General features: G+C 46.8%; 68 protein-coding genes and 1 other annotated feature. Of the genes, 67 read left to right on the plus strand and 1 reads right to left on the minus strand.

The window, feature by feature from the left end; all coding sequences use genetic code 11:
• Positions 1-311: 311 nt before the first annotated feature.
• From eis to pssA, 8 genes are all read left to right on the plus strand, one after another.
• Entirely contained in the window at positions 312-1,487 is a 1,176-nt protein-coding gene (gene eis / locus AB3N00_RS29895) for an enhanced intracellular survival protein Eis (RefSeq protein WP_413037732.1), read from the plus strand.
• Positions 1,488-1,968: 481 nt separating this feature from the next.
• A complete protein-coding gene (locus tag AB3N00_RS29900) occupies positions 1,969-2,430 on the plus strand; it encodes a CtsR family transcriptional regulator (RefSeq protein WP_095293442.1) in 462 nt (153 codons plus the stop codon).
• Between the two features lie 31 nt (positions 2,431-2,461).
• Positions 2,462-2,980 (plus strand): UvrB/UvrC motif-containing protein, encoded by a 519-nt coding sequence (locus AB3N00_RS29905; protein ID WP_413037733.1) that lies wholly within the window; start codon positions 2,462-2,464, stop codon positions 2,978-2,980.
• A gap of 28 nt (positions 2,981-3,008) precedes the next feature.
• Positions 3,009-4,082: a protein arginine kinase gene (locus AB3N00_RS29910; protein WP_175394114.1), complete on the plus strand. Its 1,074-nt coding sequence runs from the start codon at positions 3,009-3,011 to the stop codon at positions 4,080-4,082.
• A gap of 183 nt (positions 4,083-4,265) precedes the next feature.
• Positions 4,266-6,728 (plus strand): ATP-dependent protease ATP-binding subunit ClpC, encoded by a 2,463-nt coding sequence (gene clpC, locus AB3N00_RS29915; protein ID WP_413037751.1) that lies wholly within the window; start codon positions 4,266-4,268, stop codon positions 6,726-6,728.
• Positions 6,729-6,941: 213 nt separating this feature from the next.
• On the plus strand, positions 6,942-8,309 hold the full coding sequence (gene radA / locus AB3N00_RS29920) for a DNA repair protein RadA (RefSeq protein ID WP_095293438.1): 1,368 nt from the start codon (positions 6,942-6,944) through the stop codon (positions 8,307-8,309).
• Between the two features lie 12 nt (positions 8,310-8,321).
• Positions 8,322-9,398, plus strand: a complete 1,077-nt coding sequence (gene disA, locus AB3N00_RS29925; protein ID WP_095293437.1) for a DNA integrity scanning diadenylate cyclase DisA — start codon at positions 8,322-8,324, stop codon at positions 9,396-9,398.
• Positions 9,399-9,459: 61 nt separating this feature from the next.
• Positions 9,460-10,191, plus strand: coding sequence for a CDP-diacylglycerol--serine O-phosphatidyltransferase (pssA, locus tag AB3N00_RS29930; protein ID WP_413037734.1), 732 nt, complete (start codon positions 9,460-9,462; stop codon positions 10,189-10,191).
• 132 nt (positions 10,192-10,323) lie between these two features.
• Here the strand turns inward: pssA and AB3N00_RS29935 are convergent, their stop codons facing one another.
• A complete protein-coding gene (locus AB3N00_RS29935; protein WP_095293446.1) occupies positions 10,324-10,719 on the minus strand; it encodes a DUF1573 domain-containing protein in 396 nt (131 codons plus the stop codon).
• 173 nt (positions 10,720-10,892) lie between these two features.
• Between AB3N00_RS29935 and AB3N00_RS29940 the strand changes: the two genes are divergently transcribed.
• The 59 genes from AB3N00_RS29940 (at position 10,893) to rpsI (ending at position 54,950) form a co-directional block, all read left to right on the plus strand.
• Positions 10,893-11,978 carry a PIN/TRAM domain-containing protein gene (locus tag AB3N00_RS29940; RefSeq protein ID WP_413037735.1) on the plus strand — a complete coding sequence of 362 codons (1,086 nt, stop codon included), beginning with the start codon at positions 10,893-10,895 and terminating at the stop codon, positions 11,976-11,978.
• A gap of 93 nt (positions 11,979-12,071) precedes the next feature.
• Complete coding sequence (gene ispD, locus AB3N00_RS29945) at positions 12,072-12,764, plus strand: 2-C-methyl-D-erythritol 4-phosphate cytidylyltransferase (RefSeq protein ID WP_413037736.1); 693 nt, start codon at positions 12,072-12,074, stop codon at positions 12,762-12,764.
• Positions 12,761-13,237: a 2-C-methyl-D-erythritol 2,4-cyclodiphosphate synthase gene (gene ispF / locus AB3N00_RS29950; protein ID WP_413037737.1), complete on the plus strand. Its 477-nt coding sequence runs from the start codon at positions 12,761-12,763 to the stop codon at positions 13,235-13,237. Before ispD ends, ispF begins: the two co-directional genes overlap by 4 nt.
• A gap of 35 nt (positions 13,238-13,272) precedes the next feature.
• Positions 13,273-14,736, plus strand: coding sequence for a glutamate--tRNA ligase (gene gltX, locus AB3N00_RS29955; RefSeq protein ID WP_413037738.1), 1,464 nt, complete (start codon positions 13,273-13,275; stop codon positions 14,734-14,736).
• Positions 14,737-15,347: 611 nt separating this feature from the next.
• Positions 15,348-16,016: a serine O-acetyltransferase gene (gene cysE, locus AB3N00_RS29960; RefSeq protein WP_175394108.1), complete on the plus strand. Its 669-nt coding sequence runs from the start codon at positions 15,348-15,350 to the stop codon at positions 16,014-16,016.
• A gap of 27 nt (positions 16,017-16,043) precedes the next feature.
• Positions 16,044-17,444: a cysteine--tRNA ligase gene (gene cysS / locus AB3N00_RS29965; RefSeq protein ID WP_175394107.1), complete on the plus strand. Its 1,401-nt coding sequence runs from the start codon at positions 16,044-16,046 to the stop codon at positions 17,442-17,444.
• An 83-nt stretch (positions 17,445-17,527) separates the two neighbouring features.
• Positions 17,528-17,962: a Mini-ribonuclease 3 gene (locus tag AB3N00_RS29970; RefSeq protein ID WP_413037752.1), complete on the plus strand. Its 435-nt coding sequence runs from the start codon at positions 17,528-17,530 to the stop codon at positions 17,960-17,962.
• Positions 17,963-18,039: 77 nt separating this feature from the next.
• Complete coding sequence (gene rlmB / locus AB3N00_RS29975; RefSeq protein ID WP_175394106.1) at positions 18,040-18,786, plus strand: 23S rRNA (guanosine(2251)-2'-O)-methyltransferase RlmB; 747 nt, start codon at positions 18,040-18,042, stop codon at positions 18,784-18,786.
• Positions 18,787-18,791: 5 nt separating this feature from the next.
• Positions 18,792-19,313 carry an NYN domain-containing protein gene (locus tag AB3N00_RS29980; protein WP_175394105.1) on the plus strand — a complete coding sequence of 174 codons (522 nt, stop codon included), beginning with the start codon at positions 18,792-18,794 and terminating at the stop codon, positions 19,311-19,313.
• Positions 19,314-19,484: 171 nt separating this feature from the next.
• Entirely contained in the window at positions 19,485-20,129 is a 645-nt protein-coding gene (sigH, locus tag AB3N00_RS29985) for an RNA polymerase sporulation sigma factor SigH (protein WP_024633601.1), read from the plus strand.
• 306 nt (positions 20,130-20,435) lie between these two features.
• Positions 20,436-20,585, plus strand: coding sequence for a 50S ribosomal protein L33 (rpmG, locus tag AB3N00_RS29990; RefSeq protein WP_072735843.1), 150 nt, complete (start codon positions 20,436-20,438; stop codon positions 20,583-20,585).
• Between the two features lie 21 nt (positions 20,586-20,606).
• Complete coding sequence (gene secE / locus AB3N00_RS29995; protein WP_024633600.1) at positions 20,607-20,798, plus strand: preprotein translocase subunit SecE; 192 nt, start codon at positions 20,607-20,609, stop codon at positions 20,796-20,798.
• Between the two features lie 22 nt (positions 20,799-20,820).
• Complete coding sequence (nusG, locus tag AB3N00_RS30000; RefSeq protein ID WP_056697652.1) at positions 20,821-21,354, plus strand: transcription termination/antitermination protein NusG; 534 nt, start codon at positions 20,821-20,823, stop codon at positions 21,352-21,354.
• A gap of 68 nt (positions 21,355-21,422) precedes the next feature.
• Entirely contained in the window at positions 21,423-21,848 is a 426-nt protein-coding gene (rplK, locus tag AB3N00_RS30005) for a 50S ribosomal protein L11 (RefSeq protein ID WP_175394104.1), read from the plus strand.
• A 95-nt stretch (positions 21,849-21,943) separates the two neighbouring features.
• Positions 21,944-22,636 carry a 50S ribosomal protein L1 gene (gene rplA / locus AB3N00_RS30010; RefSeq protein WP_175394103.1) on the plus strand — a complete coding sequence of 231 codons (693 nt, stop codon included), beginning with the start codon at positions 21,944-21,946 and terminating at the stop codon, positions 22,634-22,636.
• Positions 22,637-22,703: 67 nt separating this feature from the next.
• Positions 22,704-22,851, plus strand: a sequence feature (ribosomal protein L10 leader region).
• A 23-nt stretch (positions 22,852-22,874) separates the two neighbouring features.
• Positions 22,875-23,378, plus strand: a complete 504-nt coding sequence (gene rplJ, locus AB3N00_RS30015) for a 50S ribosomal protein L10 (RefSeq protein ID WP_095293427.1) — start codon at positions 22,875-22,877, stop codon at positions 23,376-23,378.
• Positions 23,379-23,452: 74 nt separating this feature from the next.
• Positions 23,453-23,815 carry a 50S ribosomal protein L7/L12 gene (gene rplL / locus AB3N00_RS30020; protein ID WP_095293426.1) on the plus strand — a complete coding sequence of 121 codons (363 nt, stop codon included), beginning with the start codon at positions 23,453-23,455 and terminating at the stop codon, positions 23,813-23,815.
• A 96-nt stretch (positions 23,816-23,911) separates the two neighbouring features.
• Positions 23,912-24,529 (plus strand): class I SAM-dependent methyltransferase, encoded by a 618-nt coding sequence (locus AB3N00_RS30025; RefSeq protein ID WP_413037739.1) that lies wholly within the window; start codon positions 23,912-23,914, stop codon positions 24,527-24,529.
• 393 nt (positions 24,530-24,922) lie between these two features.
• Positions 24,923-28,468, plus strand: a complete 3,546-nt coding sequence (rpoB, locus tag AB3N00_RS30030) for a DNA-directed RNA polymerase subunit beta (protein ID WP_175394100.1) — start codon at positions 24,923-24,925, stop codon at positions 28,466-28,468.
• Between the two features lie 112 nt (positions 28,469-28,580).
• Positions 28,581-32,195: a DNA-directed RNA polymerase subunit beta' gene (gene rpoC, locus AB3N00_RS30035; protein WP_175394099.1), complete on the plus strand. Its 3,615-nt coding sequence runs from the start codon at positions 28,581-28,583 to the stop codon at positions 32,193-32,195.
• A 205-nt stretch (positions 32,196-32,400) separates the two neighbouring features.
• Positions 32,401-32,649 carry a ribosomal L7Ae/L30e/S12e/Gadd45 family protein gene (locus AB3N00_RS30040; protein ID WP_175394098.1) on the plus strand — a complete coding sequence of 83 codons (249 nt, stop codon included), beginning with the start codon at positions 32,401-32,403 and terminating at the stop codon, positions 32,647-32,649.
• Between the two features lie 154 nt (positions 32,650-32,803).
• Positions 32,804-33,226: a 30S ribosomal protein S12 gene (gene rpsL, locus AB3N00_RS30045; RefSeq protein WP_017692070.1), complete on the plus strand. Its 423-nt coding sequence runs from the start codon at positions 32,804-32,806 to the stop codon at positions 33,224-33,226.
• Positions 33,227-33,314: 88 nt separating this feature from the next.
• Entirely contained in the window at positions 33,315-33,785 is a 471-nt protein-coding gene (rpsG, locus tag AB3N00_RS30050; protein ID WP_056697679.1) for a 30S ribosomal protein S7, read from the plus strand.
• 47 nt (positions 33,786-33,832) lie between these two features.
• Positions 33,833-35,911: an elongation factor G gene (gene fusA / locus AB3N00_RS30055; protein ID WP_413037740.1), complete on the plus strand. Its 2,079-nt coding sequence runs from the start codon at positions 33,833-33,835 to the stop codon at positions 35,909-35,911.
• Between the two features lie 97 nt (positions 35,912-36,008).
• On the plus strand, positions 36,009-37,199 hold the full coding sequence (gene tuf / locus AB3N00_RS30060; RefSeq protein ID WP_175394096.1) for an elongation factor Tu: 1,191 nt from the start codon (positions 36,009-36,011) through the stop codon (positions 37,197-37,199).
• A 437-nt stretch (positions 37,200-37,636) separates the two neighbouring features.
• Positions 37,637-37,945, plus strand: coding sequence for a 30S ribosomal protein S10 (gene rpsJ, locus AB3N00_RS30065; RefSeq protein WP_017692074.1), 309 nt, complete (start codon positions 37,637-37,639; stop codon positions 37,943-37,945).
• Positions 37,946-37,989: 44 nt separating this feature from the next.
• On the plus strand, positions 37,990-38,613 hold the full coding sequence (rplC, locus tag AB3N00_RS30070) for a 50S ribosomal protein L3 (RefSeq protein ID WP_175394095.1): 624 nt from the start codon (positions 37,990-37,992) through the stop codon (positions 38,611-38,613).
• 25 nt (positions 38,614-38,638) lie between these two features.
• The gene (gene rplD, locus AB3N00_RS30075) at positions 38,639-39,262 is read left to right on the plus strand and encodes a 50S ribosomal protein L4 (protein WP_095293419.1); all 624 of its coding nucleotides are present in this window, start codon (positions 38,639-38,641) and stop codon (positions 39,260-39,262) included.
• Positions 39,262-39,552 (plus strand): 50S ribosomal protein L23, encoded by a 291-nt coding sequence (rplW, locus tag AB3N00_RS30080; RefSeq protein ID WP_024633586.1) that lies wholly within the window; start codon positions 39,262-39,264, stop codon positions 39,550-39,552. Before rplD ends, rplW begins: the two co-directional genes overlap by 1 nt.
• Positions 39,553-39,583: 31 nt before the next feature.
• Positions 39,584-40,414 carry a 50S ribosomal protein L2 gene (gene rplB / locus AB3N00_RS30085; protein ID WP_175394094.1) on the plus strand — a complete coding sequence of 277 codons (831 nt, stop codon included), beginning with the start codon at positions 39,584-39,586 and terminating at the stop codon, positions 40,412-40,414.
• Between the two features lie 71 nt (positions 40,415-40,485).
• A complete protein-coding gene (gene rpsS / locus AB3N00_RS30090) occupies positions 40,486-40,764 on the plus strand; it encodes a 30S ribosomal protein S19 (RefSeq protein ID WP_413037741.1) in 279 nt (92 codons plus the stop codon).
• A gap of 35 nt (positions 40,765-40,799) precedes the next feature.
• Complete coding sequence (gene rplV, locus AB3N00_RS30095) at positions 40,800-41,132, plus strand: 50S ribosomal protein L22 (protein WP_095293416.1); 333 nt, start codon at positions 40,800-40,802, stop codon at positions 41,130-41,132.
• A 15-nt stretch (positions 41,133-41,147) separates the two neighbouring features.
• Positions 41,148-41,813: a 30S ribosomal protein S3 gene (gene rpsC, locus AB3N00_RS30100; RefSeq protein ID WP_090924673.1), complete on the plus strand. Its 666-nt coding sequence runs from the start codon at positions 41,148-41,150 to the stop codon at positions 41,811-41,813.
• Positions 41,814-41,815: 2 nt separating this feature from the next.
• The gene (rplP, locus tag AB3N00_RS30105) at positions 41,816-42,250 is read left to right on the plus strand and encodes a 50S ribosomal protein L16 (protein WP_076292170.1); all 435 of its coding nucleotides are present in this window, start codon (positions 41,816-41,818) and stop codon (positions 42,248-42,250) included.
• Complete coding sequence (rpmC, locus tag AB3N00_RS30110; protein ID WP_017692083.1) at positions 42,240-42,437, plus strand: 50S ribosomal protein L29; 198 nt, start codon at positions 42,240-42,242, stop codon at positions 42,435-42,437. The genes rplP and rpmC overlap by 11 nt, the downstream gene beginning before the upstream one ends.
• Positions 42,438-42,485: 48 nt before the next feature.
• Positions 42,486-42,752 carry a 30S ribosomal protein S17 gene (rpsQ, locus tag AB3N00_RS30115; RefSeq protein WP_175394093.1) on the plus strand — a complete coding sequence of 89 codons (267 nt, stop codon included), beginning with the start codon at positions 42,486-42,488 and terminating at the stop codon, positions 42,750-42,752.
• Positions 42,753-42,787: 35 nt separating this feature from the next.
• Entirely contained in the window at positions 42,788-43,156 is a 369-nt protein-coding gene (gene rplN, locus AB3N00_RS30120; RefSeq protein ID WP_090905289.1) for a 50S ribosomal protein L14, read from the plus strand.
• A gap of 46 nt (positions 43,157-43,202) precedes the next feature.
• Positions 43,203-43,556, plus strand: a complete 354-nt coding sequence (rplX, locus tag AB3N00_RS30125) for a 50S ribosomal protein L24 (protein ID WP_024633578.1) — start codon at positions 43,203-43,205, stop codon at positions 43,554-43,556.
• A 32-nt stretch (positions 43,557-43,588) separates the two neighbouring features.
• Positions 43,589-44,131 carry a 50S ribosomal protein L5 gene (gene rplE, locus AB3N00_RS30130; RefSeq protein ID WP_111271027.1) on the plus strand — a complete coding sequence of 181 codons (543 nt, stop codon included), beginning with the start codon at positions 43,589-43,591 and terminating at the stop codon, positions 44,129-44,131.
• A 73-nt stretch (positions 44,132-44,204) separates the two neighbouring features.
• Positions 44,205-44,390, plus strand: a complete 186-nt coding sequence (locus tag AB3N00_RS30135; protein WP_013312154.1) for a type Z 30S ribosomal protein S14 — start codon at positions 44,205-44,207, stop codon at positions 44,388-44,390.
• Positions 44,391-44,422: 32 nt separating this feature from the next.
• Positions 44,423-44,821, plus strand: a complete 399-nt coding sequence (gene rpsH / locus AB3N00_RS30140; RefSeq protein ID WP_095293413.1) for a 30S ribosomal protein S8 — start codon at positions 44,423-44,425, stop codon at positions 44,819-44,821.
• Positions 44,822-44,851: 30 nt separating this feature from the next.
• Complete coding sequence (rplF, locus tag AB3N00_RS30145) at positions 44,852-45,394, plus strand: 50S ribosomal protein L6 (protein ID WP_017692089.1); 543 nt, start codon at positions 44,852-44,854, stop codon at positions 45,392-45,394.
• Positions 45,395-45,511: 117 nt separating this feature from the next.
• Entirely contained in the window at positions 45,512-45,880 is a 369-nt protein-coding gene (rplR, locus tag AB3N00_RS30150; protein ID WP_175394091.1) for a 50S ribosomal protein L18, read from the plus strand.
• A 27-nt stretch (positions 45,881-45,907) separates the two neighbouring features.
• Entirely contained in the window at positions 45,908-46,405 is a 498-nt protein-coding gene (gene rpsE, locus AB3N00_RS30155; protein WP_017692091.1) for a 30S ribosomal protein S5, read from the plus strand.
• 12 nt (positions 46,406-46,417) lie between these two features.
• Entirely contained in the window at positions 46,418-46,603 is a 186-nt protein-coding gene (gene rpmD / locus AB3N00_RS30160) for a 50S ribosomal protein L30 (protein WP_017692092.1), read from the plus strand.
• Between the two features lie 43 nt (positions 46,604-46,646).
• Positions 46,647-47,087, plus strand: coding sequence for a 50S ribosomal protein L15 (gene rplO, locus AB3N00_RS30165; protein ID WP_095293411.1), 441 nt, complete (start codon positions 46,647-46,649; stop codon positions 47,085-47,087).
• Positions 47,087-48,385, plus strand: coding sequence for a preprotein translocase subunit SecY (gene secY / locus AB3N00_RS30170; protein ID WP_095293410.1), 1,299 nt, complete (start codon positions 47,087-47,089; stop codon positions 48,383-48,385). The genes rplO and secY overlap by 1 nt, the downstream gene beginning before the upstream one ends.
• Before the next feature lie 90 nt (positions 48,386-48,475).
• The gene (locus AB3N00_RS30175; RefSeq protein WP_413037742.1) at positions 48,476-49,120 is read left to right on the plus strand and encodes an adenylate kinase; all 645 of its coding nucleotides are present in this window, start codon (positions 48,476-48,478) and stop codon (positions 49,118-49,120) included.
• Between the two features lie 4 nt (positions 49,121-49,124).
• A complete protein-coding gene (gene map / locus AB3N00_RS30180) occupies positions 49,125-49,877 on the plus strand; it encodes a type I methionyl aminopeptidase (RefSeq protein ID WP_175394089.1) in 753 nt (250 codons plus the stop codon).
• 10 nt (positions 49,878-49,887) lie between these two features.
• The gene (locus tag AB3N00_RS30185; RefSeq protein WP_095293407.1) at positions 49,888-50,196 is read left to right on the plus strand and encodes a KOW domain-containing RNA-binding protein; all 309 of its coding nucleotides are present in this window, start codon (positions 49,888-49,890) and stop codon (positions 50,194-50,196) included.
• A gap of 3 nt (positions 50,197-50,199) precedes the next feature.
• Positions 50,200-50,415, plus strand: coding sequence for a translation initiation factor IF-1 (infA, locus tag AB3N00_RS30190; RefSeq protein WP_017692098.1), 216 nt, complete (start codon positions 50,200-50,202; stop codon positions 50,413-50,415).
• 150 nt (positions 50,416-50,565) lie between these two features.
• Complete coding sequence (rpmJ, locus tag AB3N00_RS30195; protein ID WP_003333770.1) at positions 50,566-50,679, plus strand: 50S ribosomal protein L36; 114 nt, start codon at positions 50,566-50,568, stop codon at positions 50,677-50,679.
• Positions 50,680-50,699: 20 nt separating this feature from the next.
• Positions 50,700-51,068: a 30S ribosomal protein S13 gene (gene rpsM, locus AB3N00_RS30200; RefSeq protein ID WP_095293406.1), complete on the plus strand. Its 369-nt coding sequence runs from the start codon at positions 50,700-50,702 to the stop codon at positions 51,066-51,068.
• Between the two features lie 19 nt (positions 51,069-51,087).
• Positions 51,088-51,483 (plus strand): 30S ribosomal protein S11, encoded by a 396-nt coding sequence (gene rpsK / locus AB3N00_RS30205; protein ID WP_017692100.1) that lies wholly within the window; start codon positions 51,088-51,090, stop codon positions 51,481-51,483.
• Positions 51,484-51,619: 136 nt separating this feature from the next.
• Positions 51,620-52,564 carry a DNA-directed RNA polymerase subunit alpha gene (locus tag AB3N00_RS30210; RefSeq protein ID WP_024633566.1) on the plus strand — a complete coding sequence of 315 codons (945 nt, stop codon included), beginning with the start codon at positions 51,620-51,622 and terminating at the stop codon, positions 52,562-52,564.
• 34 nt (positions 52,565-52,598) lie between these two features.
• A complete protein-coding gene (rplQ, locus tag AB3N00_RS30215; RefSeq protein WP_017692102.1) occupies positions 52,599-52,964 on the plus strand; it encodes a 50S ribosomal protein L17 in 366 nt (121 codons plus the stop codon).
• Between the two features lie 157 nt (positions 52,965-53,121).
• Positions 53,122-53,895 carry a tRNA pseudouridine(38-40) synthase TruA gene (truA, locus tag AB3N00_RS30220; RefSeq protein WP_413037753.1) on the plus strand — a complete coding sequence of 258 codons (774 nt, stop codon included), beginning with the start codon at positions 53,122-53,124 and terminating at the stop codon, positions 53,893-53,895.
• Positions 53,896-54,100: 205 nt separating this feature from the next.
• Complete coding sequence (rplM, locus tag AB3N00_RS30225) at positions 54,101-54,538, plus strand: 50S ribosomal protein L13 (RefSeq protein WP_175394088.1); 438 nt, start codon at positions 54,101-54,103, stop codon at positions 54,536-54,538.
• A gap of 19 nt (positions 54,539-54,557) precedes the next feature.
• Positions 54,558-54,950: a 30S ribosomal protein S9 gene (rpsI, locus tag AB3N00_RS30230; protein WP_056697740.1), complete on the plus strand. Its 393-nt coding sequence runs from the start codon at positions 54,558-54,560 to the stop codon at positions 54,948-54,950.
• Positions 54,951-55,559: the final 609 nt, after the last annotated feature.

The following is a 55,559-nucleotide window of genomic DNA, read 5'->3' on the forward strand; positions in this document are numbered from 1 at the left end:
CGAACACGACCGTTAAGCCCTCTAGCGCCGATGGTACTTGGACCGAAGGGTCCTGGGAGAGTAGGACGCTGCCAAGCAAAGAACCACTGCCGATGTAATTCGGTGGTGGTTTTTATTTGTTTATTTTTCTTGCTGTATGCTTTATTTATAACACAGCTATATATGAATATATGTTCTTACAAGGAGATGCGTGTGCATCTCTTATTTGACTTTGTACCACACCTCTGACACACTCATAGAAGATACATACATCACATATTGGAACAGAAGTTGAATCGCTTACTATTCTAGAGAACGGGGTGCAGAACGACATGGAAATTCGCAAGTTGACCGTAGATGATTTTGAAGCCAGTATTGCGCTCTCCCAGTACGCTTTTCAGTATGTATTGAGTGAGGAACGCAAAGAGAAACAGCGGCATCGCTTCACTTTGCAGGATATCTGGGGAGTCTATGAGGAAGGCGAGTTGGGTGCCAAGCTTCACATCATTCCTTTTCAAACGTATATTCATGGCAGGTCATTCGAGATGGGTGGCATAGCGGGTGTAGCCACTTGGCCAGAGTATCGTCGCAAGGGTTGGGTAGCGGGTCTTTTAAGGCATGCGCTGGAAGAAATGAACCGGAACAAACAAAGCGTTTCGTTCCTGCACCCGTTTTCTTTTGCCTTTTACCGCAAGTATGGATGGGAAACCTACATTGAATATAAAAAATATAAAGTAGCTACCGCGCATTTGCCTGCGAAAAAGGCTACACCCGGTACCATCCGGCGTGGAGAGCCAGGCCTTGCTGTGCTGAAGGAAGTTTACAGCGCTTATGCGGAGCGTTATAACGGAACCCTAATCCGTGATGATGCGTGGTGGGAGAACTCGGTGCTCACAGATGGAACGAGCCAGAAGGCAGTGTATCAGGATGAAGCAGGCCAAGCTCAAGGCTATCTTTTGTATGAGGTTAAAGAACGCAAGTTTGCCATCGATGAGATGATTTATCTCAATGAAGAAGCCAGACAGGCACTCTGGACCTTTATTTCGAACCATGATTCGATGATTGATGAGGTCACATTGCAGGCACCAGCCAGTGATACACTTGCATTCCAACTGGATAACCCACGGATACAGCAGGAGATCGTACCTTACTTCATGGCACGCATCGTGAGTGTGGAGCAGTTCATTTCGCAGTATCCTTTTGCGAGCCAGGACTCACCGGTGCAGATTAATCTTCAGGTAGAGGATGCGCATGCTCCCTGGAACGAGGGGGTATGGCAGCTGAATGTAGCGATGAATGGTACGGCCTCCATATGGAAAACATCCGAACCTGTCTTGGAAGATCAGACGCTTAAGGTCGACATCCAAGCACTTACAGCGATGCTTATGGGATATCGCAGACCTACAGAGATGGCACGGATGGGCCGAATTGATGGTCCTGCGGAAGTAATTAGTGCACTGGAACACGCGATTCCTGAACGGGAAACCTATTTGCTTGATTTTTTCTAAGTTCATTCCAGATACTTATATGTAAGTCGATAACATCGATTCTGCCCCCTTTCAACCTTTATAGAGAAACCGCGCTACAGTAAGACAAATGAACTTCTCCAGCTGTTTTGGAGAGGTTTTTTTGTGTCCGGGGAATATTTCGTGTAAAATCGTAAAAAATGAATAGTGACCCCACTTGGCAAAACCACAAAATATGCTATAATGTATATAAAGTCAAAGAAAGTCAAAGTCAACTGAAGGTTTAATACTTACGTAGCTTTCTTTCTGCAATCCGGTGATCACATCTTTAATGCCACATCTAAAGAATCATCGGAAAGAGGCAATATCAAAGGACCTTCGTGCGTCCTTGCTCTCCCGAATAAACCGGAGGAATTCAAGATTCGCTGTTTCCCTGATTGGTTAAATGGGTTGAGAAGGTGTACTCTGTGGGGGCGTGTGGGTCCTTATTGACTTAACGTTTCAGACAGTGGAGGATGAGTGGATGCGTAATATCTCTGATATTATCGAACAATATCTGAAGAGTATTTTGCATGAAAGTCCCGAAGGAATGGTTGAAATTCAGCGCAATGATCTCGCAGATCAATTCTCATGCGTACCATCCCAGATCAACTATGTAATTAGCACACGTTTTACCCTTGAAAAAGGGTACCTGGTCGAGAGCAAACGTGGCGGTGGTGGTTATGTCCGCATTCAGCGGATTGAATTGCCGGCTCACTCTGCTCTGCATAATCATTTGCACCATAGTATCGGGGATGAGATTGGACAGACAGCTGCCGAAGGTCTGATTTATCAACTGGAAGAAGCACGTTTTCTGAGTAAACGGGAAGCCGGCTTAATGCGTGCAGCTGTATCAAGAGAAATTTTATTGGTCAAACTTCCTTACCGGGATCAAATTCGTGCCAGAATGTTAAAGGCGATGTTAATATCTTTGCTCGGTAAATGAAAACTATCGGGATCAAGGAGGTACATCATAAATGCTGTGCCAAGAATGCGACAAACGTCCGGCTACACTTCACTTTACGAAAATCGTGAATGGAGAGAAGACGGAATTCCATATTTGTGAGTCATGTGCCCGTGAAAAGGGAGAAATGATTCCTGGAACAACAGGAGGATTTTCCATTCATAATCTGTTGTCCGGGTTGCTTGATTTTGAACCCAAGAATGGGAATGCGGGGGCACCCCCTGCTCAAGCCCTTCGTTGTGAAGAGTGCGGCATGACTTACTCACAGTTTAGCAAAATCGGCCGGTTCGGCTGCAGTTCTTGTTATAAATATTTTGACAGTCGTTTGGATCCTTTATTTAAAAGAGTCCACGGCAGTACAACCCATGTAGGCAAAGTACCTGCACGTGCCGGAGGACGCATCAAGGTGAAACGGCAGATTGCCGACCTGAAACGTGATCTTCAGGAGAGTATCGCCCAAGAAGAATTTGAAGAGGCTGCTCAGATTCGTGACCAGATCAGGGAACTTGAAAAAGAAATAGCCCAGGAGTAAAGTTTGCCATGAGTAGGAGGGATGCGTAATGCCTAATCTGCGTTTTACAGAGAAGGCGCTCAGCGACTGGATGCGCAGTGATGCGGCTGATTCCGAAATCGTCATTAGCAGCCGTGTCCGGATCGCACGCAACCTGCAGCATTATCCGTTTCCGATGCTGGCTTCCAATGAGCAATCGGAAGAAGTGCTGAATAAGCTGAGCGAAGTACTTCAATATGATGACGTTCATGCCTTTGGAGATTTCCACACCTTGGATTTGATGGATATTGATGATCTCGACAAGCGGGTGCTGGTGGAGAAACATTTGATCAGCCCCAGTCTTGTGAATGAATCCAAAAATGGTGCGGTCATTCTCAGTGAGGATGAATCCGTCAGTATTATGATAAATGAAGAAGACCATCTTCGTATCCAATGCCTCTATCCGGGGTTCCAGGTCAAAGAAGCCTGGGAGAAAGCTTCCGCCATAGACGATGCTTTTGAAGCGCATGTGGACTATGCTTTTGATGACCGCAGAGGATACTTGACCAGCTGTCCTACCAATGTAGGTACAGGTGTGAGAGCATCTGTCATGATGCATTTGCCCGCTCTGGTGATGACACAGCAGATTGGACGTATTCTGACCGCTGTTTCTCAAGTAGGGTTAACCGTCCGTGGAATCTACGGTGAAGGCAGCGAGGCGATGGGCAACCTTTTCCAGATCTCCAATCAGATTACGCTTGGACAGACGGAACAAGAGGTTATCGACAATCTGCACGGCGTAGTGCAGCAGATTATTGAGCATGAACGTACTGCCAGAGAGCGGTTAATTTCCGACTCCAAACTGCGGATTACCGATAGAGTGATGCGATCGTATGGAATTTTGTCGCACGCAGCTATCATGGACTCCAAGGAAGCCGCACAGCGTCTCTCTGATGTTCGCCTTGGTGTGGATCTGGGCTTGTTGAATGGCTTGTCCATCACCGTAATGAATGAGTTGAATGTGATGACCCAGCCAGGGTTTCTGCAGAAAACATTCGGGGAAGATATGCGCACAGATGAGCGTGACATCTACCGGGCTCAGTTGATTCGTGATACGATCAATTCAGCCAGTCAATCCCAGTAGTTCCATTTGGATTGAACTGTCCTAAGGTTTCATGCCGCTTCTGCGGCTTTTATATAACGAGCATTTCCATAAATGCTGAATGATTTTATTCGCAGCACGGCTGCAGACAAAAATGATATGAAGAATACGGCGGGATCATTATTAGGCCCCCGTTTTATCCAAAACCATGGAGGTGCAGGAGATATGATGTTTGGAAGATTTACGGAACGGGCCCAAAAGGTGCTCGCACTCGCGCAGGAAGAAGCTGTCCGTCTCGGTCATAATAACATCGGTACTGAGCACATTTTGCTCGGCCTCATTCGTGAAGGCGAAGGCATTGCAGCCAAAGCACTGATCGGCTTGGGACTCGGATTGGAAAAAATTCAGGATGAAGTAGAAACGCTGATTGGCCGCGGCCAGGAGCAGCCTACCAACATTGCATATACGCCTCGTGCGAAAAAAGTAATTGAATTGTCTATGGATGAGGCTCGCAAATTGGGTCACACCTATGTAGGCACAGAGCACATTTTGCTCGGATTGATTCGTGAAGGCGAAGGTGTTGCTGCACGTGTGCTCAATAACCTTGGCATCAGCTTGAACAAAGCACGTCAACAAGTGCTGCAATTGCTTGGCAGCAGTGAGGCTGTATCCAGTCATAACGGAACACCTGCTAATGTAAGCACGCCAACACTGGACAGTCTGGCACGTGACCTTACCGCTTACGCGAAGGAAAACAACCTGGATCCGGTGATCGGCCGCAGCAAGGAAATCGAACGTGTCATTCAGGTGCTGAGCCGTCGTACCAAGAACAATCCGGTATTGATCGGTGAACCCGGTGTAGGTAAAACGGCAATTGCCGAAGGTCTGGCACAGAAAATCATCGCTAACGAAATTCCGGAAACATTGCGCGACAAACGGGTTATGACCCTGGATATGGGTTCTGTTGTGGCCGGAACGAAGTATCGTGGTGAATTTGAGGATCGTTTGAAAAAAATCATGGATGAGATTCGTCAAGCGGGTAACATTGTCCTCTTCATCGACGAATTGCACACCTTGATCGGTGCAGGCGGAGCAGAAGGGGCCATTGATGCTTCGAACATTCTGAAACCGGCTCTGGCCCGTGGAGAACTGCAATGCATCGGTGCAACAACACTGGATGAATATCGCAAATATATTGAGAAGGATGCCGCACTGGAGCGTCGTTTCCAACCGATTACAGTAGATCAGCCTTCTCCGGAAGAAGCAATTCAAATCCTGCACGGTTTGCGTGATCGTTACGAGGCGCATCACCGCGTGAAAATTACGGACGAAGCTATTGTACAGGCGGTTAAATTGTCTGATCGCTACATCACAGACCGTTTCCTGCCAGACAAAGCGATTGACCTGATTGATGAAGCGGGTTCCAAAGTAAGATTGAACTCATACACTATCCCGCCAAACCTCAAACAACTGGAAAGCCGTCTTGAAGATATCCGTAAGGAAAAAGACGCAGCAGTTCAAAGCCAGGAGTTCGAAAAAGCAGCAGCTCTGCGCGATACGGAACAAAAAATCCGTGAAGAGCTGGATGTAACGAAGAACCAATGGAAAGAAAAACAAGGTCGCACGGATTCCGAAGTGACTCCTGAGGATATCGCACAAGTGGTAGCCAACTGGACAGGAATTCCGGTGAACAAATTGAAAGAAGAAGAGACACAACGATTGATGAACTTGGAGTCCATCCTGCATGAACGTGTCATTGGTCAGGATGAAGCGGTGAAATCGGTCAGCCGTGCGGTTCGTCGTGCACGCGCCGGATTGAAAGATCCGAAACGTCCGATGGGTTCATTTATCTTCCTCGGTCCTACTGGGGTAGGTAAAACCGAGCTGGCTCGTGCACTCGCAGAAGCCATGTTCGGAGATGAGAATGCAGTGATCCGAATCGACATGTCCGAGTATGGTGAGAAGCATTCGACTTCAAGACTCGTCGGAGCGCCTCCAGGATACGTTGGATACGAAGAAGGCGGTCAGCTGACAGAGAAAGTTCGCCGGAAACCATATTCCGTAGTCCTGCTTGACGAGATCGAAAAAGCACATCCGGAAGTGTTTAACATCCTGCTGCAAGTGCTTGAGGATGGTCGTCTGACAGATTCCAAAGGTCGTGTCGTAGACTTCCGTAACACCCTGATCATTCTGACATCCAACGTGGGTGCTGAAGCGATTAAACGTAACTCTACACTTGGTTTTACAGCTGTTGTGGACGCAGGTGCGGACTACGATAACATGAAAGGTAAAGTCATGGATGAGCTGAAGAAAAGCTTCCGTCCAGAGTTCCTTAACCGGATTGACGAAATTATCGTGTTCCACTCCCTTGAAGAGAAACATATTGCTGAGATTGTTTCCCTCATGAGTGAGGAGCTGCGGAAACGTCTGCGTGAATACGAAGTTGACTTCGAACTCACCGACAATGCCAAAGCCTTCCTGGCCAAAGCCGGCTTCGATCCTGCGTATGGTGCCCGTCCGCTTCGTCGGGCGATCCAGAAGCATATTGAAGACAAATTGTCTGAGGAATTGCTTACAGGTACTGTGACCAAAGGCGATTCATTGTTAATCGATGAAGAGAATGGCGCGCTTTCTGTAACCAAAAAGGACGTAGTCGTTCCTTCCAATGAAGAAATCGAAACAAAGTAAGTAAAGTTTTAACATGATTGAAAATGATCCTTTCCGGCTTCGGCCGGGGAGGATTTTTTGCTGTTCATGGAACATGTGTAAAGTTTACGATAATCCTTTACGAAAAATCTCAAACAATGGTAAACTTTTATTAACCCTGCACGTCAGGAAGTAAGGCAAAATTCGTCGAAAAATGCAAAATGCTGTTATAAAATAAATCTTAGGAGTGCTGAAGTGGCCAAAGTTAAAACCAAGTTTCAATGTACGGAATGTGGTTATGAAGCCCCAAAATGGTACGGCAAATGTCCGGGTTGTCAGTCATGGAATTCCATGGTGGAAGAAACGGAAACGGTTGTCAAAACTCAAGGGAGAAATTCCCCCCTCTTTGACAGTAAAGATAAACCCCTTCCCATCATAGATATAGATAGCGGTCAGGAACCGCGTGTACAGACTGGAATCGGAGAGCTGAACCGGGTATTGGGCGGCGGAATTGTTCCGGGTTCTCTCGTGCTGGTGGGCGGAGATCCGGGAATCGGAAAGTCAACGCTGATGCTGCAGACTTCTCATGCTCTAACACATTCAGGTTTGCGCGTGTTATATGTTTCGGGTGAGGAATCGGTGAAGCAAACCAAATTACGGGCTGACCGTCTGGATGCGCTCTCTCCTGAACTGTATGTGCTGTGTGAAACAAATATGGAACGTGTAGAGGAAGCGGTTGAGCAGATCCAGCCGCATTTTCTTGTCATCGACTCCATTCAGACGGTATATCTGCCAGAAGTCACCAGTGCACCCGGCAGTGTAGCGCAGGTAAGGGAATGTACTTCCCGGTTTATGCGCATCGCCAAAGGGCGAGGCATTGCAACCGTCCTTGTGGGGCATGTTACGAAAGAAGGGGCGATTGCCGGTCCGCGTATGCTGGAACATATGGTGGATTGTGTTCTTTATTTTGAAGGGGAACGACATCATACGTATAGATTGTTGCGTGCGGTGAAAAATCGTTTTGGCTCAACCAATGAGATTGGTATTTTCGAAATGGGTGAGGATGGATTGCGCGAAGTGGGCAACCCTTCTGAACTCTTTTTGTCCGAACGTCCGCTCGGTGTAGCGGGTTCTACCGTAGTCGCCAGTATGGAAGGCACAAGGCCTATGCTGGTTGAGCTGCAGGCACTCATCTCGGCGACTCATTTTCCATCTCCCCGTCGTATGGCAACAGGGATAGACCATCACAGGCTGAACCTGATTATCGCGGTGCTGGAGAAGCGGATGGGCATGTTTTTGCAAACACAGGACGCATACCTGAATGTAGCCGGAGGAGTGCGGCTCGATGAACCCGCTGTGGATTTGGCGGTTGCGGTGAGCATTGCATCCAGTTTGAGAGATGTGCCGACCAAGCCGGATGACGTCATTTTTGGCGAGATTGGTTTGACAGGTGAGGTTCGGGCCGTATCACGGGCTGAACAACGTGTGAAGGAAGCCGAAAAACTGGGCTTCAAGCGAGTCATTTTACCGGAGAAAAGCTTAAAGGGCTGGAAACATCCTCGCGGGATACAACTGATCGGTGTGAATACCGTGGCAGATGCACTAGCGGTTGCTTTAGATTAGGGGGCATACAAGATGAAAGATTCGAGCCAACTGGATAAGATGAATGAATTGTTGAGGCTGATCGCACCAGGTACACCTTTCCGCGAAGGTCTGGAAAACGTGCTGCGCGCCAAGACGGGGGCACTGCTTGTTGTAGGATACAGCCCTGAAGTTATGGAAGTCGTTGACGGGGGATTCTCGATTAATTGTGATTTTTCCCCCAACTATCTATATGAGCTCGCCAAAATGGACGGTGCCATTATTCTTAGCGAGGATTTAAAGCGTATTCTATATGCCAATACCCAGCTGATCCCGGACTCGTCCATCTCTTCCTCAGAGACAGGGATCCGTCATCGGACAGCAGAGCGGGTAGCCAAGCAAACGGGCAAATTGGTTGTATCGATATCGCAACGCCGGAATATTATTACCTTGTATCAGGGAACGCTTAGATATTCGCTGAAGGAAATCGGAGTTATTTTGACGAAGGCGAATCAGGCGATCCAAACACTTGAGAAATACAAAGCCGTACTGACACAATCCCTTACGAATCTAAGCGCCTCCGAGTTCGAAGAATTGGTTACAATCCCTGAGGTAGTGAATGTGATTCAGCGTACGGAAATGGTGATGCGCATCAAAACGGAAATTAAGCGCTACATCCATGAACTTGGGAATGAAGGGCGGCTGATCTCCATGCAGATGGAAGAATTGGTCGGAACAACGGAGGAAGAGGCGTGGTTGCTCTACAAGGATTATGCTCGGGACGACAGTGACGAGAAAATCCGCGAAATTATCGTGGGCCTCAAACGACTTTCGGATGATGAGTTGCTCGATGCACATCATATCGTTCGTCTGCTCGGCTATCCATCGTCGGCTGCCACTTCGGAAGATTCGGTTGCACCACGCGGATATCGGGTATTGAATAAGATACCACGTCTTCCAAATGTCATTATCCATAACCTGGTGGATCAATTTGAACAATTGCCTCATGTGATTATGGCAACGATTGAAGAGCTGGATGAAGTAGACGGTATTGGTGAGGTGCGTGCCCGGACAATTAAGGAAGGTCTGAAGCGTCTGCAGGAGCAGATGTTTATTGACAGACAAATGTAATCCAGAGCGATCATGGATAGGTTTGCCTATAACGGCTTGAAGATGATGAGGTGAAACAACGATGTTAACCAAATTCATTCCGAACCTTTTTACCTTGGGTAATCTGTTTCTTGGAATGATGGCGATACTGCTTGCAATCGATGGGAATTACAGCCTAGCCGCGATTATGGTGATCGTTGCCATGCTGCTGGACGGTTTGGATGGCAGGGTTGCACGTGCGCTTAATGCCCAAAGTGAATTCGGCAAAGAGCTCGACTCCCTGTCCGACATGGTTTCGTTTGGCGCAGCTCCGGCGCTCATTATGTTTATGGTATCCTTTCAGGATGCCTCTCCGGTTCTCGCCTGGGTAGCCACAGCAAGCTTTCCCATTTGCGGGGCCATTCGGCTAGCACGCTTCAACGTAAGACCTGGGATTCCCGGATATTTTACGGGTCTGCCCATTCCGGCAGCCGGAGGTGTGCTTGCAACGCTAACGTTGTTTAACAAGGATATTGGTCCGGTTAGCATGATGATAGCCACATTGTTATTATCCTACTTGATGGTAAGTTCACTTAAATACCCGAATTTCAAAAAGGTGGGTCTGCCGCGAAAAGCGATCTGGATTGCACCTTGGGTGGTCGTTTTCGCTGTAGCGGTTGCTGTCATTTTCCCGGAACAGTTGTCAAAGCTGATCTTTATTCCTCTGGTGCTGTACGCCCTATATGGAATGAAGCATAATATGCGAACAGCAGCCTCGCGCAACCGGGCGAAGAAACGCAAGGAAGAGAAGTCTTCCCGGCCTTCGGATCGGTGAGTTCTTTACATTGGCATCAATGCCCCAGAAATGCATAAGAAAAAGCACGCATTCTCCTTCAGGAGCGTACGTGCTTTTTTTGTTATTCAAATCTATACAGTACCTATCTTTGTACAGCGAAATTGCAGTTCATTACGACAAATTGAACATCCCTAACGTCGAACATTTCTGTGACTCGTGATTCACGACTTCTTCCATGTTGATATCCAGCAGATTGCAGAGAGCTGACATATAAAACAGGTTCCGCCCCAGTTCGGAGCTGATGACCTCTTTACAATTCTCGCACAATTCACCTTCCACATGCGTCTCCAGCAGGCCTTTGGTTTGAGCGATACCGCTCTCCGGGGCATATTTCTGCTTGGTGGCGTGCAGCTCAATGCAGCCGCATTCGGTAATGGCCTTGGACACGGCACGGTTGACAGAAGCTCCGGCTTGTCCTGTTTTGGACAGTACATCAATCAGACTGCGATGACGCAGCAACAGCTCGGAAACCTGATCCTGAAAAGCCTGTAAACTTAGCGTACTCATTTTTGCTACTCACCTCGGGATATGAATTGAATTCATTATATGCCAATAATTTACCTTCTTTCAACTGACGATTGCAACATTTCCAAAAAGTTCTTCTGAGCGGGATTAGTATTCTGAGAATTGGATCATACTGGATATAAGATCAAGAACTTTTGAAGGAGGTGCAGGGACATATGTGGAAAAAAGGCATTTTAACTTTTACAGGATTGTGCGGTGCATGGTTTGGCTACACGGCATATCATCTGGCAGGAAAATCCGTCCCGTGGATGGCTGAATGGATTCAGTCGGCAGGGCTGCTGGGAGCAGGGGTAGCAACGGCACTGGGAGCTGTACTGTTTATGGCCGTGTGCAATATTGGTGGAGCGTTGTTGGCAAACAGACTGCAGAATGGGATCGATGCTCTGGCCAAAGTACCGATGAACGAACTGGCGGCCGGCGCAGCAGGGACGGTTGCAGGATTGCTGGTAGCCTTGCTGCTCTATCCATGTTTGGCTTGGCTGGGGACAGCAGGAGAGGTGCTTCAGGTGGCACTGACGGCCGTTAGTGGGTATTCGGGGTACATGCTGGCGATGGCCAAGAAAGACGATCTGGGGGCATTCTGGATGTCTGGGCGGTGGGGTCACCCTGAGGTGGACGAAGACAGACGGATGGAAGAGCATAAAATTTTGGATACCAGTGTCATTATTGATGGCCGCATCGCTGATATATGTAAAACCGGTTTTATCGAAGGCACCATTGTCATCCCGGAATTCGTTCTGGAGGAACTTCAGCATATTGCTGATTCGTCGGATCTGCTGAAGCGGAACAGAGGAAGGCGCGGACTGGATATTTTGAACAAAATTCAGAAAGAACTCGACGTGAAGGTACTCATTTACGAGGGTGATTTCGAAGAAATATCGGAAGTGGACAGCAAACTGGTCAAACTCGCCAAAGTCCTTCAGGGCAAGGTCGTCACGAATGACTTTAACTTGAACAAGGTTTGTGAGCTTCAGGGTGTATCCGTACTCAACATCAACGATCTCGCCAATGCGGTGAAGCCTGTGGTGCTTCCTGGTGAAGAGATTATGGTTCAAATCATCAAGGATGGTAAGGAGCATGGTCAAGGTGTAGCTTATCTGGATGACGGTACGATGATCGTTGTGGAAGGCGGACGCGAGTACATCGGCATGATGATGGAAGTGCTGGTGACCAGTGTGCTGCAAACTTCCGCGGGACGAATGATTTTTGCCAAGCCGAAACTGTTGGAAAAAGCCCAATAAAGCGGTATGATGGGTAGTGTATCGTTACGAGTATATTATTAAGTGAATGATATCTCTGGACGATAAACTGACAGACAAGGCAGGGATTGCGGCATGGATAAAGGGTGGGGTGTCGTCATTGTGGCAGCAGGTCGGGGAACCCGAATGGGAACAACCGAGAGCAAGCAGTTTCTGCTGCTGCAGGACAAGCCCGTTTTCATACATACGCTTGAGGTGTTTGCCGCTCTGGAGGAGATCAGCGAAATGGTGCTGGTAACCGGAGCCGCAGATGTTGAACGCTGCCTGGATTGGGTAAAAGAATACCGACTGGAGTCGCGTGTCCGTGTCATCCCCGGAGGGAAAGAGAGACAGCATTCTGTTCATGAAGGCCTGAAGGCCCTGAAGACGGATTGGGTCCTCGTTCACGACGGGGTACGTCCTTTTGTTGACCGTAAGCAGATTACAGGTTGCATGGAGGCCGCGATGTCGGGGGGAGCCGCTGTACTCGCCGTTCCCGTTAAGGATACGATTAAACAAGTGAATGCGGAAGGAATCGTTACGGCGACGCCTGACCGCAGCAGTCTGTGGAGTATTCAAACCCCGCAGGCTTTTCGTCTTTCTTCGCTGCTGCGTGCTTACGAGTCGGCGGCAAACGACGGATTCCTTGGGACAGATGATGCGATGCTGGCTGAGCGCCAGGGTTTGCCCGTCAAGGTTGTGGAAGGCAGTTATACCAACATCAAATTAACGACGCCGGAAGATTTGGAATATGCCGCGTTTTTGCTTGGGGGAGAGAAGAAGCGATGATACGTGTAGGACAGGGATTTGATGTACACCAGTTGGTGGAGGGACGTCCGTGCATTATTGGCGGAGTAACCATTCCTTATGAAAAAGGCTTGCTTGGACACTCGGACGCAGACGTGCTGCTGCATGCCATCAGTGATGCGATTCTGGGTGCTCTTGCACTCGGGGATATCGGCAAACACTTTCCGGATACCGATCCGGAGTTTAAGGATGCGGACAGTCTTAAACTGCTGGAGCATGTATGGCAGCTCGTGAAAGACCGCGGATATCGTTTGGGCAATATCGATTCCACCATTATTGCACAAAAGCCGAAAATGGCTCCTTACATTCCACAGATGGCTACGGTCATTGCCAAAGCGCTGGAAGCGGATGTCGACCAGGTAAATGTCAAAGCAACGACCACAGAGCAGCTCGGATTCCCCGGACGGGGAGAGGGGATTGCGGCCCAATCGGTTGTTTGCCTTGTTCGTGTATGATATTATCAACCAACTAGATACGGAGGGGATATTTTATGAGCACAGAAGTTCGTGTGCGCTACGCGCCGAGTCCAACGGGACACCTGCATATCGGGAATGCCCGTACAGCGTTGTTCAACTATTTGTATGCCAAGCATAATAACGGGAAATTCATCATTCGTATTGAAGATACTGACGTGAAACGGAACATTGCGGGTGGTGAAGAAAGCCAGCTGAAATATTTGAAATGGCTCGGAATTGAATGGGATGAAAGCATTGATGTGGGCGGAGAATACGGACCTTACCGTCAGACGGAACGTTTGGACATTTACCGCAAATACACCCAGGAACTTCTGGACAAAGGTTTGGCTTACCGCTGCTTCTGTACGGAAGAAGAACTGGAGCAGGAGCGTGAAGAGCAGACGGCACGTGGAGAAACTCCGCGTTATTCGGGCAAGCACCGTGACCTGACCCCAGAGCAAATCAGTGCGTTTGAAGCTGAGGGCCGCATTGCAAGTATTCGTTTCCGTGTACCGGAAGAACGTACATATACGTTCGATGACATGGTTAAAGGCACAATCTCATTCAACAGCAAGGAATCGGGCGACTTCGTCATTGTGAAAAAGGACGGCATTCCCACCTACAACTATGCAGTTGCAGTGGATGATCACCTGATGAAGATTTCCCACGTTCTCCGTGGGGAAGATCACATCTCCAATACACCTCGCCAGCTGATGATCTATGAAGCGCTGGGCTGGGAGCCGCCGCAATTCGGTCATATGACGCTGATCGTGAATGAAAATCACAAGAAGCTGAGTAAACGGGATGAATCCGTCATTCAGTTTATTGAACAATATGATCAGCTCGGCTATTTGCCGGAAGCGATGTTTAACTTCATCTCCCTGCTTGGCTGGTCGCCAGAAGGTGAAGAAGAAATTTTCTCGCAGGAGCAGCTGATCTCCATCTTTGATACCAAACGTTTGTCCAAGAGCCCGGCTGTATTTGATACGCATAAGCTTGCGCACTTGAACAATCACTATATTAAACATGCAGACCCGGAACGTATTGCTGAAATGGCTATTCCACATCTGCAAAAGGCAGGGCGGATTGCTTCTGAGTTGTCACCTGAACAGAAGGAATGGGCAAATACGCTTGTTCACTTGTACCAGGAGCAAATGACGGCAGCTTCCGACATTGTGGAATTGTCTGAGGTGTTCTTCCGCTCCCATCTGGAGCTGGATGCAGAAGCTACCGCAGTACTTGGAGAAGAACAGGTACCAACGGTTCTGAAGGCCTTTGCCGATAAAGTTCAGGCAAGCGAAGAGTTTACACCAAGCAAAATGGCTGCGTTGATCAAGGAAGTACAGAAGGAAACCGGATTTAAAGGCAAACAGCTCTTTATGCCTATTCGCGTTGCACTGACTGGACAGACGCATGGACGTGACCTGAATCAGACGATTGTGCTGCTCGGCCGGGATACGGTTATTGAGCGTCTGCATGCACAGGTTAAAGGCGCGTAATATAGGACGGTTAGCTCCGCGTATTTCTGTTCCTGAACTCAGGTTTCTAGTTTGGCTGAAGATGCTGCAAGGCTGTTGTCAGTCCATAACCTTTTCGCTATAATAGCAACACGAAGGTTAAATGACATGAATCATGATTTAAGCATTTTACATCAATCCATAGAACAGCAAAGACCGGGAGGAGTAAGCTGAACCGGACAGATTCAGAGAGGATGGTCCCGCGGCAAAGAATGAATTTCTTTGGCTGCGGTGGCTGTGAGCCATCCGCTGTCCGTCAGTCGAAATGCGCCCGTGAGCTGCATAGCCGAATCCGGCCCCGCCTCTTGAACGTGCAGAAGAGGAGAACGTCAGGATAGGTTGTGACGGTTGGTTTCCGTTACCGAACCGCTTGAGGGTGCATTCTTATTTGTGCAGGAAAGGAACAGCAGTACGTGGCTGACCAATCCTGTTATGTAAGAGTGAACCGAGCAGAGTGGGACCGCGATTAACGCCTCTGCAGCATTATGCTGCAGGGGCGTTTTTTGTTTAGGGCGAGTCAGCAGTACACTACCAAGAGGGCTGCGCCGTCCGGGATGCCGGAGGACGAAGACCTGAACAAGAGGGGAACGAGCATGTTTAAGAAGATCAGATCAGATATCCAGGCGGTGTTTGAAAACGATCCGGCTGCCCGGGGATGGTTCGAGGTCGTATTCACCTATTCGGGGCTGCATGCGATATGGGCGCACCGGATCGCACACTTTTTTTACAAACGCAGTTGGTTCTCGGTCGCCCGGTTCATTTCGCAGATCAGCCGTTTTATGACAGGAATCGAGATTCACCCTGGAGCTACCATTGGAAATCGGTTGTTTATTGACCATGGAATGGGCGTCGTTATTGGAGAAACCTGTGAAATTGGCGATGATGTTGTTATTTACCAGGGGGTTACTCTTGGCGGAACAGGGAAAGAAAAAGGAAAGAGACATCCGACAATTGGCAATAATGTGGTTATCTCATCCGGAGCCAAAGTGCTCGGTTCATTCAGTGTTGGTGATCAATGCAATATTGGGGCCAACTCCGTGGTACTCAAAGAAGTTCCATCCAACAGCACCGTTGTAGGCATACCGGGAAGAATCGTCAAACAGGACGGACGACGGGTAGACCGTTTGAGCCAGCAGCTGCCCGATCCGGTCATTGACTCCCTGCGCAGCATGCAGCAAGAGATTGAACGGTTGCGTGAAGAGGTGCGTACACTGCAGGATACCCGCAAGAGTGAGAATTCCCGTGATACAATAAATAAATAAGGAAGTATGGAAGAAAGGAAAGTGACCATGACGCTTCAAATTTACAATACGATGAGTCGTACCAAAGAGAATTTCGTTCCCCAAGAGCCGGGGAAAGTGAAGATGTATGTGTGCGGACCGACAGTGTATGATTACATTCACATCGGAAATGCACGTCCGGTTATTTTTTTCGACACGGTTCGCGGTTATCTGGAACAGACAGGACATGAAGTGAACTACGTTGTAAACTTCACGGATGTTGATGATAAACTGATTCGCAAAGCCGAACAGCTTGGTACGGATGTTCCTCATGTCGCTGAGAAGTTTATTGCGGCGTACTACGAAGATCTTGAGGGACTGGGAATTCCGAAGGCGAGCAGTAATCCGAGAGTAACGGAGAATATGCCGCTCATTATTGATTTTATTCGTGAGCTGGTTGAGAAGGGATTTGCCTATGAAAATGGTGGCGACGTGTATTATCGGACCGGCAAATTCGAGGAGTACGGCAAATTGTCGAAGCAGAACCTGCAGGAGTTGCAGTTTGGTATCCGGATTGGTGTAGATGAACGCAAGGAACATCCGGAAGACTTCGTACTCTGGAAAGCGGCTAAACCGGGTGAGATCTATTGGTCCAGCCCTTGGGGGGATGGAAGACCAGGCTGGCATATCGAGTGCTCTGCCATGGCGCGTGAATACCTGGGTGATACGCTCGATATACACGGAGGCGGACAGGATCTTCAGTTCCCACACCATGAGTGCGAATGCGCCCAATCCGAGGTATTGACAGGCAAACCGCTTGCCAACTACTGGATGCATAACGGATTTATCCGCATCGATAACGAAAAAATGTCGAAATCGCTCGGTAACGGAGTGCTTGTAAAAGACCTTCGGACACAGTACAAACGTGAAGCCATTCGATATTTCATGTTGTCAACACACTATCGCAATCCGCTGAACTTTACCGAAGATACAATGGAACAAGCGCAAAACAGTGTGGACCGGATCGCGAATGCCGTAGGTAATCTGAAGCATCGTTTGCAGGCAGTAACGGTAGACCAGGATATTACAGCAGAGTTTGCTGCCAAACTGGAGCAGATCCGTCAGCAGTATCATGAGAAAATGCAGGATGATTTCAATACCCCGGATGCAATTACAGCATTGTTTGAATGGGCTGCTGAAGCAAACCAGCTGCTGCAAAAAGAAGTCGTGAACGCTGCGGAAATCCGTGCGCTGCTTGAGCTGTTCAGTGAATTGAATGCGGTGCTTCGCATTTATACGGACGCTGAGCCGGAGCTTCTGGATGAAGAAATTGAACGACTGATTGAAGAGCGTACGGAGGCGCGCAAGTCCAAAAACTGGGCACGTGCTGATGAAATCAGAGATGAATTGTCTGCGCAGGGCATATTGCTTGAGGATACGGCTCAAGGGATGAGATGGCGGCGCAAATGAGCGAGGAACAGCTGAAAAAGTTGTCTGAAACTGTCGAACAATCTGAGCAGAGGGAACGTTCAGGTGGAGAACAAACAGAGGTAATGACACAGGGAGGGTGGTTTCCATACCCGCCTTCCCGTCCTGCAAGGCTGATTCCTCCGATCGCCCTCGCTTACATCGGTGATGCGGTGTATGAGGTAGCGGTAAGGCAGTATTTGTTGTCCAAAGCCAATATGCGCCCAAACCATCTGCACCGCAGTGCAACAGGTTTGGTATCAGCCAAGGCACAGAGCCGCATTCTGACAGGAATAGAGGAAGTATTGACCGAAGAAGAACGCGACATTGTAAGGCAGGGGCGTAACGCCAAGTCTGGCAGTATCCCCAAAAATGCGGATGTACTGGAATACAGACATGCCACGGCGCTGGAGTGCCTTATTGGTTACCTGTACAGTAGTGGTCGGCATGATCGCATGATCCAGCTGATTACCCAGGGTATCGAGCATGCAGAAAACAATTCGCAATCAACGACAAAATAAAAATTACACACAGTCGTTCCTGTGGTACAAGCCAGAAAGGGAGTACCTGCAGGGCGCAATAGAGAGGAACGAACAAAATGGAAGAAGAATGGATTGCTGGTAAGCACTCCGTGACGGAGGCGCTGCGTTCAGGCCGGACCATTAATAAAATATGGATCGCGGATACAGCACAGAAACATTTGACTCAACCGATTATCGCGGAGGCGAAGAAACTTGGTATCGTAATTCAGCATGTGGACAAGCGTAAATTGGATCAAACGGTGCCGGGCATTCAGCATCAAGGGGTTGTTGCCCAAGCTGCTCCATACGCTTATGTGGAGGTAGATGACATCCTCGCAGCGGCACATGCCAAAAATGAACAACCGTTTCTGATTCTGCTGGATGAGATTGAGGATCCGCATAACCTTGGTTCGATTTTGCGGACAGCAGACTGCACGGGAGCTCATGGTGTCATTGTACCCAAACGTCGTTCGGCTGCAGTGACGGCTACGGTATCCAAAACATCCGCAGGAGCTGTGGAGTATGTACCCGTGGCGCGTGTGAGTAATCTGGGACAAACGATCGATCGTCTCAAGGAAGCAGGCGTTTGGGTTGTGGGTACAGATGTTGCTGCGCAGGAAAGTGTATTCGGCAACGGGGTATTTACTGGTCCGGTGGCATTGGTGATCGGGAACGAGAACAAAGGTATGGGAAGGCTCATTCGGGAAAAATGCGATGTGCTGATCAAGCTGCCAATGCAAGGGCAGATTAACTCTCTGAATGCTTCCGTGGCGGCGGGTGTTGTCATGTATGAAGTGCTCCGTTCGCGCCAAGCACAGGGATAGATGGTATGGCTGATTCCCGGGATGTGCTTCTGGTAGACGGGTATAACATGATTGGCGACTGGCCAGAGCTGTCCAGACTGGCGGAAAGCGGGCTGGAGGAGGCGCGGAATCGTCTCCTCTTCCGTCTTGCTGATTATCAGGCGTTCTCCGGTCGCAAGGTCATCGTTGTTTTTGATGCCTATCTCGTACCCGGACTAGGTAAAACATTTACACAGAGCAAAGTGCAGATATATTTTACCAAGGAAAAAGAGACGGCTGACGAATGCATTGAGAGACTCGTACGGGAACTAAGCTCGCGGAGACGCCAAATCTATGTGGCCACAAGCGATATGGTAGAACAGCATGTCATTTTTGGACAGGGAGCACTGCGTGTATCTGCAAGAGAACTGTTGATTGAAGTCGAGCAGAATGAAAAAGAACTGCAGAAACGTCTGGAGGAAGACCAGGCCAAGTCCAAGCGTAATACACTTGGAGCCAAGCTCAGCCCGGAAGTTCTGAAGCAGTTTGAGCGTTGGCGAAGGGAATAGGGGTTCTGTTTTACAAATATTTCAATATTGAAAGTCTTGACAATTATGTTATTGATGTTCTTTTTTAGGCAGAGCGTGGTTGACGGTGTGAGGTGCCATCATATATACTGTTCGTATATTTCATAGAGTAGAGTAACGGTGTACCTTGCGTTGCAGCCGGAGGGATTGTCTGTGAGTGTCGACCTCAAAGATATCATGTTATCTAAGTATGATTACCAAAGTGACGAAGACATTGTCGAAGCGGTCCGTGAAGGTGAAAGCGAAGCGCTGGAGTTTTTGATTAACAAATATCGCAACTTTGTACGCGCCAAGGCAAGATCTTATTTTCTGATTGGGGCAGACCGGGAAGATATTATTCAGGAAGGAATGATTGGCCTCTACAAATCCATCCGTGATTTCAAAGGGGACAAACTGGCTTCGTTCAAAGCTTTTGCCGAGCTGTGTATCACCAGACAGATTATTACGGCAATCAAGACAGCAACACGTCAGAAACATATTCCGCTTAATTCCTATGTATCATTGGACAAGCCCATTTATGACGAAGAATCCGATCGTACGTTACTCGATGTGATTTGTGGAACCCAGGTCAGTGACCCTGAGGAGCTTATCATTAATCAGGAAGAATTTGTGGGCCTGGAAGATAAGATGTCAGAGATTCTAAGTGACTTGGAACGAAAAGTGTTGATGTTGTATCTGGACGGGAGATCTTATCAAGAGATTGCAGTAGATTTGGACCGGCATGTGAAGTCCATTGACAATGCACTCCAGCGTGTTAAGCGCAAACTTGAAAAGTACCTGGAAGTTCGAGATAATTGAACAATGTTGTTGATGACGGAAAAGGCTCGGGGTTTGAGTCTTTTTTTGCTGCTTTAAGTTTATAAGTCAAAAGATTGATAATACTAGTAATCGCTTGGTCCAAGCAGGAGAAGAGAAAAAATCAGAGACGCCCGAACTGCACGCTTTTTGTACGGAACTTTTACCCAATAATGAAAGGCTATTCTTTCATTGACATGGTTATACCCTTGTGATAAAGTGTTTTAGGTAGGCCTAAATTCGCGGCTTTTTTTTAGGATCAATTTAGAGACTCTCCTTTAAAGTGGAAGTCTTCGGGAGGTGTACATCATGCGGGTAATTATTACTTTGGCTTGTACAAACTGCAAACAAAGAAATTACACTACGACAAAAAACAAGCGTAATCACCCCGACCGCATGGAGATGAAGAAATTTTGCAAGTTTTGTAACGAGCAGACTTCTCATCGCGAAACCAGATAGTTTTTGGGAGGTGTAGTCGGCGTGAAACGTAGTTTCAAATCTCTGATTTCCTTTTTCTCAGAAAGCTGGGCTGAACTTAAAAAAGTTCGCTGGCCTAATCGTAAAGAGCTGACCAACTACACATTGATCGTTCTTGGTACTGTTGTGGTTATGACGCTGTTTTTTTGGGTCGTTGATATCGGCATCTCCGCTGTGATCGAAGCGATTATTTAAGAAGGGTCCCAGGTGGCTTGATATGGAAAAAAGATGGTACGTCGTTCATACCTACTCAGGGTATGAGAATAAGGTCAAAGCCAATTTGGAAAAACGCGTAGAGTCCATGGGCATGGAAGACAAGATATTCCGCGTTCTTGTTCCTATGGAAGAAGAAGTGGTAAACAAGGACGGTAAGAAAAAGACCGTTATGCGTAAAGTTTACCCCGGTTACGTTTTGGTGGAAATGATCCAAACGGATGACTCTTGGTATGTTGTTCGCAATACACCAGGTGTTACGGGATTTGTCGGTTCGACAGGTTCCGGGTCCAAACCAACCGCTCTGTTGCCTGAAGAAGTGGAACAAATTCTGAAGCATATGGGCATGGTTGAGCCGAAGCCGAAAATTGAATTCGACATTAAGGAATCCGTACGTATCAAAGTTGGTCCTTTTGCGAATTTTGTGGGCTCCGTGGAAGAAATTTTGGTAGACAAAAGCAAGTTGAAAGTGCATGTGAACATGTTTGGACGGGAAACGCCGCTTGAGTTGGAATATACGCAAGTGGAGAAGATATAGTCTCTTCAAGTTTCTTGTGGGAGGACCGAAAGGTTCGTTAACCACTATTTTGCAAGGAGGTGTCAATCATGGCAAAAAAGGTAATCAAAATGGTAAAACTGCAAATTCCAGCAGGTAAAGCGAATCCAGCGCCTCCGGTAGGTCCAGCTTTGGGTCAAGCAGGTGTCAACATCATGGCATTCTGTAAAGAGTTCAACGCTCGTACAGCCGATCAAGCGGGATTGATTATTCCTGTTGAAATCACAGTATTCGAAGACCGTTCCTTTACTTTCATCACTAAAACTCCACCAGCAGCAGTTCTGTTGAAAGTGGCAGCTAAAGTAGAAAAAGGATCCGGCGAACCGAACAAGAAAAAAGTTGCTACCGTTAAACGTGATGCGGTACGTCAAATCGCAGAACAAAAAATGCCTGACCTGAATGCAGCGAGCGTTGAGTCCGCAATGCGTATGGTCGAAGGTACTGCCCGTAGCATGGGTATCACCATCGAAGACTAATCTTTCTTTTGAAACATGGCTTCGTAAAGCCGGCCGATTCGCGGCCGGTTGATGTGGGAGGTATATCCGCTAACACCACAAAGGAGGAATATAACATGGCTAAACACGGTAAAAAATACCTGGAAGCTGCTAAGCTGATTGACAGCGAAGCAACTTACGAGCCTTCAGAAGCTGTAGAGCTTGTGAAAAAGGCAGCCACTGCAAAATTCGATGAAACCATCGAAGCAGCAGTACGCTTGGGCGTTGACCCACGTAAACAAGACCAGGCTGTACGTGGTGTTGTTGTCTTGCCACACGGCACAGGTAAAACACAACGCGTATTGGTATTTGCAAAAGGTGACAAAGCGAAAGAAGCGGAAGCGGCTGGCGCGGACTATGTTGGTGATGCAGACATGATCAACAAAATCCAACAAGGCTGGTTCGAATTCGACGTCTGCGTAGCGACACCAGATATGATGAGTGAAGTAGGTAAATTGGGCCGACTGCTCGGCGGTAAAGGTCTGATGCCTAACCCTAAAGCCGGAACGGTAACTTTCGATGTATCCAAGGCTGTTCAAGAAATCAAAGCCGGTAAAATCGAATATCGTCTGGATCGTGCAGGTCAAATTCATGCACCGATCGGTAAAGCTTCTTTCTCTTCTGAGCAACTGAATGAGAACCTTAAAGCTCTCATGGATGCTTTGAACCGTGCTAAACCGGCGGCAGCAAAAGGTGTTTATCTGAAGAATGTAAGTCTTTCTTCCACGATGGGCCCTGGCGCACGCGTGAACGCAGCAGCTTTTAGATAATAGTTCTTGACAGGCTTGTCCTGTTCTGATATTCTATAAAAGTTGTGAGTCCGAGTGACTGACCGTTGACATTTGAATATGCTTGCCGTAGACAGTAGGTGCCATCAGGCTTAATTTCCTACCGAGGTGTGATTATAGAACTTAGAACGATGCAAATCGATGATGAGTATATATCAAGCCTTCGTGATTCTACGGAGGCTTTTCTTAATGGGATAAATTTGATCAGGAGGTGTACAGTTTGGCAAACGCAAAAGTGATTCAAGCAAAACAAGAGTCCGTTGATGCAGTAACAGCGAAATTGCGCGAGAGCGCTACGACAGTTGTTGTTGACTATCGCGGTCTGAACGTTGCCCAAGTAACTGAGCTGCGTAAGCAGCTTCGTGAAGCCGGAATCGAATTCCAAGTGCTGAAAAACACATTGCTTCGCCGTGCGACTGCTGCAGCAGAACTGACAGAACTCGATAGCGTTCTTACAGGTCCTACTGCAATTGCATTCAGCGCCGAAGATGCTGTGGCTCCAGCCAAAATTCTGAACGACTTCGCGAAAAAGAACGACGCACTGGAATTGAAAGGTGCAGTTGTTGAAGGTCGTGTAATCGGAGTAGAAGAAGTTAAGGCATTGGCAGAACTGCCATCCCGCGAAGGTCTCCTCTCCATGCTCCTCAGCGTGCTTCAAGCGCCAGTGCGCAACTTCGCGCTTGCGGTTAAAGCTGTTGCGGAAAAAGAAGAACAAGGCGCGTAAGCTACTTGATCTAAAAGCTGCCTAGGCGGCACTGAATTACAAAAAAAAATAAAATTATATATGGAGGTTCAATCATGAGTAAAGAGCAAATCTTGGAAGCAATCAAAGGCATGACTGTACTGGAACTGAACGATCTTGTTAAAGCAATCGAAGAAGAATTCGGCGTAACTGCTGCAGCTCCAGTAGCTGTTGCTGGTGGCGGTGCTGCAGCTGCAGAAGCTGAGCAATCCGAGTTCGACGTAATCTTGGCTAGCGCTGGCGCTTCCAAAATCAACGTTATCAAAGCAGTTCGTGAAATCACAGGTCTTGGCCTGAAAGAAGCTAAAGAAGTAGTTGACAATGCTCCAAAAGCATTGAAAGAAAAAGTTAGCAAAGAAGAAGCTGAATCCATCAAAGCTAAATTGGAAGAAGCAGGCGCTACAATCGAAGTTAAATAATTTGGCTTTCGTTAGCTAAATGAACAAAACAACAAACCCCTTGACTTATATCAAGGGGTTTGTTGCTGTAATTGTATATGGAAAGTGAGTGAGGACATGTCCAATCATTATTATTCGGACAAACCGCAGGTCGCACATGACAGACGGGCAATGGAAGCGGAGCTTCGTGGATGGAAATTGCGACTCGTTACGGATGCAGGTGTATTTTCCAAAAACGGAATCGATTACGGCAGCAGAGTGCTGATTGATGCAATGGAGTTAACTGCTGGAGCTCATGTTCTGGATGTGGGTTGTGGGTATGGACCGATTGGTCTAACGGCAGCCAAGCTTGCACCGGAAGGACATGTCACCATGATCGATATCAACGAGAGAGCTGTTGAACTTTCTAGGGAAAATGCAAAAGCGAATGGAATTACAAATGTAACAGTAATGCAAAGCAATCTACTGGCTGAAGTAAATAAGAAAGACTTTGATGTAATCCTAACCAACCCGCCAATTCGCGCGGGAAAAGAAACGGTTCATGCCATATTTGAGCAGGCACATCAGCATTTGAAGGTAGGCGGATCGTTATGGATTGTCATTCAGAAAAAGCAGGGGGCTCCTTCGGCAAAAGCGAAGTTGGAATCCTTGTTTGGCAGAGTGGAAGAAGTGACGAAGGATAAAGGCTACCGGATTTTCAAAGCGGTGAAAACGGAGGATACGTCCATAGACTAGTTTCCGATTTGTAAAGTAAGCAGGGGATGATTTTTTTTGCAATAGGACTATTGACTTGAAATTCAGGTCGTGGTATTATTGTAAAATGTCAGTATTAAGATGCCCTACTTGGCTTTAGCTATCTAAAAATGTCAACCTTTTTTTACGCCGAACGGGCTTATTATGCCTACGTTTGGCGTATAATATGTACATTTTGGGCAAACTGGGGATAAGTATGATTTGGAAAGACATCCGCCGATCAAAGTTGCTCTTTTTTCGAACGACATTCGAGTAAGGGCTTTTCTTTATTTGTGGATGCATTGCTTTGCTCTGTATGTGTACCATTATAAGGTTACAAACAGAGGTTCGCAACGAAATTTTTAAAGTGAGTAGACATTGAGGGGTGAGTTTAAGTTGGCAGGACATCTTGTTCAATATGGTCGACGCACTCGGCGCAGTTATGCACGAATTAACGAGATACTCGAAGTTCCGAACCTGATTGAGATCCAACAAAAATCTTACGATTGGTTTTTGGAGGAAGGGTTGCGCGAAATGTTCCAGGATATCTCGCCGATCCAGGATTTTACAGGAAACTTGATTTTGGAATTTATCGATTACAGTCTCGGTGAACCGAAGTATACAGTAGACGACGCGAAAGAGCGTGACGTTACTTATGCAGCACCGCTTCGGGTCAAAGTCCGGCTCATTAATAAAGAAACCGGAGAAGTCAAAGAGCAGGAAGTATTCATGGGAGATTTCCCGCTGATGACCGAAACCGGCACATTTATTATTAATGGTGCGGAACGGGTTATTGTCAGCCAGTTGGTTCGCTCTCCTAGCGTTTACTTCAGTACCAAAGTAGATAAGAACGCCAAAAAAACGTATACCGCTACAGTTATTCCTAACCGCGGCGCTTGGCTCGAACTGGAGATGGACGCGAAGGATGTCGTATACGTCCGGATCGACCGTACACGTAAAATACCAGTTACGGTTCTCCTGCGTGCACTTGGTTTTGGCACAGACGCTGAGATTCTGGATCTGCTCGGTAATGACGAATATATTCGCAACACGCTGGACAAAGACAATACAGACTCCACGGAGAAAGCGCTGATTGAGATTTATGAGCGTCTCCGTCCGGGCGAGCCGCCAACGCTGGATAATGCGAAAAGCTTGCTCGTAGCACGTTTCTTTGATCCAAAACGCTATGACCTGGCTAACGTGGGTCGTTATAAAATCAACAAAAAGCTCCACATCAAAAACCGTTTGTTCAATCAACGTTTGGCTGAGTCTCTCGTTGATACTGAAACAGGTGAGATTATCGCCGAAGCAGGTCAAATGGTTGACCGTCGTTTGCTGGATGAAATTATGCCGCATCTGGAGAAAAGCGTTGGCTTCCGCACGTATCACGTGGCTAACGGCGTTCTGGATGCAAATGATATCCCAATGCAAACCATTGATGTATTCTCACCAATTGAAGATGGTAAAGTCGTTAAGCTGATTGCCAATGCAAACATTGATAAATCAGTGAAAAACGTAACACCGGCTGACATCATTTCTTCGATCAGTTATTTCATTAACCTTCTGCACGGCATCGGAAGCACAGATGATATCGATCACCTGGGTAACCGTCGTCTGCGTTCGGTTGGTGAACTCTTGCAAAACCAGTTCCGTATCGGTTTGTCCCGTATGGAACGTGTCGTTCGTGAGAGAATGTCCATTCAGGATGCTAACGTAATCACGCCGCAGGCTCTGATTAACATACGTCCTGTTATCGCATCCATTAAAGAGTTCTTCGGTAGCTCCCAGCTGTCACAGTTTATGGATCAAACGAACCCATTGGGTGAATTGACGCATAAACGTCGTCTGTCCGCACTCGGACCAGGTGGTTTGACCCGTGAGCGTGCAGGCATGGAAGTCCGTGACGTCCATCCATCCCACTATGGACGGATGTGTCCGATCGAGACACCAGAGGGACCAAACATTGGTTTGATCAACTCCTTGTCTACATTTGCCCGTGTGAACGAGTATGGTTTCATTGAAGCTCCGTATCGATGGGTAGATCCGAAGACGGGTGTCGTAACCGAGCAAATCGATTACCTGACAGCAGACGAAGAGGATAACTATGTCATCGCTCAAGCGAATGCGAAGTTGAATGAAGATAGTACATTTGAAGAAGAAGCGATCATTGTACGTTACAACAAGCAATCGGATAACATCCTTACGATGCCGAGTGAGCGAGTTGACTACATGGACGTATCTCCTAAACAGGTTGTATCCGTCGCTACGGCGCTCATTCCGTTCCTTGAGAACGATGACTCCAACCGTGCGCTCATGGGATCGAACATGCAGCGGCAGGCGGTTCCACTCTTGATTCCTAAAGCTCCGCTTGTAGGAACAGGTATGGAACACAAAGCTGCAAAAGATTCCGGTGTATGTATTGTCTCCAAATATGACGGGATTATTGAGCGCTCTTCTGCGAATGAGATCTGGCTCCGTCGTGTGGAAGAGGTAGATGGTCAGGAAGTTAAAGGCGATATCGTTAAATATAAATTACACAAATTTATGCGTTCGAACCAAGGAACATGCATTAACCAACGTCCGATCGTCAAACGGGGTGCTGTTGTCAAAGCTGGTGACATCCTCGCCGACGGTCCTTCGACGGAAATGGGTGAATTGGCTCTGGGACGCAACGTCGTAGTTGCCTTCATGACTTGGGAAGGTTACAACTATGAGGATGCGATTCTGCTTAGTGAAAAACTCGTTAAGGAAGATGTTTATACTTCCATCCACATCGAGGAATATGAGTCAGAAGCGCGTGATACCAAGCTCGGACCTGAAGAGATCACACGTGATATCCCGAACGTTGGGGAAGAAGCGCTGCGTAACCTCGATGAGCGCGGTATTATCCGGATCGGTGCTGAAATTGCCGCTGGCGATATTCTGGTTGGTAAAGTAACGCCTAAGGGTGTAACTGAACTGACTGCAGAGGAACGTCTCCTGCATGCGATTTTCGGTGAGAAAGCACGTGAAGTGCGTGATACTTCCTTACGTGTGCCTCACGGTACTGACGGTATCGTAGTTGATGTGAAAGTATTTACCCGTGAAAACGGTGATGAACTGCCTCCTGGTGTTAACCAACTCGTTCGTGTGTATATCGCTCAAAAACGGAAAATCTCCGAGGGTGATAAAATGGCCGGACGTCACGGTAACAAAGGGGTCGTAGCCCGTATCCTGCCGGAAGAAGATATGCCTTTCCTGCCAGACGGTACACCAGTTCAAATCGTTCTTAACCCACTGGGCGTACCTTCCCGGATGAACATCGGTCAAGTACTCGAAGTTCACTTGGGTATGGCTGCCATGCAGCTCGGTATCCACGTAGCTACCCCTGTATTCGACGGAGCGAAGGAGTATGACGTCTTCGATACGATGGAAGAAGCAGGTATGCAGCGTAATGGTAAAACCGTTCTGTACGATGGCCGTACGGGTGAAGAATTTGAACGTGAAGTAACTGTCGGCGTCATGCACATGATCAAGCTGGCGCACATGGTTGATGATAAAATCCATGCCCGTTCCACAGGTCCTTACTCACTCGTTACGCAACAGCCGCTTGGTGGTAAAGCCCAATTCGGTGGACAACGTTTCGGGGAGATGGAAGTTTGGGCGCTTGAGGCTTACGGCGCTGCTTATACTCTGCAAGAAATCTTGACAGTCAAATCCGATGATGTTGTTGGTCGGGTGAAAACGTATGAGTCCATTGTCAAAGGCGAGAATGTTCCGGAACCAGGTGTTCCTGAATCATTCAAAGTATTGATCAAAGAGCTGCAAAGCTTGGGTATGGACGTTAAGATTTTGAGCGAAGATGAGCAAGAGATTGAAATGAAAGAAATGGACGATGAAGATGACGCTGCGAGCGACAAGCTCAGCCTCAACCTTGAGGGTTCAGAGGTCGGAGTGGAGTAACCGCTTCGGGCGCATGATGACCGGCGTTTTTCATCAGGCTCGCGTCTTGCTCCGGCTTCGGCCGGAGAGGGCGTAACCTAGAATACAGGAATTGGTTAAGGAGGGTTGCTCCTTGTTGGACGTCAACAATTTCGAATACATGAAGATCGGGCTTGCTTCCCCAGAAAAAATTCGTTCTTGGTCCCGCGGAGAAGTGAAAAAACCGGAAACGATCAACTATCGTACGTTGAAACCGGAAAAAGAAGGGCTGTTCTGCGAAAAGATTTTTGGCCCTACGAAAGACTGGGAATGTCACTGTGGTAAATACAAACGCGTCCGTTATAAAGGCGTTGTCTGTGACCGTTGTGGCGTTGAAGTAACACGTGCAAAAGTACGCCGCGAACGGATGGGCCATATTGAGCTCGCTGCTCCGGTATCGCATATCTGGTACTTCAAAGGTATTCCGAGCCGCATGGGTCTCGCTTTGGATATGTCTCCAAGATCACTTGAGGAGATTATCTATTTTGCATCTTATGTAGTAACTGATCCAGGAGAAACTCCACTGGAGAAAAAACAGCTGTTGTCCGAGAAGGAATATCGCAGCTACCGTGAAAAATACGGATATGGGTTCCAGGCTGGCATGGGTGCAGAAGCGGTTAAGAAACTGCTTCAAGACCTTGATGTGGACAAAGAGCTTGAATTCCTGAAGGAAGAGCTCCGCACTGCACAAGGACAACGTCGTAACCGTGCAATCAAACGTTTGGAAGTTATTGAAGCTTTCCGCAACTCGGGTAACAAACCTGAGTGGATGATCATGGATGTACTTCCTGTTATCCCGCCGGAACTTCGCCCAATGGTACAACTGGATGGTGGACGTTTTGCAACGTCTGACCTGAATGATCTGTATCGCCGTGTAATTAACCGGAACAACCGTCTGAAACGTCTGCTTGATCTGGGTGCACCAGACATTATCGTGCAAAACGAAAAACGGATGCTGCAGGAAGCTGTTGACGCATTGATCGACAACGGCCGTCGCGGACGCCCGGTAACGGGTCCTGGTAACCGTCCATTGAAATCTCTCAGCCACATGCTGAAAGGTAAACAAGGACGTTTCCGTCAAAACTTGCTCGGTAAACGTGTTGACTATTCCGGTCGTTCCGTTATCGTTGTCGGACCTTACCTGAAAATGTATCAGTGTGGTCTGCCAAAAGATATGGCACTTGAACTGTTCAAGCCTTTCGTTATGAAAGAACTTGTAAATAAAGGGCTTGCCCACAATATCAAGAGCGCGAAACGTAAAGTAGAGCGTGTAAGTCCTGAAGTTTGGGATGTTCTTGAAGAAGTAATCAAGGAGCATCCGGTTCTGCTGAACCGTGCCCCTACGCTTCACCGTCTCGGTATCCAGGCATTTGAACCGATTCTGGTTGAAGGTAAAGCTATTCGTCTTCACCCGCTTGTATGTACAGCATACAATGCCGACTTTGACGGTGACCAAATGGCCGTGCACGTTCCGTTGTCCGCTGAGGCACAAGCGGAAGCACGTATCCTGATGCTTGCATCAGGTAACATTTTGAACCCGAAAGACGGTAAACCGGTTGTTACCCCTTCCCAGGATATGGTTTTGGGTTCTTACTACCTGACTATGGACAACAAGGAAGAAAAGGGAACAGGCATGATCCTGCGTACAGTTAACGAAGCTGTATCTGCGTATCAACGTGGTACTGCTGGGTTGCACGCACGCGTAGCGATTCCGGTTAAAGCGCTTGGCAAAACAAGCTTTACTGAGAAACAACAAGATGCAATGTTGCTGACAACTGTCGGTAAAATCATCTTTAACGAAATCTTCCCGGCAAGTTTCCCTTATATCAATGATGCAACTCGTTCGAACCTCTACCAAGGTACTGCGGAGCATTTCTTTGTTTATGAGAAGGGGACTGACCTGAGAGAAGCGATCATGAACGCACCTCTAGCAGGTGGTGTTGGTAAGGAATATCTGGGTACAATCATCGCTCGTTGTTTCGAAATTTACCATACAACGGAAACTGCCGTTATTCTGGATAAAATCAAACAACTCGGGTTCACATACTCCACTCGTGCCGGTATTACGGTTGCGGTGTCGGACGTTATCGTTCCAGATGAAAAAACAGATATCCTTAGACAATCCGAAGAAAAAGCACAAATCGTTACGAACCAGTACCGTCGTGGTCTGATCACGAACGAAGAGCGCTATGACCGCATCATTGATATCTGGTCGAAATCGAAAGATGATATCACCGAGATTCTGATGAAGTCGATGGATCGTTACAACTCCATCATGATGATGGTTGACTCCAAAGCACGGGGTAACAAATCGCAGATCACCCAATTGGGCGGTATGCGTGGTCTGATGGCCAACCCGTCCGGTCGTATCATCGAGCTCCCAATCAAATCGAACTTCCGTGAAGGTCTGACGGTACTCGAGTACTTTATCTCGACTCACGGTGCCCGTAAAGGTTTGGCCGATACGGCTCTGCGTACAGCCGACTCAGGTTACCTGACTCGTCGTCTCGTAGACGTGGCACAAGACGTGATCGTGCGTGAAGATGATTGTGGTACAGATAAAGGATTTACGGTAAGCCGCATTCAGGATGGTAAAGAGGTTATTGAAGATCTCTATGACCGTATTGAAGGCAGATACTGCTTCGAGACTGTTCGTCATCCGGAAACAAAAGAAGTTATCGCACATCGCAATGAACTGATTGACTCTGACAAAGCAGAGGCGATCATCAAAGCGGGTGTAACCAAATTGCAAATCCGTTCCGTACTCAGCTGCCGCGCTCGTCACGGTGTCTGCAAAAAATGTTACGGTCGCAACCTGGCGACTGGTAAACATGTGGAGATCGGTGAAGCAGTTGGTATTATTGCTGCCCAATCCATTGGTGAGCCAGGAACACAGCTTACAATGCGTACATTCCATACCGGTGGTGTAGCCGGAGACGATATTACGCAAGGTTTGCCGCGTATCCAAGAGTTGTTTGAGGCCCGTAATCCTAAAGGTCAAGCAACGATCAGTGAGATTGATGGTATTGTCAAAGAGATTCGCGAAGCAAAAGATCGTCGCGAGATCGAAATTCAAGGTGAAGCAGAATCCAAAGTATACTCTGTTACCTACGGTTCCCGTGTGCGCGTAAGCGAAGGCATGGAAATTGAAGCAGGCGACGAGTTGACGGACGGTTCTATCGATCCAAAAGAAATGCTGCGCATTAAAGGCGTACGTGGCGTACAAAACTACATTTTGCAGGAAGTACAACGCGTATACCGTAACCAAGGCGTAGAAATCAACGATAAACACGTTGAAGTTATGATTCGTCAAATGCTGCGTAAAATCCGCATCGTTGATGCAGGAGATACAACGCTGCTGCCGGGTTCATTCGTGGATACGCATGAGTACGAAAGAGCTAACAAAACAGCGATTCTTAGTGATAAAGAGCCGGCGGTTGCAAAACCAATCCTGCTCGGTATTACAAAAGCGTCCCTGGAAACAGACTCCTTCCTCTCTGCGGCGTCATTCCAAGAGACTACACGTGTACTGACAGATGCAGCGATCAAAGGTAAAGTCGATCAGTTGCTCGGTCTGAAGGAAAATGTAATCATTGGTAAACTGATCCCTGCTGGTACAGGTATGAACCGCTACCGCAGCATCAAGTTTGCTGAGCCGGAAGATGGCCAATCTTCAGTAGAAGAACTTGAGCCGGTTTCTGTTGATTAAATAGATTTTCTCTCGCTAGAGTGAGGGATAGAAGTTTTGTGCGTCAGGGAGCGGACGGTTGTATAATACAGACGGACGTTTCCTGATGTGCGAAATCTTTGAATAAATGTTTTGGGATTAGCATTGACATTGCTTGCGCTAGATGCTAATATATCAAAGGTGCGTGAGCAGCTGATTGTATATGTCCTATTCGGAGGAATGAACAATGTCTAATGAAAAAGGCCTGCAAGATGCTCATGTCAAAATAGGTACTAAACAGACCATGCGGATGGTCCAGTCAGGAATGGCTGCTGAGGTCTATGTGGCTGAAGATAGTGATCCGCAGCTCACTTCCAAAATCATTGCTTTGTGTGAACAACACAACGTAAAGTACACGAGAGTGGACACAATGAAAAATCTCGGCAAAGCTTGCGGGATTGGAGTGGGAGCAGCAATGGCTGCTGTCGCAAAATGATAGGGTAAGGAACGTTTTTGTCCGAGAACTTTTTAGTGATTCTCCAAGGCAAAAACTTTTCATTTGTCTTTTTATGAACCGCCTGGGTCTGTGGACTTAGCGAAAAGAGGTTTATAAAGAAACATGAACAATTGAGGAAGGGGGTGGCAATCACATGCCAACTATTAACCAACTGGTACGCAAAGGACGTCAAGCTAAAGTTGAAAAGTCCAAATCACCAGCATTGCAAAAAGGGTTTAACGCTTTGAAACGTGAATCAACTAACATCAGTGCCCCACAAAAACGTGGTGTCTGCACTCGTGTAGGTACAATGACTCCACGTAAACCGAACTCTGCACTTCGTAAGTATGCCCGTGTTCGTTTGACGAACCGTCTCGAGGTAACTGCTTATATCCCGGGCATCGGACATAACCTTCAAGAGCACAGTGTTGTTTTGATTCGCGGAGGTAAAGTTAAGGACCTTGCAGGGGTTCGTTATCACATCGTTCGTGGTGCACTTGATACTGCAGGCGTGAACAACCGTATGCAAGCTCGTTCTAAATACGGTGCTAAACGTCCTAAAGCTAAAAAAGCCTAACACATTATAAGAAGCAATCCTAAATATCTTTCTGGGTTAAGGCCCAGAGGATAAGGATCGGCTTAACAAGAAAGAAAGGGGGATATCCATGCCACGCAAAGGTCCAGTTACGAAAAGAGACGTGTTGCCAGATCCGGTATACAACAGCAAGTTGGTTACTCGTTTGATCAACCGCATCATGCTCGACGGAAAACGCGGTGTTGCTCAAAGCATTCTGTATAATGCGTTCAAGTTGATCCAAGAACGCACGGGTAATGACCCGATGGAAGTATTTGAGACAGCAATCAAGAATATCATGCCAGTCCTGGAAGTTAAAGCTCGCCGTGTCGGCGGTGCCAACTACCAAGTACCAATCGAGGTAAAACCAGAGAGACGTACTGCTTTGGGTTTACGTTGGCTCGTGAACTACTCCCGCAACCGCGGTGAGAAAACAATGGAAGAGCGTTTGGCGGCTGAGATCATCGATGCTTCCAACAACACAGGCGCTTCCGTTAAAAAACGTGAAGACACGCACAAAATGGCTGAGGCGAACAAAGCGTTTGCTCACTACCGTTGGTAGGATTCAGTTCACAATAATAACTTCAATTTTGAAGGGAGACCCATTTCATGGCTAGAGAGTTCTCCTTGAAAAATACACGTAATATCGGGATCATGGCTCATATTGATGCGGGTAAAACCACGACAACTGAGCGGATCTTGTTCTACACAGGCCGTACGCACAAAATCGGTGAAGTTCACGAAGGCGCTGCGACAATGGACTGGATGGAACAGGAACAGGAGCGCGGAATTACGATTACTTCCGCTGCGACTACCGCTGCTTGGAAGGGCCACCGCGTTAATATCATTGATACCCCGGGACACGTTGACTTCACTGTTGAAGTTGAACGTTCCCTTCGTGTATTGGACGGAGCAGTTGGTGTATTCAGTGCGAAAGAAGGCGTTGAGCCTCAGTCCGAAACCGTATGGAGACAGGCTGACAAGTACGGCGTACCTCGTATCGCTTACGTAAATAAAATGGATATCATCGGTGCTGACTTCCTGAACGTTGTTTCCGACATGCGTGATCGCCTTCAAGCGAACGCAGTTGCGATCCAACTTCCGATCGGCGCTGAAAATGATTTCAAAGGTATCATTGATATCGTTGCACAAAAGGCTCATATGTACAAAGATGACCTTGGTCAAGATATTGAAGAAACCGAAATTCCTGCGGAATTTGCAGATCAAGTTGAAGAACTCCGCAACGAATTGGTTGAGCGGGTTGCAGAACTTGACGAAGAATTGACTATGAAATACCTGGAAGGCGAAGAGATCACAGTTGATGAGATCAAAGCCGCTCTCCGTAAAGGTGTTGTTGAAGTTAAGATCTTCCCAGTTATCTGTGGATCCTCTTACCGTAACAAAGGTGTTCAACTGATGTTGGATGCTGTTATCGACTACTTGCCAGCTCCTGTTGACGTTCCAGCAATCAAGGGTCTCCTTGAAGATGGAACAGAAGCAGTTCGCAAGTCTTCCGATGAAGAGCCATTCTCCGCATTGGCCTTCAAAATCATGACTGACCCTTACGTTGGTAAATTGACATTCTTCCGCGTATACTCCGGTGTTCTTCAATCCGGTTCTTACGTATTGAATGCAACTAAAAACAAACGTGAGCGTATCGGTCGTATCCTTCAAATGCATGCGAACAGCCGTCAAGAAATCACTGAAGTTTACTCCGGTGACATTGCAGCTGCAGTTGGTTTGAAAGATACAGGTACAGGTGATACACTATGTGATGAGAAACACCCGGTTATCCTGGAATCAATGAACTTCCCTGATCCGGTTATCGAAATCGCTGTTGAACCTAAAACCAAAGCTGACCAAGATAAAATGGGCGTTGCTCTCGGTAAGTTGACTGAAGAGGATCCAACTCTTCGTGCTCACACTGACGAAGAAACAGGCCAAACAATCTTGGCAGGTATGGGTGAGCTTCACCTTGATATCATCATCGACCGTATGCGTCGTGAATTCAAGGTTGAAACTACTGTGGGTAAACCACAAGTAGCTTACCGCGAAACATTCCGTGCACCAGCGCGTGTTGAAGGTAAATTCGTTCGTCAATCCGGTGGTCGTGGACAATACGGTCACGTATGGGTTGAGTTCGAACCACTCGAGCCAGGTACAGGCAGCCAGTTCGAAAGTAAGGTTGTCGGTGGATCTGTTCCGAGAGAATACATTCAACCTGCACTGTCAGGAATTGAAGAACAAATGAAAAACGGCGTTATCGCAGGCTTCCCGCTTGTTGACGTTAAGGCTACTATCGTAGACGGATCTTACCATGATGTCGATTCCAACGAAATGGCATTTAAAATTGCCGGATCCATGGCGCTGAAAGCAGCGAAAGACAAATGTAGTCCGGTTTTGCTTGAGCCAATCATGAAAGTAGAAGTAACCGTTCCAGAAGAGTACATGGGTGACGTTATGGGTATGCTTAACTCCCGACGTGGCCGCATCGAAGGTATGGATTCCCGTAGTGGAGCTCAAATCATTCGTGCTAAGGTACCTTTGTCTGAAATGTTCGGATACTCTACAACTCTTCGTTCCGGTACTCAAGGTCGCGGCGTATTCTCCATGGAGCTTTCTCACTATGAAGAAGTTCCTAAGAGCATCGCTGAAGAGATCGTTGCCAAAACAAAAGGCACCGAGTAGTTTTCTCACACTGGACGAAAGTGCATAGGATTAATGTTCTGAGCCTTATCGTCCAGTGAAAACATAAAATTTAACATTTTAAGGAGGCCACGTTCAAATGGCAAAGGCTAAATACGAACGTAATAAACCACACGTTAACATTGGTACTATCGGTCACGTCGACCATGGTAAAACAACTCTGACTGCTGCAATCACAACTGTATTGTCCAAAACTTACGGTGGTGCAGCAATCGCATTTGATCAAATCGACAAAGCTCCAGAAGAGCGCGAACGCGGTATCACAATCTCCACAGCTCACGTTGAGTACGAAACTGACGCTCGTCACTACGCTCACGTAGACTGCCCAGGTCACGCCGACTATGTTAAAAACATGATCACTGGTGCGGCACAAATGGACGGAGCTATCCTGGTAGTATCCGCAGCTGACGGCCCAATGCCACAAACTCGTGAGCACATCTTGCTCTCCCGTCAAGTAGGCGTACCTTACATCGTTGTATTCTTGAACAAATGCGACATGGTTGAAGACGAAGAGTTGTTGGAATTGGTTGAAATGGAAGTTCGCGACCTGCTCAACGAATATGAGTTCCCAGGTGACGATACTCCAATCACTCGTGGATCCGCTCGTGAAGCTCTGCAAAACCCTGATGGTGAGTGGGCTCAAAAAATCGTTGAGATGTTCAAAGAGATCGATACTTACATCCCAACTCCAGAGCGCGACACTGACAAACCATTCTTGATGCCAGTTGAGGATGTATTCTCCATCACTGGTCGTGGTACAGTTGCTACAGGTCGTGTAGAGCGTGGTACTGTTAAAGTCGGTGAAGAAATCGAAATCGTGGGTATCCACGAAGAAACTAAAAAATCCGTAGTTACGGGCGTTGAAATGTTCCGTAAATTGCTGGATTCCGCTCAAGCGGGTGACAACATCGGCGCATTGCTGCGTGGTGTTGATCGTAACAACATCGAGCGTGGACAAGTATTGTCCAAACCAGGTTCTGTTAAGCCACACACAGAATTCACAGCTCAAGTATACGTTCTGACTAAAGAAGAGGGTGGACGTCACAAACCTTTCTTCACAGGATACCGTCCACAATTCTATTTCCGTACAACTGACGTAACAGGTATCATCAACCTGCCAGAAGGTACTGAAATGGTAATGCCAGGCGACAACATCACAGTAACTGTACAACTGATCAATCCAATCGCGATTGAAGAAGGTACACGTTTCGCGATTCGCGAAGGTGGACGTACAGTTGGTGCCGGTGCAGTAGCATCCATCCAAAAATAATTCAGCTTACTGCTGAATAAGCATATGCAACAGTGTACTGTAACGAGTAACATTGTATTGTAACGAAGCTTCGGAAGAGTTCTTTATCCGACATCGGATAAAGAACTCTTTTATTATGTATAAAGGATTCGGAACCTGCGTCATAACGAAGAAGGACATTCAAATATATAAAAGAGATCGGTTAAGGCAGCTTGCATAGCTAAGATAACAGCACATTAAACAACCTCGATTCTATTGAAAAGATTAGTTTAAATGTTTTTCTTAAATATGCTTGCAATACGCCCATTTTTTCTATATAATAATGAATGTTGTTCTGAGACGTTGCGATGATGTGAGAGGTTACTGGCACACCCGGCCCCTTTGCCATGGGAGGGATGTTGGAAAATTTTCACGGAGTATGTCCGATAATAAATTGGGCGATAGAAGGAGGGACTAAAATGGCAAAGCAAAAAATTCGTATTCGTTTGAAAGCTTACGACCACAGAATTCTTGATCAATCCGCGGAGAAAATTGTTGAAACAGCAAAACGTTCGGGTGCAGGTGTATCCGGTCCGATTCCGCTTCCAACTGAAAAACAAATCATTACTATTCTTCGTGCGGTACACAAGTACAAGGATTCTCGGGAACAGTTCGAGCAACGCACACATAAGCGTTTGATCGACATCGTTAACCCGACTCCACAAACTGTGGATGCCTTGATGCGCTTGGATCTGCCGTCCGGTGTAGATATCGAAATCAAACTGTAATATAAAGCAACAAAGACCATGTATAAAGGAAAAGAGGTGTCAACATGAAAGGTATCTTAGGAAAAAAACTTGGAATGACTCAAGTGTTTACCCCTGAAGGTAACGTAGTTCCAGTAACGGTTATCGAAGCAGGACCTTGTGTTGTTTTGCAAAAGAAAGATATTGAGAACGATGGCTATGAAGCAGTTCAAATCGGTTATTCCGATAAGAAAGAGAAAAATGCCAATAAGCCAGAAGCAGGACACGCTAAAAAAGCGAATACTGCCCCTAAGCGCTACGTTCGTGAACTTCGCGGCATCAACATCGCGGAATATGAAGTTGGCCAAGAATTGAAAGCTGACATTTTCGCAGAAGGCGAATTCGTTGACGTAACGGGTATTTCTAAAGGTAAAGGTTTTGCCGGCGTAATCAAACGTTGGGGACAAAGCACTGGACCTATGTCTCACGGTTCTCGTTATCACCGTGGCCCGGGTTCGATGGGTTCGATCCAAGCTAACCGCGTTCCTAAAGGCAAACACTTGCCAGGACACATGGGGCATGAGACTGTTACTATCCAACGTCTTGAAGTTGTTAAAGTAGACGCTGAGCGTAACGTGTTGCTCGTGAAGGGTTCCATTCCTGGACCGAAAAACAGTCTTGTAAAAGTTAAAGAAACGGTGAAAAAATAACCACTGAAGAAAGGAGGAACACAAAATGCCAAAAGTATCAGTTTACAATGTAGATGGTAGCCAAGTGGGCGAAGTTGAACTGAACGATGCAGTATTCGGAGTTGAGCCGAACACATCCGTTCTTTACGATGCAGTGCTTATGCAACGCGCTTCCCTTCGTCAAGGTACCCACAAAGTAAAAGGACGTTCTGAAGTACGTGGCGGTGGACGTAAGCCTTGGAAACAAAAAGGTACAGGTCGTGCTCGTCAAGGTTCGATTCGTTCTCCACAATGGAAAGGCGGCGGTATCGTATTTGGTCCGACACCACGGAGCTATGCGTACAAACTGCCTAAGAAAGTTCGCCGTCTGGCGATCAAATCAGCTCTTTCATCCAAAGTGCTCGACAACGACATTATCGTTTTGGACGCTCTCTCACTGAGCACGCCTAAAACTAAAGAGTTTGCAGCCATCTTGAACAACTTGAAAGTTGGACGCAAAGCTTTGATCGTAGCTCCTAGCTATGATGATAATGTGGCTCTTTCCGCACGGAATATTCCTGGCGTGAAATTCGTAGCAGCTGACGGCATTAATGTTCTTGACGTGCTTGCGCACGACAAACTGATCATTACGAAAGAAGCAGTTCAGAAGGTAGAGGAGGTGCTCGCGTAATGAAGGATCCTCGTGATATTGTTAAACGTCCGATTATTACGGAACGTACTGCTGACATGATGAATGACTTGAAATATGTATTTGAAGTCGATATCCGTGCAAACAAAACCGAGATCAAAAAAGCCGTGGAAGCTATTTTCAACGTAAAAGTGAAAAACGTGAACACTCTTCGTGTTCCAGCTAAGCCAAAACGGTACGGTCGTTATTCCGGATATACTAGCGAATGGAAAAAAGCGTTTGTAACACTGACACAAGACAGCAAAACGCTTGAGTTCTTTGAAACTGTATAATTGAAATTGTTGAAGTAAGGAGGGAAACCCAGTGCCAATCAAAAAGTATAAACCGACATCCCCGGCAAGACGGAACATGTCCGTATCTACATTTGAGGAAATCACCACAGATCAGCCGGAGAAATCGTTGTTGGCCCCACTGAGCAAAAAAGCAGGCCGCAACAACCAAGGTAAAATTACAGTTCGTCACCACGGTGGTGGACACAAACGTAAATACCGTATCATCGACTTCAAACGTACTAAAGATGGAATACCGGGCCGCGTTGCTACGATCGAGTATGACCCGAACCGTACATCAAACATCGCCCTGATCCACTATGCTGATGGTGAGAAACGTTACATCATCGCTCCAAAAGGATTGAAAGTTGGAGATCAAATCTTCTCCGGTCCTGGATCTGACATCAAAATCGGTAACGCACTGCCACTCGAAAACATTCCAGTAGGTACCGTTATCCACAACATCGAGTTGAAACCAGGTAAAGGCGGACAATTGGTTCGTGCTGCTGGTACAGAAGCTCAATTGCTTGGTAAAGAAGATAAATACGTTTCCGTTCGTCTCTCTTCCGGAGAAGTTCGTCGTATTCTGAAAGTTTGCCGCGCAACAATCGGATCTGTTGGTAACCAAGACCACGAGCTCATCAAAATCGGTAAAGCCGGTCGTAGCCGTTGGTTGGGACAACGTCCAGAAGTTCGTGGTGTAGTAATGAACCCTAACGATCACCCTCACGGTGGTGGTGAAGGTCGTGCTCCAATCGGACGTAAATCGCCAATGTCACCTTGGGGTAAACCTACTCTTGGTTACAAAACGCGTAAGAAAAATAAAGCTTCTGATAAATACATCATTCGCCGCCGCACGAAGTAATACACACTGTGCATAACTTCGTGAGGCATCTGCGGATGCACAATAGCTACGTTTGAAGGGAGGATCTCCACATGAGTCGCAGTTTGAAAAAAGGGCCATTCATTGATGGCTACATGCTGAAAAAGGTAGAAGAGATGGACGCTTCCGGTAAAAAGAACGTTATTAAAACCTGGTCCCGTCGCTCTACAATTTTCCCGCAATTCATCGGACACACATTTGGCGTATATGACGGTCGTAAACACGTACCAGTATACGTGACTGAGGACATGGTCGGACACAAACTGGGTGAGTTCGCTCCAACCCGTACGTACAAAGGCCATACTGATGATGACAAGAAAACAAGAAGATAAATGATCATCTTTAATGTTTGAGAGGAGGTTACACAATGGAAGCAAAAGCACATGCTAAGTTTATCCGGATTGCTCCTCGTAAAGTTCAACTCGTTGTTGACTTGATTCGCGGCAAGCAAGTTGGTGAGGCGGTTGCCATTCTCCGTCACACTCCGAAATCCGCTTCTCCAATTGTTGAGAAGTTGCTTAACTCCGCTATTGCGAATGCGGAACATAACTATTCTATGGATGTTAATAACTTGGTCATCTCGCAAGCTTACGTGAACCAAGGACCGACAATGAAACGTTTCCGCCCTCGTGCAATGGGACGTGCAAGTCGTATTAACAAACGTACTAGCCACATCACTTTGGTGGTATCTGAAAAGTAGAAGGAGGGAAAACGTGTGGGCCAAAAGGTAAATCCGGTCGGACTCCGTGTCGGAGTAATCCGTGACTGGGAATCTAAATGGTATGCAGGCAAAGACTTCGGTGATCTTTTGATGGAAGACGTGAAAATTCGTGAATTCCTGAAAAATAAATTGAAAGACTCCGCTATGTCTCGTGTTGAAATCGAGAGAGCGGCTAACCGCGTGAACGTAACGATTCACACAGCGAAACCAGGTATGGTAATCGGTAAAGGTGGATCTGAAGTTGAGAATCTTCGTAATCAAATTACGAAAATTGCTGGCGGTAAAAAAGTACACATCAACATCTCTGAAATTAAGAATCAAGACCTGGACGCAATCCTGGTAGCAGAAAGCATTGCACAACAACTGGAACGTCGCGTTTCTTTCCGTCGTGCTCTGAAACAAGCTATTCAAAGAACTATGCGCTCTGGTGCAAAAGGTATTAAAACTCAAGTGGGCGGACGTCTTGGCGGAGCTGAGATCGCACGTTCGGAAGGCTACAGCGAAGGAACTGTTCCACTGCACACGCTTCGTGCCGACATCGACTACGGTACAGCAGAGGCTCATACAACTTACGGCCGTATCGGCGTAAAAGTATGGATCTATCGTGGAGAGGTTCTTCCTACGGCTAAGAAACAAGCTGCTAAGGAAGGAGGCAACTAATCATGTTGGTACCAAAACGTGTAAAACACCGTAAGCAACAACGCGGACATATGAAAGGCCAAGCAAAAGGCGGAACTACGCTGAACTTTGGCGAATACGGTCTGCAAGCTACGGAACCGGCTTGGATTACGAACCGTCAGATCGAAGCGGCTCGTATTGCGATGACTCGTTACATCAAACGTGGTGGTAAAGTCTGGATCAAAATTTTCCCTGACAAACCAATCACTCAAAAGCCTCTCGAGGTTCGGATGGGTAGCGGTAAAGGTAACGTAGAAAAATGGGTTGCAGTTGTGAAACCAGGTAAGATCATGTTTGAACTTGCTGGTGTACCGGAGGATATCGCACGCGAAGCGATGCGTCTTGCCGCTCACAAACTGCCAATCAAAACGAAGTTTGTGAAACGTGAAGAATTGGGTGGTGAAGCAAATGAAAGCTAGTGAATTTCGCAACCTAACCTCTGCTGAAATCGAGCAAAAGATTGCCGGATTTAAAGAAGAACTCTTTAACCTCCGCTTTCAACTCGCTACCGGTCAGCTGGATAACCCGACTCGAATCCGTGATGTGCGGAAAGAAATAGCTCGTGCTAAAACCATTATCCGTGAAAGAGAACTGGGAATCGGTTAATTAGGGATCGGATGTACAGTCCGTCCGTAATCAGGAAGGAGGCCAACAATGAGCGAAGAACGTAACGCACGTAAAGTGCAAATCGGTAAAGTGGTCAGCGATAAAATGGACAAAACGATCGTTGTTGCTGTAGAAACCTACAAAAAACACGAATTGTACCATAAACGTATCAAAGTCACTAAAAAATTCAAAGCGCATGACGAAGAAAACACTGCGAAAATCGGTGACACGGTGAAAATCATGGAGACTCGTCCGCTTTCGAAAGATAAACGCTGGAGACTTGCAGAAATCGTTGAAAAAGCGGTTATCATCTAATGCATCAGCAGCATAGCTGAAAGGAGGAATACTAAATGATTCAACCATTTACACGTTTGGCTGTAGCCGACAACTCCGGTGCGAAGGAACTGATGTGTATCCGCGTACTCGGCGGTACGGGACGTCGTACAGCACAAATCGGTGATCTGATCGTTTGTTCTGTAAAACAAGCAACACCAGGCGGCGTTGTCAAAAAAGGTGATGTAGTTAGAGCGGTTGTCGTTCGTACGAAACGTTCTGTACGTCGTAAAGACGGTTCCTACATCGGTTTTGATGAAAATGCAGCAGTTGTTGTAAAAGACGACAGAAGCCCACGTGGAACACGTATTTTCGGACCTGTTGCTCGTGAACTTCGCGAGAAAGACTTCATGAAAATCGTTTCCTTGGCCCCAGAAGTTATCTAAAGCGTAAAGCTTAATCTCGTGATGTTAGAAACAGGAGGTGTACGAAATGCCAAGAGTGAAAAAAGTTCTGGAATCCCATAACAACAAACTTCACGTTAAAAAAGAAGATACGGTTATGGTGATCAGCGGTAAAGACAAAGGTAAAAAAGGCCGTGTCATCGCTGCTTATCCTCGTGAGAACCGCGTCCTTGTGGAAGGTGTTAACATGATCAAAAAACACCAGAAGCCTAACCAGCAAAATCCGCAAGGCGGCATTATCGAGAAGGAAGCTCCGATTCACGTTTCCAACGTAATGCACATCGATCCAAAGAGCGGAAAAGTGACCCGTGTAGGTTACAAAGTGTTGGATAACGGAAAGAAAGTGCGCGTTGCTAAACGTTCCGGAGAAATTATCGACTAATTGAACCGAATGAGAAAGGAGGGCTATGATTCATGGCATCAAGAATGAAAGAACGTTACCTGCAAGAAATCGCTCCTGCTTTGATGCAGAAGTTTAACTATACAACGGTAATGCAAGTGCCGAAAATCGAGAAAATCGTTATCAACATGGGTGTGGGCGACGCTGTCCAAAACTCCAAAGTGTTGGATTCCGCAGTAAACGATTTGCAACTGATCGCAGGTCAAAAACCTGTAATCACTCGTGCTAAAAAATCTATCGCAGGTTTCAAACTGCGTGAGAACATGCCTATCGGTGTGAAAGTTACATTGCGCGGCGAGCGTATGTACTACTTCCTCGATAAACTGTTCAACGTTACATTGCCTCGTGTCCGCGACTTCCGTGGTGTATCGAGCAAAGCGTTCGATGGACGTGGTAACTATACACTGGGTCTGAAAGAACAACTGATCTTCCCAGAGATCGAGTACGATAAAGTAGACAAAGTCCGCGGTATGGATATTGTTATTGTAACAACGGCGAAAACAGACGAAGAGTCCCGTGAATTGCTCACGCAACTGGGAATGCCTTTCGTAAAATAAGTTGGCATAACGTTTCCGGGTGTCTGGAAGGACTCCCTTTTCTCCGAAATTATTTAGGAGGTGTCAGGCTAAAGTGGCAAAAACTTCGATGAAAGTTAAACAACAACGCACACCAAAGTTTAAAGTACGTGCTTATACACGCTGTGAGCGTTGCGGACGTCCACATTCGGTACTGCAGAAGTTCAAAATTTGCAGAATTTGCTTCCGTGAATTAGCTTATAAAGGCCAGATTCCTGGCGTGAAAAAAGCAAGCTGGTAAAAAGTCCTGAACGGGAAGGAGGTTAACTCACAATGACTATGTCTGATCCAATTGCAGATATGCTTACTCGTATTCGTAATGCGAACACAGTTCGTCACGAAACAGTAGAAATGCCTGCTTCGACAATGAAAAAACAAATCGCCGATATCCTGAAGCGTGAAGGTTTCATCCGTGACGCTGAAGTTATCGATGATAACAAACAAGGGATTATCCGTGTTTTCCTGAAATACGGTCAAAATAACGAGCGCGTTATCACTGGTCTGAAAAGAATCAGTAAACCTGGTCTTCGTGTTTACACGAAAAGCAACGAAGTACCTCGTGTACTTGGCGGCCTGGGTATCGCGATCATCTCGACATCCAAAGGTGTTATGACGGACAAAGAAGCTCGTCAATCGAAATCCGGCGGAGAAGTCGTTTGCTACGTTTGGTAATATAACGTCACAAGATAGGAGGTGCAACATATGTCTCGTATTGGTCGCAAACCAATTACAGTACCAAGTGGTGTGGACATCACACTGGACAACACCGTTATTACGGTAAAAGGACCAAAAGGAACTCTGACTCGTGAACTTCATAAAGACATGAAGGTTACAGTTGAGAACAACGAAATTACAGTTGTGCGTCCTTCCGATAACAAAACTCATCGTTCTTTGCACGGCACAACGCGCAGCGTTGTAAACAACATGGTGAGTGGTGTTACTGAAGGATTCGCAAAATCTCTGGAGCTGGTTGGGGTCGGATATCGTGCAAGCAAATCCGGAGATAAAATCGTTCTGAACGTTGGGTACTCTCACCCGGTTGAAATTACACCGGAAGCGGGAATCGAATTCGAAGTTCCTTCGAATACAAAAATCATCGTTCGCGGGATCGACAAAGAGCGCGTAGGTGCTTACGCTGCTAAAATCCGTTCCGTTCGTGAACCTGAACCGTACAAAGGTAAAGGTATTAAATATGAAGGCGAGCGTATCATCCGTAAGGAAGGTAAAGCCGGTAAGAAGAAATAAGATTTCTCTTACTGCCTTTGCGCGGCTTTCGGCTTGCTTGCTTCGTGTGTTTCTAATATACCCCGTGGCTTCCGGTTTGAAGCCAGCGAGGTAACCTGAAAGGAGTGAATCCCTGAGATGATTACGAAACCAGATAAAAACAAGGCTCGTCTGAAAAGACACCTTCGTGTTCGTAAGAAAATCCAAGGAACGGCAGCACGTCCTCGTTTGAACGTATTCCGTTCTGGTAAACATATGTATGCTCAAATTATCGATGATGTAGCTGGTGTAACAATCGCTTCCGCGTCTACCGTAGACAAAGAATTGAGCAGCGACATCAAAAATGGTGCATCTGTTGAATCAGCTCGTAAAGTCGGCGAACTCGTTGCTAAACGTGCGAAAGACAAAGGTGTTTCCAACATCGTATTTGACCGTAGCGGATATCTGTACCATGGTCGTATCGCAGCATTGGCTGAAGCGGCTCGTGAAGCAGGACTTGAGTTTTAAGATATTTTTCAAAAGGAGGTTAACGACTTGCGTGTAGATCCGAATACTTTGGAACTGACTGAAAGAGTTGTAAATATTAATCGCGTAGCTAAAGTAGTAAAAGGCGGACGCCGTTTCAGCTTTAGCGCACTGGTTGTAGTCGGCGACGGCAACGGCTGGGTTGGAGCTGGTATCGGTAAAGCGGGCGAAGTACCTGATGCAATTCGCAAAGGTATTGAAGACGCTAAGAAAAACCTTGTACACGTTCCACTCGTAGGAACATCGATTCCTCACTTGGTAACAGGTAAGTTCGGCGCAGGACGCGTTCTGTTGAAACCAGCATCTGAAGGTACTGGTGTTATCGCTGGTGGTCCTGTACGTGCGGTTCTCGAACTTGCTGGTGTAGGTGACATTTTGACAAAATCTCTGGGTTCTTCGAATTCCATGAACATGGTCAATGCGACTTTGGAAGGTTTGTCCCGTTTGAAGCGTGCTGAAGACGTGGCTAAACTGCGCGGAAAATCCGTCGAAGAGCTTCTGGGTTAAGGAGGGAATCTCATGGCTAAATTAGAAATTACCCTCGTCCGCAGCTTGATCGGACGTCCGGAGACGCAAAGAACAACTGTGAAAACATTGGGCTTGCGCAAAATCAACAGCAAAGTGGTTCAAAACGATAATCCTGCTATTCGTGGTATGATTAACAAAGTAAGTCACTTGGTTGCTGTTAAAGAAGTAGAAGCTTAATATCGGGATAATCCCACAAATCTTTAAGGAGGTGCAACGAACGATGAAGTTACATGAGCTTTCCCCAGCTCCTGGATCCCGCAAAGAACGCAAACGTCTTGGTCGCGGTCCAAGTAGTGGTACGGGTAAAACATCAGGTCGCGGTCACAAAGGACAAAACGCTCGTTCCGGCGGTGGTGTGCGTCCGGGCTTCGAAGGTGGACAAAATCCATTGTATCGTCGCTTGCCAAAACGCGGTTTCGTAAACCCAACTCGCAAAGAATATGCGGTTGTGAATATTGAAGACCTGAACAGTTTTGCTGCGGGTACTGAAGTAACTCCAGAATTCTTGATGACGAATGGCGTAGTTAAAAACGCTAAATCCGGAATCAAAATCCTGGGTAACGGTGAAGTCACTGTGAAGCTGACTGTTAAAGCTAACAAGTTTTCTCAATCTGCGGTGGAGAAAATTGAAGCTGCCGGCGGTACAACCGAGGTGATTTAATGTTCAAGACCCTAAAGAATATCTGGCGGGTTGAGGATCTGCGCAAAAGGGTATTATTTACCCTTTTTGTACTGATCATTTACCGCATCGGATCCTTCGTTCCAGTACCTGGAGTTAACAAAGAGGTTTTCGAAGCGACAAATTCTGCGGGTAAAGAAGTTTTTGGACTTCTCAATACGTTCTCGGGTGGAGCACTGTTCCAGTTCTCGATCTTTGCACTCGGGATCGTACCTTACATCACTGCGTCTATCATAGTACAGTTGCTTTCCATGGACGTTATCCCTAAGTTAGCGGAATGGGCAAAGCAAGGTGAACAAGGTAAGAAAAAATCAGCACAGCTTACTCGTTATTTGACGATTGGGCTGGCATTGATTCAAGCGTTTGGTACGTCGATCGGATTCAACCGCTTGTACAATACAGAGATGGTGCCTAACGCCACTTTTGCTGATTATATCTTGATTGCGATTGTACTTACGGCCGGTACTTCATTCCTGATGTGGCTTGGTGAGCAGATCACCGAGAAGGGCATAGGAAACGGGATCTCGATCTTGATCTTCGCAGGTATCCTATCAACGGTGCCTAACATTATCAAACAAACAATCGAGTCCGACTTCATCCAACCTGATCAGTTGTTCATGAACATCCTTAAAGGGGTAATCGTCGCAATTGTTATTGTGCTGATTATCATCGGTGTCATTTACATTCAGCAGGCGATTCGGAAAATTCCTGTACAGTACGCTAAACGTGTTGTAGGTAACAAAATGTACGGTGGACAGAATACACATATCCCGCTGAAGATTAACGCAGCAGGTGTTATCCCTGTCATCTTTGCTTCATCTCTGTTGATGTTCCCAACGATTATCGCCAACTTCTGGGCTGATCGTTTATGGGCACAGTGGATCGGACAAAATCTGACTACTCACAAACCTTTGGGTATGTTATTGTATGTTGTGATGATCTTCGGTTTCACTTTCTTCTATACTTTTGTACAGATGAATCCACAGCAGATGGCTGATAATATGAAAAAGAACGGCGGTTACATCCCAGGCATTCGCCCGGGTAAAGCAACCGAGAAATATCTGACCCGTGTCATGACTCGTTTGACAATGGCCGGAGCCATCTTCTTGGCAGTCATTTCCGTTCTGCCTGTATTCTTAGGGGCACTTTCTGGTTTGCCTCAATCCGCGCAAATTGGAGGAACATCTCTCCTGATCGTTATCGGTGTTGCGCTGGATACCATGAAGCAAATCGAAAGCCAATTGATCAAACGCCACTACAAAGGTTTTATCAATAAATAGGCAATAGGTACCGGTCAAGCTAAGATTTACTTGCCGGCACCTATTGTGCTGTTTGTTGATGTAGGGTAGTCTTGGAGGGAGTGACATAACGTGAACATCCTATTCATGGGCCCTCCGGGGGCAGGAAAAGGAACGCAAGCAGACGTCATCGTGAAAGAGTTCGGTATTCCCCACATTTCAACAGGCGATGCATTTCGTCTCGCGATTAAGCAGGGAACTCCCATTGGCCTGAAAGCCAAGGAATATATGGATCAAGGATTGCTTGTACCAGATGATGTAACCATTGGCATCGTTGAAGAACGATTGCAGCAGCCTGACTGCAGAGAAGGTTTCCTCTTGGATGGTTTTCCGAGAACCCTGTCTCAAGCTGAAGCGCTCGATGGCATTCTGGACCGACTGAACTCAGGTCTCGATCATGTAATCAACCTGAAAGTGGACCGCGACAAATTGCTAGCCCGTCTAACGGGTCGTCGCATTTGCAAAAACTGTGGCGCCACTTATCATGTCGTATTCAATCCGCCTAAGCAGGAAGGTATTTGTGATAAATGCGGCGGCGAGTTGTACCAACGTTCGGATGATAACGAAGAGAGCGTAGGCACCCGTCTCGACGAATATATCAACAAAACAGCACCACTCCTCACGTTTTATGAGAACAAAGGTCTTCTTCGTCAAATGGACGGAGAACAGGATATTGATCAAGTCTCTCAAGAGATCGTGTCCTTACTGCGAGGTTAATTGAATGATCATTGGTAAGTCCGAAACGGAACTGGGCTTGATGAGGGAAGCAGGGAGAATTGTTGCGGAAACGCATCGTCTCTTGGCAGAGCATATCGCTCCCGGTATTACGACTGGAGAACTTGACCATATGGCCGATCAATACATCCGCAGTCAAGGAGCTGTGCCGTCTTTCAAAGGTTATAACGGTTTTCCTGCCAGTGTGTGCGCTTCAGTAAATGAAGAGTTGGTGCATGGATTTCCCGGCAAACGCAAGTTGAACGAGGGCGATATTGTTACGTTTGACATTGGCGCGCAGTACCAGGGGTATCATGGAGATTCTGCCTGGACTTATCCGGTCGGCCGTATTTCCGAAGAAGCCCGTCGTCTTCTGGACGTTACCGAGGCTTCGTTATACGCAGGTCTGGCGCTGGTTAAACCGGACGTTCGCTTGTTTACTATATCTCATGCGATTCAGAAATATATTGAGGATGCCGGTTTTTCTGTAGTTCGTGAATATGTCGGTCACGGCATAGGCGCGGATCTGCACGAAGAACCACAAATTCCGAACTATGGTCTTCCTGATCGGGGACCACGGCTTAAAGCGGGCATGGTGCTGGCCATAGAGCCGATGGTTAACGCAGGCAGACGGTATGTGAAAACGTTGGAAGATAACTGGACTGTCGTAACTGTTGACGGATCGTTATGTGCCCACTTTGAACACACCGTAGCAGTTACACCAGATGGCATGGAAATTTTCACAAAACTGAATGCGTAGGTGATGAGGCATGAACAATCAGTCTAATCCGCAGCTCGGTCAACTTGTGAAGATCCGTAAAGGCCGCAATGCGGACCAAGCCGCGGTAATTGTTGCTATAGCGGACAGTAGGTTCGTGTATATTGCGGATGGAGACAAACGAAAGTTTGATCAACCCAAGAAGAAGAATATTCTTCATCTGGAGCTCCAGCCGATGATCAGCAGCGAGGTCGTAAACAGTTTAAACGAGAGTGGTCGGGTGACAAACGGAAAGCTCCGCTATGCGGTTCATTCGTTTCTGGAATCCACCAACATTCAAGCTGAAGAGAAAGGAGACTGACTAATGGCCAAGGAAGATGTCATTGAAGTGGAAGGTACGGTTCTTGAACCGCTGCCGAATGCAACATTCAAGGTTGAGCTTGAGAACGGTCATCAAATTCTCGCTCACGTTTCCGGCAAGTTGCGGATGCACTTTATCCGTATCCTGACTGGTGACAAAGTAGTTGTTCAGTTATCGCCTTATGATTTGACAAAAGGACGTATAACTTACCGTAAATAGTAGTAGACAGTTGCAATGAACTGTGAAGCTTGAAGCGGGTTTTGCCCGGCAAAACTTGCGAAAGCTTCGAAGCCGGTTTTACAATGGTAAAACGAGGTCAATGCTTACGAAGAGAGTTTTGCTAAGCAGAACTTTGAGGAGGTAATTCACATGAAGGTAAGACCTTCGGTCAAACCGATTTGCGAAAAATGCAAAGTCATTCGCCGCAAAGGGAATGTTATGGTTATCTGTGAAAATCCGAAACACAAACAAAAACAAGGTTAATGAAGGGGGTGTAGCGTAAAATGGCACGTATAGCTGGTGTGGATTTGCCACGTGATAAGCGCGTTGAGATCGCCTTGACTTATATTTTCGGAATCGGTAAAACGACTTCCCAGAAAATTCTGAGCTCTACAGGCATCAATCCGGACACTCGTGTTCGCGATTTGACGGAAGATGAAGTCAGCAAATTGCGTGAAAGTATCGACAAAGAGGTCAAAGTAGAAGGTGACCTGCGTCGTGAAATCTCTTTGAATATTAAACGTTTGACGGAGATCGGTTGTTACCGTGGAGTTCGTCATCGTCGTGGTCTGCCTGTTCGTGGACAACGTACGAAAACGAATGCTCGTACTCGTAAAGGTCCTCGTCGTACAGTAGCGAACAAGAAGAAATAATAAGGGGGGATAAGAGAAAATGGCTAAACCGAAAAAAGTCGTACGTACTAAACGTCGTGACCGTAAAAATATTGAATCTGGCGTGGCGCATATCCGTTCCACTTTCAATAACACTATCGTTACCATTACGGATCCTCACGGAAATGCAATTTCGTGGGCAAGCTCCGGCGGCCTCGGATTCAGAGGTTCCCGTAAATCGACTCCGTTTGCTGCACAAATGGCTGCTGAGACTGCTGCCAAAGCTGCAATGGAACATGGGATGAAAGCCGTTGAGGTTATGGTTAAAGGACCAGGCGCAGGCCGTGAAGCAGCGATCCGCTCTTTGCAAGCTGCAGGTCTTGAAGTTAACCTGATCAAAGACGTAACTCCAGTCCCGCATAACGGATGCCGTCCTCCAAAACGTCGTCGTGTCTAATGAGATTTGCCCCTGCGTGTGGTATAAATCCAGCACAATCTGCTAATAATGGTTGTTTAGGCATACTACTACATGTTTTCGCAAGAGAAGGTAAATGTTTCATAGAGGACCGACGTTTTGAAGGAGGGGTATTGCAGTGATTGAAATCGAAAAGCCGAAAATTGAGACGGTAGACGTCAACGATGATGGCACCTATGGGAAATTCGTAGTAGAACCGCTGGAGCGCGGATACGGAACGACGCTTGGAAACTCGCTTCGCCGAATCTTGCTCTCGTCACTGCCGGGTGCGGCAGTGTCTTCGGTTCAAATCGATGGCGTTCTGCATGAATTTGCTACAGTTCCTGGCGTAATGGAAGATGTAACGGAGATCATTCTTAACCTGAAAGCTTTGTCGCTTAAGATTCATTCGGATGAGGAGAAAGTGCTCGAGATTGATGCTGAAGGCGAAGGAGCAATCACGGCTGGAGATATCCGTGCTGACTCTGATGTGGAAATCCTTAACCCGGATTTGCATATTGCTACGCTCGGACCAGGTTCGAGACTTCACATGCGTATTTTTGCCAATCGCGGTCGCGGCTACGTCCAGGCAGATCGGAATAAACGCGATGACCAGCCGATCGGCGTCATCCCAGTCGATTCCATCTTCACCCCGATCAGCCGCGTTAACTACGCTGTGGAAAATACGCGTGTCGGCCAAGTAACCAACTATGACAAGCTCACGTTGGAAGTTTGGACTGACGGAAGTATTCGTCCTGAAGAGGCTGTAAGCCTTGGCGCTAAAATTTTGACCGAGCATTTGATGCTCTTCGTGGGTCTTACAGACGAAGCGAAAGACGCTGAGATCATGGTCGAAAAAGAAGAAGACAAAAAAGAAAAAGTACTCGAAATGACGATCGAAGAGCTGGATCTCTCTGTTCGTTCCTACAACTGCCTCAAACGTGCCGGTATTAATACCGTGCAAGAGCTGACTACGAAAACGGAAGAAGACATGATGAAAGTCCGTAACCTCGGACGCAAGTCTTTGGAAGAAGTTCAAGAGAAGCTTGAGGAACTCGGTTTGGGACTCCGTACAGAAGAATAGACAGCCGAGTGCTTGAAGTGAAGGAGGGAAAACAATGGCATACCAAAAGTTGGGCCGTAACTCCAGCGCACGTAAAGCTTTGTTCCGTGACCTGGTAACCGACCTGTTCTTATACGAGCGCATTCAGACAACTGAAGCGAAAGCAAAAGAGGTTCGCTCTATTGCTGAAAAACTGATCACTAAAGCGAAAAAGGGAGATCTTCATGCCCGTCGCCAAGTGGCAGCTTATGTTCGCCGCGAAACTATCGATGGTGAGCAAGATGCAATCCAAAAACTGTTTAGCGAATTGTCCGGTCGTTACGCTGAGCGTCCAGGCGGATACACTCGTATCCTGAAACTGGGACCTCGTCGTGGTGACGCTGCGCCTATGGTTTACTTGGAACTGGTTGACCGCGCGTAAAACAGATGAGATGAGGAAAGGGGACAGAGTCGTTGATTCTGGGTTAACCCTTTTTTTCACTTCATTTCGGAATTCGTGCTGTAATAGAAGCTCCGGAAGGGGCTTCTTTTGCTGTTCGGGATAGGCATGTATAGTATGGAACAAAGGTGTGGTAATGATGCGCAACTTGTGCATGACGCTAACTTATGATGGCACTGCTTATTATGGCTTCCAGGTACAGCCGGGAGGGAATACCATTCAGGATCATCTTGAAGATGCCATTCGTGCATTAACAGGTGAGAAGGTAAAGATTACGGGGTCTGGTAGAACGGACGCGGGTGTTCATGCTCGTAGACAGATCTTCAATTTTACCACGGAATCTCAAATCCCGATTGAACGCTGGTGTATTGCACTTAACTCTAGACTACCCTCGGATATTGTTGTTATTGACGCCATGGAAGTGCCGCTCGATTTTCATTCTCGCTATGCAGCGAAAACGAAGACGTACCGCTATACTGTCAATGCAAATCAATTCCCGGATGTATTCAACAGAAGACTGCAATACCACCATCATGCCAGGTTGGACATAACTGCAATGCAGGAGGGGCTCCGTCATTTTATCGGTACGTATGATTTCACCTCCTTTGCTTCTCGCAAGTCTCAGAAAGATAATCATGTGCGTTCGGTATACGATGCATGGATAGATGTGGACCGTTCAATGTGCAGAGACCATCCGCGCGATCAAGGTGTCATTCATATTTATGTGAGCGGCAACGGATTTTTGCAGCATATGGTACGCATTATTGTAGGTACACTGCTGGAGATCGGAGAGGGTAAACGGAAAGCCTCTGATGTACCGAATATGATTGCTGCATGCAATCGTTCTGCTGCAGGACCAACTGCGGTTAGCAGCGGTTTAATGCTCTGGGATCTTGAATATAAAAAAGATTAAATTTGGTGAGTGAAAAGGTTAATTAACACTTGCGATTTAAGCTGCTATCATGTAATATAAAAGTTGTGTTTTCTTAATGGCTTTCCCACAGCCCCAATTAAGAGGTTCACATCGCAACAACTATCCATCAACACCTAAAGTTATCACTTAATGAACGAAGATAAATGAAAATGATGATTTTGAACATTTTAAGGAGGAACTTTTCATGCGTACCACGTACATGGCGAAGCCTAACGAAGTTGAGCGCCAATGGCACATCATTGATGCCGAAGGCAAAACGCTCGGACGTTTGGCAAGCGAAGCAGCTGCTTTGATCCGCGGCAAACATAAGCCACAATTCACTCCACATGTGGACACTGGCGATTTCGTAGTTATCATCAATGCGGAGAAAATCGTATTGACTGGTAAAAAAATGCAAGATAAAAAATACTACCGTCACTCGATGCACCCAGGTGGTTTGAAAGTAACTACTGCTGAAGAGATGGTTAAAAACAAACCGGAACGTATGTTGGAATTGGCTGTTCGCGGTATGCTTCCTAAAACTCGCATGGGCGAAAAAATGAAGCTGAGACTTAAAGCGTACAGAGGCACTGAGCATCCACATGCAGCACAAAAACCAGAAGTTTACGAACTTCGCGGTTAATTAAAAGGAGGACAGTTTCATGGCACAAGTACAATACTATGGGACAGGTCGTCGTAAACATTCGGTAGCTCGTGTTCGCCTTGTACCGGGTGAAGGACGCATTGTCATCAATAAACGTGATATTAATGAATACTTCGGTTTGGAAACACTCAAACTGATCGTAAAACAACCACTGACTTTGACAGAAACGCTCAGCAACTATGACGTTTTGGTTATCGCTCATGGTGGCGGAATCTCCGGTCAAGCCGGCGCAATCCGTCATGGTATCTCCCGTGCTCTGTTGAAAGCAGATCCGGAATACCGCGCTTCCCTGAAAAAAGCAGGATTCCTGACTCGTGACCCACGGATGAAAGAACGTAAAAAATACGGTCTCAAAGCCGCTCGTCGCGCTCCTCAGTTCTCCAAACGTTAAGATGTCTTACAAGCCTCTGGCCTTCAGCCAGAGGCTTTTTTGTTGTTTCTCGAGCTTCAGTGAATGAATCCACAGTCATCGCCTCGAACAAAAGGTATATATTTTTACTGTAGTTAGACGTTTTCCATTGGAGACAAGCTGAAGTTCTATATTTACTACATTACTCTTGTACATACACTCATCAGTATTTCTTATGGTTTCAATAAAAGTCGCCTACATGTGGCCAAGATAAACTCAGGTGGTTTTCATTAATGATTATCTTTTTTCTACCTCCGCTTTGGGCTAATCTGAAGCACTAACCATCACAGATTTTAGTACGCATTAAACCAAATAACCCAATAGGGACAAAGGATTTCACTCATAGAATGCCGAATAGGTCATTTAATACAACTTAGTTTGCTTTTATCCCCAGTGATCCATTCAAATGTATTTAACCAACATGTTTCATAAAATCCCTTGGGAACGAATTATTAAAATGGACAGTGATTTGATCGATTTTACCATATGGCAGGCATTGACATCCCTCATGAAAGATTTATACTATACGTAATTCATATTAGATTAGTCGGTATTATTGATTTTGGTAAAAGCAGAATGGGGGAAATTCAG

The organism is Paenibacillus xylanilyticus, from assembly GCF_047246825.1.
Lineage (GTDB): Bacteria > Bacillota > Bacilli > Paenibacillales > Paenibacillaceae > Paenibacillus > Paenibacillus xylanilyticus_B.

What these genes read in the sequence shown, in the direction of transcription:
- rpsG (WP_056697679.1), top strand. Translation starts at nt 33,315, where the DNA reads ATGCCACGCAAAGGTCCAGTTACGAAAAGAGACGTGTTGCCAGATCCG.
- rplK (WP_175394104.1), top strand. Translation starts at nt 21,423, where the DNA reads ATGGCAAAAAAGGTAATCAAAATGGTAAAACTGCAAATTCCAGCAGGT.
- rplR (WP_175394091.1), top strand. Translation starts at nt 45,512, where the DNA reads ATGATTACGAAACCAGATAAAAACAAGGCTCGTCTGAAAAGACACCTT.
- ispF (WP_413037737.1), top strand. Translation starts at nt 12,761, where the DNA reads ATGATACGTGTAGGACAGGGATTTGATGTACACCAGTTGGTGGAGGGA.
- rpmD (WP_017692092.1), top strand. Translation starts at nt 46,418, where the DNA reads ATGGCTAAATTAGAAATTACCCTCGTCCGCAGCTTGATCGGACGTCCG.
- rpsQ (WP_175394093.1), top strand. Translation starts at nt 42,486, where the DNA reads ATGAGCGAAGAACGTAACGCACGTAAAGTGCAAATCGGTAAAGTGGTC.
- rplX (WP_024633578.1), top strand. Translation starts at nt 43,203, where the DNA reads ATGCCAAGAGTGAAAAAAGTTCTGGAATCCCATAACAACAAACTTCAC.
- eis (WP_413037732.1), top strand. Translation starts at nt 312, where the DNA reads ATGGAAATTCGCAAGTTGACCGTAGATGATTTTGAAGCCAGTATTGCG.
- rplW (WP_024633586.1), top strand. Translation starts at nt 39,262, where the DNA reads ATGAAGGATCCTCGTGATATTGTTAAACGTCCGATTATTACGGAACGT.
- rplN (WP_090905289.1), top strand. Translation starts at nt 42,788, where the DNA reads ATGATTCAACCATTTACACGTTTGGCTGTAGCCGACAACTCCGGTGCG.
- rpsM (WP_095293406.1), top strand. Translation starts at nt 50,700, where the DNA reads ATGGCACGTATAGCTGGTGTGGATTTGCCACGTGATAAGCGCGTTGAG.
- pssA (WP_413037734.1), top strand. Translation starts at nt 9,460, where the DNA reads ATGTTAACCAAATTCATTCCGAACCTTTTTACCTTGGGTAATCTGTTT.
- rplD (WP_095293419.1), top strand. Translation starts at nt 38,639, where the DNA reads ATGCCAAAAGTATCAGTTTACAATGTAGATGGTAGCCAAGTGGGCGAA.
- AB3N00_RS30025 (WP_413037739.1), top strand. Translation starts at nt 23,912, where the DNA reads ATGTCCAATCATTATTATTCGGACAAACCGCAGGTCGCACATGACAGA.
- truA (WP_413037753.1), top strand. Translation starts at nt 53,122, where the DNA reads ATGCGCAACTTGTGCATGACGCTAACTTATGATGGCACTGCTTATTAT.
- rpsH (WP_095293413.1), top strand. Translation starts at nt 44,423, where the DNA reads ATGACTATGTCTGATCCAATTGCAGATATGCTTACTCGTATTCGTAAT.
- rplM (WP_175394088.1), top strand. Translation starts at nt 54,101, where the DNA reads ATGCGTACCACGTACATGGCGAAGCCTAACGAAGTTGAGCGCCAATGG.
- rpmJ (WP_003333770.1), top strand. Translation starts at nt 50,566, where the DNA reads ATGAAGGTAAGACCTTCGGTCAAACCGATTTGCGAAAAATGCAAAGTC.
- ispD (WP_413037736.1), top strand. Translation starts at nt 12,072, where the DNA reads ATGGATAAAGGGTGGGGTGTCGTCATTGTGGCAGCAGGTCGGGGAACC.
- rpsL (WP_017692070.1), top strand. Translation starts at nt 32,804, where the DNA reads ATGCCAACTATTAACCAACTGGTACGCAAAGGACGTCAAGCTAAAGTT.
- disA (WP_095293437.1), top strand. Translation starts at nt 8,322, where the DNA reads ATGAAAGATTCGAGCCAACTGGATAAGATGAATGAATTGTTGAGGCTG.
- tuf (WP_175394096.1), top strand. Translation starts at nt 36,009, where the DNA reads ATGGCAAAGGCTAAATACGAACGTAATAAACCACACGTTAACATTGGT.
- cysE (WP_175394108.1), top strand. Translation starts at nt 15,348, where the DNA reads ATGTTTAAGAAGATCAGATCAGATATCCAGGCGGTGTTTGAAAACGAT.
- rpmC (WP_017692083.1), top strand. Translation starts at nt 42,240, where the DNA reads ATGAAAGCTAGTGAATTTCGCAACCTAACCTCTGCTGAAATCGAGCAA.
- secY (WP_095293410.1), top strand. Translation starts at nt 47,087, where the DNA reads ATGTTCAAGACCCTAAAGAATATCTGGCGGGTTGAGGATCTGCGCAAA.
- rplA (WP_175394103.1), top strand. Translation starts at nt 21,944, where the DNA reads ATGGCTAAACACGGTAAAAAATACCTGGAAGCTGCTAAGCTGATTGAC.
- clpC (WP_413037751.1), top strand. Translation starts at nt 4,266, where the DNA reads ATGATGTTTGGAAGATTTACGGAACGGGCCCAAAAGGTGCTCGCACTC.
- rplQ (WP_017692102.1), top strand. Translation starts at nt 52,599, where the DNA reads ATGGCATACCAAAAGTTGGGCCGTAACTCCAGCGCACGTAAAGCTTTG.
- rpsJ (WP_017692074.1), top strand. Translation starts at nt 37,637, where the DNA reads ATGGCAAAGCAAAAAATTCGTATTCGTTTGAAAGCTTACGACCACAGA.
- AB3N00_RS29970 (WP_413037752.1), top strand. Translation starts at nt 17,528, where the DNA reads ATGACACAGGGAGGGTGGTTTCCATACCCGCCTTCCCGTCCTGCAAGG.
- rplV (WP_095293416.1), top strand. Translation starts at nt 40,800, where the DNA reads ATGGAAGCAAAAGCACATGCTAAGTTTATCCGGATTGCTCCTCGTAAA.
- rplO (WP_095293411.1), top strand. Translation starts at nt 46,647, where the DNA reads ATGAAGTTACATGAGCTTTCCCCAGCTCCTGGATCCCGCAAAGAACGC.
- map (WP_175394089.1), top strand. Translation starts at nt 49,125, where the DNA reads ATGATCATTGGTAAGTCCGAAACGGAACTGGGCTTGATGAGGGAAGCA.
- rlmB (WP_175394106.1), top strand. Translation starts at nt 18,040, where the DNA reads ATGGAAGAAGAATGGATTGCTGGTAAGCACTCCGTGACGGAGGCGCTG.
- infA (WP_017692098.1), top strand. Translation starts at nt 50,200, where the DNA reads ATGGCCAAGGAAGATGTCATTGAAGTGGAAGGTACGGTTCTTGAACCG.
- rpsS (WP_413037741.1), top strand. Translation starts at nt 40,486, where the DNA reads ATGAGTCGCAGTTTGAAAAAAGGGCCATTCATTGATGGCTACATGCTG.
- AB3N00_RS30185 (WP_095293407.1), top strand. Translation starts at nt 49,888, where the DNA reads ATGAACAATCAGTCTAATCCGCAGCTCGGTCAACTTGTGAAGATCCGT.
- AB3N00_RS29940 (WP_413037735.1), top strand. Translation starts at nt 10,893, where the DNA reads ATGTGGAAAAAAGGCATTTTAACTTTTACAGGATTGTGCGGTGCATGG.
- fusA (WP_413037740.1), top strand. Translation starts at nt 33,833, where the DNA reads ATGGCTAGAGAGTTCTCCTTGAAAAATACACGTAATATCGGGATCATG.
- AB3N00_RS29905 (WP_413037733.1), top strand. Translation starts at nt 2,462, where the DNA reads ATGCTGTGCCAAGAATGCGACAAACGTCCGGCTACACTTCACTTTACG.
- rpsK (WP_017692100.1), top strand. Translation starts at nt 51,088, where the DNA reads ATGGCTAAACCGAAAAAAGTCGTACGTACTAAACGTCGTGACCGTAAA.
- nusG (WP_056697652.1), top strand. Translation starts at nt 20,821, where the DNA reads ATGGAAAAAAGATGGTACGTCGTTCATACCTACTCAGGGTATGAGAAT.
- AB3N00_RS29980 (WP_175394105.1), top strand. Translation starts at nt 18,792, where the DNA reads ATGGCTGATTCCCGGGATGTGCTTCTGGTAGACGGGTATAACATGATT.
- AB3N00_RS30040 (WP_175394098.1), top strand. Translation starts at nt 32,401, where the DNA reads ATGTCTAATGAAAAAGGCCTGCAAGATGCTCATGTCAAAATAGGTACT.
- AB3N00_RS29910 (WP_175394114.1), top strand. Translation starts at nt 3,009, where the DNA reads ATGCCTAATCTGCGTTTTACAGAGAAGGCGCTCAGCGACTGGATGCGC.
- rpsI (WP_056697740.1), top strand. Translation starts at nt 54,558, where the DNA reads ATGGCACAAGTACAATACTATGGGACAGGTCGTCGTAAACATTCGGTA.
- rplL (WP_095293426.1), top strand. Translation starts at nt 23,453, where the DNA reads ATGAGTAAAGAGCAAATCTTGGAAGCAATCAAAGGCATGACTGTACTG.
- AB3N00_RS29935 (WP_095293446.1), bottom strand. Translation starts at nt 10,719, where the DNA reads ATGAGTACGCTAAGTTTACAGGCTTTTCAGGATCAGGTTTCCGAGCTG.
- rplF (WP_017692089.1), top strand. Translation starts at nt 44,852, where the DNA reads ATGTCTCGTATTGGTCGCAAACCAATTACAGTACCAAGTGGTGTGGAC.
- cysS (WP_175394107.1), top strand. Translation starts at nt 16,044, where the DNA reads ATGACGCTTCAAATTTACAATACGATGAGTCGTACCAAAGAGAATTTC.
- rplC (WP_175394095.1), top strand. Translation starts at nt 37,990, where the DNA reads ATGAAAGGTATCTTAGGAAAAAAACTTGGAATGACTCAAGTGTTTACC.
- rpmG (WP_072735843.1), top strand. Translation starts at nt 20,436, where the DNA reads ATGCGGGTAATTATTACTTTGGCTTGTACAAACTGCAAACAAAGAAAT.
- gltX (WP_413037738.1), top strand. Translation starts at nt 13,273, where the DNA reads ATGAGCACAGAAGTTCGTGTGCGCTACGCGCCGAGTCCAACGGGACAC.
- AB3N00_RS29900 (WP_095293442.1), top strand. Translation starts at nt 1,969, where the DNA reads ATGCGTAATATCTCTGATATTATCGAACAATATCTGAAGAGTATTTTG.
- rplE (WP_111271027.1), top strand. Translation starts at nt 43,589, where the DNA reads ATGGCATCAAGAATGAAAGAACGTTACCTGCAAGAAATCGCTCCTGCT.
- rplP (WP_076292170.1), top strand. Translation starts at nt 41,816, where the DNA reads ATGTTGGTACCAAAACGTGTAAAACACCGTAAGCAACAACGCGGACAT.